The following is a 57671-nucleotide window of genomic DNA, read 5'->3' on the forward strand; positions in this document are numbered from 1 at the left end:
TTAGAATATTTTAATGGTTCTAAAAAAGTTGAAATATTGCTTGATCAACTGCAATCCGAACAAGGTGCCCGATTTTTAAAAAAAAGAAATAGAAACATAATAATCCAAATTGACGAAGACATAGATGTGCCAGATAATTTTGTTTGGTTGACTTTGGGGCAAATTAAAGGACTAATTCAACACAATAATATTGTAAACATGGATACCCGAACGGTAATCTCTGGAATTCCTTATGGTACCAAGGATGCAGGTACTGTTAAGTTTTTTTCCAACCTAAGTAACAATATTGTTAACGAATCACTTTTAAATTCAATATTGATAGGAGACCTTAGTTATAAAAATATAGATGATATCATATCATGGATAACCCGACTAAAAATCAATTATTTTATAGAAATTAAAAAGATCCCACTTAAAGCCTTGGATAATTGGGCTTATAATGGCATGTCCATCATGCATAAAGACAAAAAATATTTCTCAGTTATAGGGGTAAATGTGGAAATCGGAAACCGTGAAGTAATTAGTTGGGATCAACCAATGATTAAACCTGCACAGGAAGGAATAATAGCTTTTTTGGTCAAGGAAATTAACGGAGTTTATCATTTTTTGGTGCAAGCAAAACTTGAGGCAGGAAACTATGATATTTTAGAACTAGCCCCTACAGTACAGTGTCTTACCGGAAATTACAGAACAGGAGAAAACGAATATTCTGTACCATTTATTAATGATGTTTTAGGAGCTACCCCTGATAGAATTTGGATTTCAACCTACCAAAGCGAGGAAGGCGGCAGGTTTTTTAAAGAGCAGAATCTTAACAGGATAGTGGAAGTAAAAGACGAATTCCCAATAGATATTCCTGAAAATTACTGTTGGATGACACTCAATCAATTATTAACTTTCATAAAATTCAATAATTATGTTAACATTGCAGCTAGAAGTCTTATTTCGGCCATATCATTTTAATAATGACAAATAAAGTAAAAATTGGCGTACTGGGTTGTGCCAATATTGCGAAGCGTTCGGTTATTCCTGCAATACTAGAATTACCTCACTTGTTTGAACTGATTTATGTTGCAAGCCGCGATATTGAAAAATCCAAGTCTTTCGCGGAAGAGTTCGGTTGTAAATATTTGGGTAGTTATGAAGAGCTTATTTCTTCTCCAGATATCCAAGCATTATACGTGCCCCTGCCCACCGGTATTCATTATGAATGGATTATAAAGGCACTCGATGCAGGAAAACATGTGTATGCCGAAAAATCATTTGCTTCAAATTATAATGAAGCATGTGAAATGGTAGAATTGGCGAAAACCAAGAATTTAGCCATTATGGAGGGCTTCATGTTTCAATATCACAGGCAGCATCAGAAGGTTTTCGAACTCCTTCGAAATAATAAGATTGGAGAAATAAGGCATTTTTCGGCCACTTTCTGTTTCCCTCCCTTGGAAAAAGGCAATTTCAGATATGATGAAGTTATTGGTGGTGGAGCCTTACTCGACGCCGCTGGCTATACTGTGAGAGCCTGCCATTTTATAATGGGCAACAACTTTGAGCTTAAGGCATCGTCATTGTATATTGATAAAAGTCTCGGAACTAATATTTATGGAAGTGCTTATCTGGTCAATCCTGAAACCAAAATTGGGGCCACGTTGGCATTTGGATTTGATAATTTCTATCAAAGTCGTTATGAAATAATTGGCCAAAAGGGTAAAATTACAGCTGAGCGAGCCTTTACTCCAAGGAAAGATTTTAGCCCAAAATTGATCCTGGAAAATGAGGGAACCATCGAAGAAATCTTTATCGAACCTGATAATCATTTTGTAAATGCATTTAAGGAGTTTTATGCTGAGATATTTTCGGATATAAAAAAAGAACACCACTATCATGACATTCTACTACAGAGTAAGACTTTGGAACAAATTAAAACAAAGGAAAATCAATGAAACTATCGATTGTAAGTCCTGTGTATGGTGCATCTGCTTTGTTAGAAGAACTTGTGACCCGCATTCATAAAGCCTTAGTTGAAATTACGGACGATTATGAAATCATTCTTGTCAATGATAACAGTCCCGACAATAGTTTGCAGATAATAAGAGAATTGGTAAAAAACGATAATAAATTAATAGGTATAAATCTGAGCAGGAACTTTGGACAACAAAATGCTATTAATGCCGGATTTGAGTATGCTACGGGAGATTTTGTAGTTACACTTGATTGTGACCTACAAGATGAGCCAGAACGCATAATAGATTTGTATAAAGTAGCCACCGAGAATGGCAAAGATATTGTTTTTGCCAGTAGAGTAGACCGCCAAGATGACTTTCTTAAAAAACTGAGTTCTAAAGCATTTAATTATCTCATGAGTTATCTTACAGAGACCCGACAAGACAGCTCTGTTGCCAATTTTATTTTATATCGCAAATGTGCTGTTGATGCTATGTTAAAGCTCGGTGATTATCACAAATACTATCCTATGATGAATAGGTGGATTGGATTTGACACGGCTACTGTCCCAATAACTCATGCACAAAGAAAAGATGATATTAAGTCATCATATTCTTTAAAAAAACGATTAAGACTAGCATTATCTACAATTATTGCATTTTCTGATAAACCACTTAGATTGCTTCTAAAGTTTGGTTTTTTACTTGTCGTCTTAACCTTTATGGTGGCATTATATTTAGTATTTCATTATTATGCCTACGACAAGAAGGTCAGTGGCTGGCTATCCGTTTTTTTGTCTATTTGGTTTTTATTTGGAATCGTTATTATTGTTCTTGGGGTTTTAGGCCTGTATTTAGGTAAGATTTTTGAAAACACAAAAAACCGCCCAAATTATATAGTTAAAGAAGTATTAAAATTAAAGAATGACAGCTAAGAAAAATTCTTCGAAAAAAGTTATGGTATTCGGTGCTAACGGATATTTGGGACGCCACTTAGTTTACTATTTGTTAAAGCAAGGGTTTGAGGTTTTTCCTATCGGAAATAGTAAAGTTTCAATTGACAATCTTGCCAACTATCAATCCATTGATGTAAAAGATAAAGCGGCACTTTCAACTTTGGATTGGGAGCAAGATTTTGTTTTTGTTTTTTCAGGGAAAACCGGTACGATGGCCAGTGTAGATAATTATGAAGATTTTATTGGCGTCAATGAAACGGGTTTATTAAATATCTTAAATTGTATTAAAAATCTTAAAAATAAACCAAGAGTAATTTTTCCGTCTACCCGATTGGTTTATAAAGGTTCTGAAAAACCACTAAAGGAATCTGATGAAAAAGAAGCAAAAACCATTTATGCGGTAAATAAAATTGCTTGTGAATCTATTCTTGAAATATACAAAAATCTTTATGACATTAAGTACAGTGTTTTTAGGGTTTGTGTGCCTTATGGTTCTAAAATAAAAGATGGTTATTCTTACGGTACTATTGGTTTTTTTCTTCGTGAAGCTAAACAGCAAAAGCCGATAAAACTATATGGCGATGGAAATCTACGACGCACTTTTAGCCATGTTGAAGATATCTGTGGTCAAATCATTCTTTCTCTAGAAAGTAATTCAGCGGAAAATCAGACTTACAATATCGCTGGTGAAACATTTTCATTACTGCAAGTGGCTACTTTAATTGCCCAAAAATATGGTTCAGATGTAAGTTTTGCCGAATGGCCTGAAAATGACTTAAAAATAGAGTCTGGACATACTGAATTCGATGATAGTAAAATTATGAATGAATTTGGATTTATACTTAAAAATAAATTTCAAAACTGGCTTAGTAAATCTGGTAACTAATTTTAACAAAGACAATTTCCCTTTGTCTCGTATTTGATATCCTCCTTTTTCCATTTTTTTTATTTCCGAATTCTAATTCGGCGGCTAAAAGCCGTATTTCACACGTAGGAAGGCAATAGCCTTTGCACAGCTGGATTAGTAATTGTTTTGCCTTATTCTTTAAAAATTCGATTCTTTTTATTACGTCTTGGAGTTCTCAATTCTGCGGCTAGAAAATCGTTGTTGCAATTGCTCTACACTTATATGAATGAAATATCCTTCGAACAGCTGAGTTTAGAAAAATACCTCATGAAATTAAATTATAATTTCATTATCTTAATGTTTTCGTATACCTCATAAAATACGTCGTAATTAATGCTTTTACGCTTTTTAGGATTAGTATATGTCAAAGGAATCTCCCAAAAATCTTTAGTTATTAAATTTGACATGTTGTAGAATAAAAATTTTATCGTTCCAAGTATTATTTCCCCATCTTTATTTAACAGTACCGGGCAAAACTTTTCACCATCTACTATAAGTCCATGATAAACCTTCATTTTGTATTGAGCATGCTTTGCCAAATCATATGAGATTAAATAGTGAAGAAGATCGGTTTCCATTTTTTTTGTTAACTCTCTCTGCCTATTAGGTTCATTCAATAATAAACTTTTGGTGCACAATTCCTCCTGAATAATATGAATATAGTCGGTGAAATCTTTTTTTTGATCGAAACTAATATTAAGTGCAGATTCTATATTTCTTAAATATTCTTGTTTATCAAAAAAGGTCTTCCCGTATGAATTGATATTAGCCAAATAATCTACCTCATTTTTTAGAATCCATTTTTCCATTTTCTTCAATATTAGTTATTTAATTTGCCATTGCCTATATGAAACATTACCCCTTGGTAGTACACCAACCTTTCAGAATTTAAGAGCTGACCTAAGACTATTACAATTTTGACAAACTGCATCAGAAACCCTAAATTCGTAAGGTTCACTTGCAAATACATGATTTCAGCTCTTCGGGATGTCCCGAAGGGCAATCACGAATTGAGATAAGAAGGATTTCCAATCCGATATTAAATTTCTAACATTCAACTTAGCAATTCACAGGTAAAAAAAATCAGCTAAAGGTATCATTTCACAAAAAAAAGACACCCCTAAGGATGTCTTTCAAATATAATGCTGAAATATATTACTTTGCTGGTGTTGGCGTAGTGGCTGGTGCTGTTACTGGAGCCGTTGCAGGGGCTGTAAGCGGTGCAGTTGGCAATGCCGGAGCAGTGGTTGCTTTTTCTACGTTTACGTCGCTGTCAGTGGTTGCTGACGAACCCAATGTTTTTGTCAAAATAACTGTACTCAAAGCGGCTACTAACAAGAAAGCAAAAAAGCCCCAAGTCAATTTCTCCAATATGTCGCCTGTTTTTTGTACACCAAACATCTGTGTTGAGCTTCCTCCAAATTCTGAAGATATACCGCCACCTTTGGGGTTTTGAACCAATATCACGATGATAAGTAATAAAGCCACCAATATCATCAAAACTAGAATAGTTGTTATCATTTTATATAATTTTCTTATTGTTTTCTAAAAGAACCGCAAAGTTAGTATTTTTTCGATAGAAACCACAACTTTTACGGAATTCTTGAAATGATTTTGTTAAATAAATTTGGGAATTTGTTTGGTTAAATATTTTTCAAGAATACTTTTTTGGTCTATGGGTTTGGAGTTAAAATCCTTTCTAAATTTGGAATCAGAGGTTTTTTCGCTTTTATTTTCTACATGAAAATAGCTTTTCAGGTCTAACTTTGATTGCAAAAGAATCTCCTCACCTCTTCTCCAAAAATCATGATTGAAAATATCAGGCTGATAATTGAGCAATAAAATATAGGGCAATTTAAAATTCGGATAAGCTTTGCAAATATTCAATAAGGCATCGATATCCTTTTGATCTCGAAAATCTTTTTTCTGAATCAAGTTATTGAAATGCAAGGCTTCCTTTACCATGATGCCGCCGTGGAATTAAAGATATTGAGTACCAACTGATCCAATATTTTGGGCACCAAAATGGGTTCGGCCTGCGTAAGTGACTGCTCCTGAGGAAAATCTTGATAAAAAGTAAACTCTTTTTCAAAGTCTTCTTGTTCATTGGTTTTGTTTACAAACTTCACTTCCACCGTTATCGTCAGGCGGTTCATGGCTGCTCGGTCGCCCGCAGTGGCCGATACAGGCGAAAGTTCATAAGCAATGATAGAACCCTCCAAGTGTATATCTCCATCGGTATTTTTAAACTTCAAACTCGTATTTCTTTGATAGTATTCTTTGAGTTTTTCGTTGAAAGTCAAACTCATATTTTGTGGTCCACCAGCGGCAGCCATCGAAAAATTCTGAATGGAAAAGGTTTTCAAATCTGCAGACAAAGTAGTACCTGTGAACGAATATATTTTGCACCCGTTCATAACAACAAGAATATATACCATCAAAAAAGCATTAAAAACACGTTTAATCTTCATCTTCGATATCATATTGCTTGATTTTTCTATATAACGTCCTTTCAGAGATTCCAAGGCTCATGGCTGCATATTTTCTTTTGAAATTATTCTTTTTGAGTGCCTTTATGATCATGTCTTTCTCGTTTTTCTCCAACGAAAGCGACTCTTCTTCCGTTTCGTGGCTGATGTCTTCCACGTTTTCTCGAGATTTCTGATAATCATCAATCTGAATGAAATTCTCACTTAGTGGCTGATTATAAACAGGATACACAGGCTCTGAGTCTGCAATGGCCGGCCTGGTAAACACCACAGGTGCTTCTGAAGCCAAAACGTCTTTGAACAAATCGTGCTTAACGCTTTCAGAAGGAGCATTCAATCCATCGTTTTGCATCATGGAGTACACCAACTTTTTAAGGTCGGTTATGTCTTTTTTCATATCAAAAAGAACCTTGTAGAGCAACTCCCTTTCCGAATAATCGTTTAAACCACCCAAATCTGATGGATTCAACAAAGCTGGCAAGCCTGATTTTTGGCTTTTAGGCAAATATTTCTCTAAAATCTGACTGTTGATTACCCTGTCGTTTTCTAGAATCGTTATCTGTTCCGCGATATTTTTCAATTGCCGAATATTTCCCGGAAATCTAAAGCTTCTCAGCATTGCACGGGCTTCTTCGGTGAGATCAACGGGTTGTATATGATTTCTTTCTGCAAAATCACTGGTAAATTTTATAAAAAGCAATTCAATGTCAAACCCTCTGTCTCTCAAAGGAGGCACCACGATGGGCACAGTGTTGAGCCTGTAGTATAAATCCTCACGAAACTCGCCTTTTTCAATGGCCGATTGGAGGTTTACGTTGGTGGCAGCCACCACTCTCACGTTGGTTTTCTTTACTTTCGACGAACCCACGGGAATATATTCGCCATTCTCCAGAATTCTGAGCAATCTGGCTTGTGTTCCTAGTGGCATTTCGGCTATTTCGTCTAGAAAAATAGTCCCGCCATTGGTAGTTTCAAAGTATCCTTTTCTTTCTTCAAATGCTCCTGTAAAAGAGCCTTTTACGTGTCCAAACAATTCAGAATCAATGGTACCTTCGGGAATAGCCCCACAGTTGATGGCTATAAAAGGCCCCAGTTTGCGGTGGCTCAGACCATGAATTATCTTGGAAAAAGATTCTTTACCACTACCACTTTCACCATTTATAAGGACAGTCAAGTCGGTTGGTGCTACTTGAATGGCTATACTCAATGCAAAATTGAGCGGCGGGGCATTGCCGATGACGCCAAACCTGTTTTTTGCATTTTGTATTTCTGCTGTGTTTATCATTTTTAGTCTACTATTTCACCTATGAGCGTACCCGAGGTACAAGAATTTACCAAAACATTCACATAATCGCCTTTCTTATAGGCTTTTCTTGGAAAAACAATGACTTTACTTTGGTCATTTCTTCCCGCAAAGTCCGCTTTTGATTTTTTGGATTCTCCTTCAATCAGTACACGAAAAACTTTACCGATAGACATCTGATTTTTTATGGCAGAATGCTGTCTTTGTTTATCTATGATTTCATTTACTCGGCGTTTTTTGTCTTCTAGAGAAACATCGTCTTTTAAGTTTTTGGCCGCAGGCGTACCTGGTCTTTCTGAATAAAAAAACATGTATCCATAGTCAAACACCACCTCATCCATGAGGCTCAAAGTTTGCTGATGATCTTCCTCGGTTTCGGTGCAAAAGCCCGCTATCATGTCGTGCGACACGCCACAATCTTCCCCCAATATCTCTCTGATTTTATGAATACGCTCCAAATACCACTCTCTGGTATAGGTTCTGTTCATCAAACCTAATATCCTTGAACTGCCGCTTTGTGCTGGTAAATGAATATAATTACAGATATTGTCGTACTTTTTGATGGTGTACAAAACCTCGTCGGTGATGTCTTTGGGATGGGACGTCGAAAACCTAACTCTCAATTCGGGGCTGATTAGGGCCACTTTTTCTAATAAATTAGCAAAATTGTATTTCTCGGTTTCGCTCGACCACTTGTAAGAATCGACGTTTTGGCCCAACAAAGTTACTTCTTTATAGCCTTTTTCGAATAACTCAAGTGCTTCATTATAAATAGAATGCGGATCACGACTACGCTCTCTTCCACGCGTATAAGGAACCACACAAAAACTGCACATATTATCGCAGCCCCGCATAATGGATATAAAAGCCGAAACACCATTACTATCTAATCTTATAGGGGAAATATCTGCATAGGTTTCTTCTCTAGAAAGAAAAACGTTGACCGCTTTGTGCCCACTTTCTACTTCTTCTAACAAATTGGGTAGATCGCGATAAGCATCTGGTCCAACTACCAAATCCACCATTTTTTCTTCCTCCAAAAACTTGGTTTTGAGGCGTTCGGCCATACAACCCAACACACCAATTTTAAGATTTGGGTTAGATTTTTTGTTTTTGTTGAGCGAAGATAATCTTGTCCTTACCTTTTGTTCGGCGTTGTCGCGTATGGCACACGTATTGAGCAACACCAAATCTGCTTCCTCTAGATTTGAGGTGGTAGAATAGCCATTTGTTCTCAATATAGATGCCACCACTTCACTATCTGCAAAGTTCATTTGACAGCCATAGCTCTCAATATATAATTTTTTTGTTCCAATTACGTGCTCGTTTACTGAAACCTTAGCCTCATCAATATTCTCTTCCTCTTTCAATAATATATTTTGGGCAACCATCTAAAATCTGTTTTTTAAAAATTATGCAAAATTAATAAAAATATGACAATATGTCAGTGTTAAAATTCCTTTAATTATCAGAATTTATAATGATAGAGCAAATACTTAGGAGGAAAGTAAAAATGAAGCTTAAAATGGATAGCCAATTCCAAAGTTCCAGTTGAGTCCGTATTGTTGTTTCCTTTTCAAAGAAAAATCATCTAATACAAATCGGCTTCCTTGATCTCTGCTGGGGTCAAAGACCTTTATACCCCAATCGAACCTAAATAAGAAATAAGACAAATCCCAACGTAAACCAAAGCCCGTTCCCACGGCAATTTCTTTATAAAATCTTCTAAAATCAAAATTTGCTTTTTCGAATTTGGCGGCAGTTGGTGTTTGGTGCCATTTCCAAACATTGCCCGCATCAATAAAACCTGCTAATTGAATATCACCAGCAAATCGAAGTACTTTTACTCTATACTCAATGCTCGATTCGAGCAAGATATCACCTGGCTGAGGTATGGTATTTCCAGCGGCGGTTGTGTCAGGTTTTGAGGATCCCGTTCCCAGCGTTCTAGGAGCCCAGGCTCTTACACTGTTGCTTCCTCCAATAAAAAAGTTCTTGTCATAAGGCATCGATCGATTGTTTCCATACGGATTGGCAAGACCTAAATTAATTCTGTAAGCGTAACTGCTCTTGGCGTTTATTCCAATACTTCTTCTGTAGTCGGCATTCAATTTGACAAACCTAAAATACGCTCTTACGCTATCTATCGAGTTTTCAGACTGTTTGAGAGGAAACACTTTCTCTATCAAATTTATTCTCTCTTTATTATCTAAAAAATTTAAAACTGTGCCGCCAGACTCTATAAAAAGTCTAAAAAACTTTGAAGATGATAAGGGTTTACTCGGATTTTGATTGTTGTAAATGAAGTTGGAATTCAGCGAAGAAACAAATTGTGGATCAAAAGTAATCTTTAAATTATTGCCTTGTTCTTGAAGATTTAGCAAACTGTTGTAAAACTCTTGACCAGGTTGATTATTAAAATAAATGGTGTTGATCAAATGTGCATCTAAAACACTCAGATATAAAAAAGCATTTTTTGAAAACTGAATGGAATGGTTGGTATTCAGTTTAAAATTTAATCTTTTCCCCCAAAAAGGTTCTGAATAATTATAACCAATTCCCAATATTGTTCTTGGATTTTTAAGGTTCAACTGCTTTAGTTGACCCTGAAATGGCCAAAGTGTAGGCAAAGTAAGGTTAAGGTTTAATCCCAATTCAAGACTACCACGGATGGACTTATTGGAGGTGTTTATAGGTGAAGGCTGTCCTTCATAGGAAGCACGAAATGAGCCTTCAAAAATCTCCAATTTCTTCAAAAGGTTACGCCCAGTAAGCGATACGGGTACCCCAAATCCAAAAAAAGTAGAACCATCGTTGTAAATATTATTGATACCAGGGCTAATCCCAAATGTATATTTCTCCAATAAAGGAGCAAAATACTCTAAAGAAAGCTGCCCTGGAGACAATGGCTTTACTTGTGAACTCGCAAATGCAAACTGATTATAAAGTGAAACTTGTCTTTGGGTTTCCATTATATCAGACACGCGATAGATAGATCCGGGCTTCGAAACTATTCGTGGACTAATGATATTTATGGGAACATTCCGGTCTAATCTTATAAACTTAACGCCATTGTAAAAAACAGTATCTGGCTTTATAAACGTACTGTTGGAGTTTGGGTCAAACGCCTTAAATATGACTTCTTCTACTGTAAAACGTTCGTGAGTAGGCTTGGTATCAGGATTTTGAATCTCAATTTTCAGGTTGCCCCTTTTCCTATTTACAAAAAGCGATTCATCATTTTCAAAATTTGTAGCTCCGTGGGTTATAAATTTGTTATTGAAATTATAGTAACCATTGTTTTTCAATAGTTGCTCTAACCTCAACTTCTCTGCAGATACTAATCTAAGGTCAAATAAATCTCCTGAAACAATAAGTTGTTTCGATTTGTTATTTTGAACGAGACTGTCAATGATTTTGTCAGAAGAAATATACTGTATGGTATCAACTGAATATCCCGTTTTTTCATCAATTATATACGTTACCTTCAATTTTTTCTTAGCACTTGTTGAATCCAAATTGTAAGTTACATCGGCATCTCTAAACCCAACATCATATAGAAACTTCTTCATTTTAAGAGCAGTTTCAGCCACATTCGCTTCAGAGATAAATACCTGTCTTTCACCTATATTACGCCAAAGCCAGCCAGATTGTTCTTGAAGGTTGCCTTGAAAACGCTCGATTTTTTTCTCTATCTTTTGGATTTTTCTGGCAGAAAACGTTTTTGTGGCTTTATCTTCTTCCAATTCATTTAACAATTCACCGAGCTTTCTTTCACTTTTCAATGGGTTGAAGGTGTTTCTCCCAAAATTATACCACCAAACACGGGGTGTTATCGGCAACTCCAAAGGTTTAGAGTTTTCTTTTTGAGCGAATGGAATAATCTGTGCCAGTTCTTCATCTATAACTTTCTGATTCCCTTTAAAATCATTTCTCCATAAAATATACCTATTATTGTCTATTGGTACATTATTTTTGCATGAAAACAAGGTTTCCAGCAAGCTTACCAATATCAAACTATATTTTATTTTTTTAAACAATCTCCAGAATATTAATTGAGTTATGATTTCTAAACAACAACAAAAATACGTTCAATCTCTTCATAATAAAAAATACCGAACAGAATATGGTAAATTTTTGGTGGAAGGAGAAAAAGGTATTTTAGAAATATTAAACTCGGAATTTGAAATAGAAAATATATTCTGTACTGAAATTTTTAAGGAAAAAATAGCCGATAAGTCAAAGTTAGTGAACATTGTAGTATGTAGGGAGGCCGAAATTGAAAGTATTTCTACCTTCAAAACGAACCAGACTGGTGTAGCTGTGGTAAATCAAAGGAATGAAACTACAACCACACAATCCATCAACCATCAGGTATTTTTGATACTTGATGGAATAAAAGACCCAGGTAATCTTGGCACAATTATACGTTTGGCAGATTGGTATGGCATTGAGCATGTATATTGTAGCCATGACACCGTGGAGTTTTATAATCCCAAAGTGATAGCCGCTACCATGGGCTCATTTATTAGGGTTAATGTCCATTATGTAGCATTAGAAAACTTTATCAAAACCCTAAATATGCCTATTTATGGAGCGTTTTTAGGAGGTAAAAATATTCACCACTTCGCTTTCGAAAAACCCTTTGGACTGGTCATAGGAAGTGAATCTCATGGAATTTCACCCGAAATAGAGAAAATTATTACCCAGAAAATTACAATTCCGAGAATTGGATCTGCCGAATCATTGAATGCTGGCGTGGCTACAGGCATCATCTTGGATAATATTTTTAGAGAAATTTAAAGGCTTATCGCACTGCATCAAACTGTTTTTCAAAATTGTTCATTGATAAAATGAATTCAAAATCAAAATAGACCGTTCTTAATTTAATTGGACATTGATTCCAATTAGTAAAGATTTTTTACGAATTTTGCGGAAAATTTTATTATCAATAATCTCCTAAATGGAAAAATTAGACAAGAATTATATCATAGGTTTCATACTATTGTTCTTAATGTATGGCACTTACATTTACTTTAACGACTCGCTTACACCGCCAGCTGAACCTGCAAAAAACACAGCTTCAGTGGCAAAAAAAGTAATAACAGACACCACTTCATCGAAAGTCATTTCGATTTCTGACAGTTCTTCGGTCAATATTGCTGAGCAACTGATCACTGCAGAGAATGAAAATATAAAGGTAACTATATCGAGCAAAGGTGCCAAAATAGTAAAAGTAGAGCTGAAAAATTATAAAACTTTTGATGCTTATAAGGCCAATAAAACCGAAAGCATGGTTTTATTTGATGGGAGTAACACTTCCTCTGATTTTCTACTTCCGACCAACGCTGGCGATATAAGTTTGAGTAAAATAAATTTTTCAGCCTCCAAAACTAATATCAGTGTAAAAGGAGATAAAGCCGAATCTGTAGTTTTTTCATTTCCAATTTCTGGAGGAAAAATAGAAAAAACATATACCATTTCGGGCAAAGGTTACGAAATCAAACAAGACCTCAAAACTGAAGGATTGTCTTCCGTTCTAAAAAATGCTCCTTCGACCATAATTTGGGAAAACCCGATGTTGGTTCTTGAAAATGATTTATCAGAAAACCGCAAAGCAGCCCAAATAAACTATTTCGATAAAGAAGAAACATTTGAAGACTTAGGCCTCGGAAGTACTTCTGACGAAAACGAAACGGCAGATTTACCTGTAAAATGGTTTTCATTCAAGCAAAAGTATTTTACCTCAGGAGTGGTATCTGAAAATGGTTTCTTCGAAAAAGGGCAATTTGACTTAAAAACTCCTCAAGAAGATAGCTCAATCGTAAAAATTGGAAAAATAACTGCACAGATTCCTTTTACAGATTTAAGTCAAAATAAGGTTTCGTTGAAATACTACTTCGGTCCAAATGACTTGGAGGCATTGAAGAGCGTCGGAAATGATTTTCAAAAAAACCTTTACTTGGGTTATGACATTGTAAAACCTGTAAACTTATATGTTTTTGTACCCCTATTCAATTGGGTAGAGTCGTTTATCACCAACTACGGCTTGCTAATCATCATCGTTGTTTTGATGATAAAAATCACTTTGACGCCACTTATTTACAAGTCTTACGTCAGTTCAGCTAAGATGAGAGTTTTGGCACCAGAAATAGCCGCTATAAAAGAAAAGGTGGGTGATGATGCTGTGAAAGTTCAGCAAGAAACCATGAAATTATACCAACAAGTGGGCGTAAGTCCTTTAAGTGGATGTGTTCCTTTGTTGTTACAAATGCCTATTTTAATGTCTGTATTCTTCTTGTTTCCGAACATGTTGATGTTTAGACAAAAGAACTTTTTATGGGCAAATGACTTGTCAACTTACGATTCATTGATTAACTGGGGTTTTAACCTTCCGATTATTGGCCACCATATTAGTCTTTTTGTGGTATTGATGACCATCTCATCTTTGGCTTTTACCTATTACAACAATCAAGTTACGCCCGACCAGCCAGGTCCAGTGGATATGAAGAAATTGTCTTACATATTCCCATTGGTGTTTTTCTTTGTATTGAATAGTTTCCCTGCTGCATTGAGTTTCTATTATTTGGTTTCAAACGTAGTGACTATCGCTCAACAACTTATAGTTAGAAAATTTATTGATGAAGATAAGATTCTTACTATTCTTGAGAAGAATCGCAAAAACTATCACACAAAGCCCCAAAAGAAAAGCAAGTTTGGAGATTTCATCCAAAAACAGCTTCAAGCCTCTGAAGAAATGAAAAAGCAGAGCAGCGAATTAAAAAATTCAAGAAAAAAGAAATAAATAAATGCTCTACAAGTTTTAGATTTGTAGGGCATTTTTTTTTACTCCAAAATAGTATATCTCAACTTTATAATGAAAAAAGTATTTGTCATAGTGTTGGGTTTGTTTTCGTCAGCATTTGGGCAACAGTTAAATGACCAAGCTTATTTGATAGAATACAAAAAAGCTGTTCAACTCTTCGCCGACAGTCAGTATGATTTAGCGGGCCCGAAGTTTGCAAAGCTTTGTGAGAAGGAGTATGCCAATCCTATGGTGCCCTATGCTTATTTTTACAATGCATTGACTGCCAAAAACAAAGGAAATCTATACCAGAGCAGAGTCGTTTTTAGACAGTTATTTGAGAAATACTTTGATTGGGACAAAATAGATGAGGCAAGAATAATTTATGCTGAGTTGAATTTTGGAGAGAATTATTTTGAGGAAGGGCTTAAAAGCATCGAAGCCATTCAAGATAAAGAATTTGATGGAATTAAAAAAGGCATTCTTAACCAATACATTCCCAAGATAAAAAGTATTTCCACACTGAAAGAATTGTACTTCAAATTTCCAACACAAGAAGTACTTGCTAGAAATTTGGTTGAAAAAATCCAGGCGAATAGATACAATTCCAAGGATGATTTGGAGATATCTGACATGCTCACCAATAGGTTTAAGCTAAAAGAAATTCCTAAGAATATTGACGCTAAAAATAATAGTTCAAAGGAATTCTCTAATGAAGAAACCGCTAGACTTGATTTTGGCATACTATTGCCGTTTAATTTAAATGATTTAACAAACAGCGTAGGCTCAAATAAATACACGTATGAGCTTTATGAGGGAATGAAAATTGCTGCAGAACAGCTAAAAAATAATGGTATAATTGTAAATCTTCATGCTTTTGATGTAAAAAAAACAAAAGAGGAGTTCCAAGCATTAGAAAAGAAAGAAGGTTTTAAAAACCTAGATTTATTTGTAGGACCACTTTATTCAGACCCAAACAATGAGGCAGTTTCTTTTGCATTGACGAACAAAATCATCCAAGTACATCCCTTGTCAAACAACTTGGAATTGCTGAAAGACGGCAATAGTATTTTTTTAATGCAACCTTCGCATTTGCAACAATCCAAAAAAACAATAGAATACGTATCTGGGTTAAATAAAAAAAAATCAGTGAGTATTTATTTCGGCAATGCGAAAAAGGACTCTCTTTTTGCAACTATATACCGATCTGAAGCTCTGAAAAAAGGATATACCATAACCACTTTTAGGAAATTCAATGGTATGTTACAAAAACTGCTTCCTGAAGTTGGACATATTTTTTTGGCGACAGATAACAACCATGGCATAAGATTTTTACAAAGCGTTTCATTGAGTAAAATCACCACCGAGGTAATTTGTACGCCATCGTCTTTTGCTTGGGAAAAAACACCAGCTAGTTCATTAACAGAAAATGTTTCTTTGATTTATCCAGAGTTTGTTTCAAAAGAGAAAGAGCAAGTGCGGAACTTTGAAAAATTATTTCTAGAAAAAATGGCTACACAACCATCTTTCTATGCTTTTGCTGGGTATGATTTGGTTTACTTTTTTGGCAAAATGCTAAAAGACGGCAAAGATATATTTAAGCTAAATATAGAATCAGGAGCATATGAAGACGATTATCTTTTAGGTGGTTTTGATTTTAGTGGAAAAATAAAAGAAAATGCAATAGTCCCAATTGTAAAATACAAAAACGACGTGTTTGAGGAGATTTATAGATAAAAAATGAAAAACAAAAATAGTACAAAGCTTTTTGAAGAAGCAAAACAATATATTCCTGGTGGCGTTAATTCACCAGTTAGAGCATTTAAGTCCGTTGGCGGCAATCCACGTTTTATAAAAAGGGCAAAAGGTGCTTACCTCACTGATGAAGACAACAATAAATACATAGACATGATTGGTTCTTGGGGACCAATGATTCTGGGTCACGCATTTGGTCCGATTGAAAACGAAGTAAGAAAAGCCGTAAAATCATCTTTCTCCTTTGGTGCACCTACCAAGAAAGAAGTTACAATGGCCAAGTTGATTTGCGACTTGGTGCCTTCTGTAGAAATGGTCAGAATGGTCAATTCAGGAACCGAAGCGACCATGTCTGCGATTAGATTAGCAAGAGCTTATACCGGAAAAGACAAAATCATAAAATTTGAGGGGTGTTACCATGGTCATGGAGATGCATTTCTAATTTCCGCAGGTAGTGGAGCCATGAGTATGGGGCATCCAGATAGCCCAGGTGTAACCCAGGCAACTGCCAATGATACTTTGACCGTGCCTTATAACAATACTGAGGCTTTGAGTCAAATGATTAAGAAGAATAAAGGTAAAATTGCAGGTTTGATTATAGAACCAGTGGTTGGCAACATGGGTTGTGTCTTGCCAAATCCAGGTTATCTTGAATTCATTCGAGAAATATGTACCAAAGAAGGCATTACCTTGATATTTGATGAAGTGATGACAGGCTTTAGGTTAGCACTAGGTGGTGCTCAAGAGCGTTTTAATGTTATTCCTGACCTTACTACCATGGGTAAAATCATAGGTGGTGGAATGCCCGTAGGAGCTTATGGAGGAAAACGTGAAATTATGGAAATGGTGTCTCCATCGGGTCCAATGTATCAAGCTGGGACACTTTCTGGTAATCCAATTGCCATGTCTGCTGGTATAGAAATGCTTAAACATCTGAAGAAGCACAAAGAATTATATAAAGACCTAGATGAAGCTGGCTTAGAATTGGCAACTGGAATTAGAAAGTCATTAACTGAATTAGAATTTGATTACACCGTTAATCAATTGGGTTCTATGTATAGTTTGTTTTTTACAAAGGAAAAGGTGGTAGACTATGACACCGCCAAAACTTGTGACACAAAATCTTTTGGTAAATACTTTAATAAAATGCTTGAAAGAGGCATCTACTTAGCCCCGAGCCAATTTGAGTCCTTGTTTGTTTCCACAAAAATCGATAGCAAGCTTATCAAAAAAGTATTGAAAGCCAATCACGAAAGTTTGAAAGAATTAAAAGCCAACAAATGATCAAATACTCTGTCGTAGTTCCGATTTATAATCGACCAAAAGAACTTGATGAGCTATTAGAAAGCCTAACATTACAAGAGTTTACTGATTTTGAGGTAATCATTATAGAGGATGGTTCCAGTATTTCAAGCGAACATATTGCGAAAAAATATCAATCTTTGCTTAAACTTCTATATTTCTCAAAGTCAAATGAAGGTCAAGGTTTTGGAAGAAATTTTGGTGTAAAATATGCCTCAGGAGAATTTTTAATATTCTTCGATTCTGATGTAATTGTCCCAAAAGAATATTTTAAAACAGTTGACGCTTACTTAGAAGACCACAAAATAGATGCATTTGGTGGAGAAGATAAAGCTTCTGATGATTTTAGTGATTTCCAAAAAGCATTGAGTTATTCAATGACTTCTGTTTTAACAACGGGCGGAATAAGAAATAAAAATCAAAATGCTGGAGGCAACTATCAAATTAGAAGCTACAATTGTGGTATCAAATCTGAATTGTTTCGCGAAATTGGAGGTTTCAAAAAGACCAACATGGGTGAAGACATGGAGCTAAATAATAGGCTGGAAAAGCTTCAAGTTTTAAAACGTCTCATTCCCAATGCATTCGTATATCATAAAAGAAGAGGAGATTTTAAAAGTTTTTTTAAGCAAATATTTAGTTTTGGCAGAACGAGAGTTCAGCTTAAGAACATGTATGGAATCTCCATAAAAATCGTGCATCTGTTCCCCGTCGGCTTTGTTTTATTTACATTATTTGCAGTCTTATTAATTACCTTTAATACTGACTATAGGTACCTCCCGATTGGTTTATTGAGTTTATATTTTGGAGCTATTTTTGTCCATAGTACAGTGAGTACACTAAACCTAAAGGTTGGTTTTCTTTCTACAATAGCTTCCTTTATTCAACATCTAGCTTACGGATTGGGTTTTTTGAAAGAGGTGCTTTTTCCAAATAAGAAATAAGATTTAAGTCTGTCTTTAGATTTTTTACATTTTCAGTAACCGGCGGGTACCAATTTAAATGCAGTGTGATGCTTTTACAGTCAGGCTGTAAGCATTCTGTAAATTCATGAATATAGCCACAATGAGGACATTTACCGATATTGACAAAATGATTGAAACGCTCTCCGCAGAAACACGACCATTCTTGGTGGTCAGTTGGAGGAGTTTTACAATCTGGACAAATAGCTGACATTATTATAGGTTAAGGTATACAAAAATAGCTTTTTTAGGCGATTTTTGTAAATAAATTAAATTAAAGTTTTAGGAAATTAGCGAAGAATTTGAAACCATCTGAAACAGAAAAAAAAATTATTGATTATCAAATACTTAAGCGGTTGTTTGGCTTCTTAATGCCTTACAAATCAAAATTTGCTCTTCTAGTATTTCTGATAATTCTTGGGGCTGTGCTCGCTCCTGCCCTTCCCTTGATGATACAAACTACTATTGACGGCCCAATAGCCCAAGGAGACTTTAGTAAACTGGCTCTTTATTTGGGCATCATGGTCATAATTTTAGTTTTAAATTCAATCATTTCCTATTTTAACACTTATGAAGCTGGATGGCTAAGTCAACAAATCATTCATGATATAAGACAACAGGTATTTGATAAAATCATTCGTTTAAAATTAAAATACTACGACCAAACACCTATTGGTAAGTTAGTTACACGAACCATTTCTGACGTCGAATCATTATCCGAAGTTTTTAGCTCAGGTTTTGCTGCTATTGCGGGTGATTTTTTACAGTTGATACTGATTATATCGGTCATGTTCTATCTCGATTGGAAACTTACGCTAATTAGCATAAGCACTATACCACTCTTACTGATTAGTACTTATGTGTTTAAAGAAAAAGTAAAAAAATCTTTTAATCAAGTAAGAAATGCCGTGGCTAATCTGAACTCATTTGTACAAGAACGAATTTCAGGAATGAGTATCATACAGATTTTCAATGTGCAACAGCAAGAAAACGCCAAGTTTAAGACCTTGAATATCGAGCATAGAAACGCCAACATAAAATCCATTCTATATTATTCCGTATATTTTCCTGTTGCAGATGTTATTTCAGCCTTGGGGGTTGGACTAATTGTGTGGTATGGAGCTCAAGGGTTAATAAACCATGAAGTAAGTTATGGCACAATAACTGCATTCATTATGTTTATCAATCAGTTTTTTAGGCCTATTAGAATGATTGCGGACAGAATAAACACCCTTCAAATGGGCGTGGTAAGTGTTTCGAGAATCATAGAAATATTGGATGACGAAGAAAATATAGAACAGAAAGGTTTAGAAAAAAGAGAAATTCGGGGGGAAGTTAGTTTCAAAAATGTATGGTTTGCCTACATAGACGAACAATGGGTTTTGAAAAATCTGAATTTTGATGCAAAAATTGGTGAATCTGTAGCATTTGTAGGAGCAACTGGGGCAGGCAAAACCTCTATAATTAGTTTACTAAATGGCTTCTATAATATCAACCAGGGTGAAATCCTGATAGACCAGCACAATATTTCGAAATGGAATCTCGAAAATTTGAGAAGTCAGATTGGGGTGGTTTTGCAAGATGTCTTTCTATTTAAAGGAAGTATTGCAGAAAACTTAAGAATGGGCGACAAAAACATCACCGATGAAATGATCATCAATGCAGCTAAAGAAGTTGGAGTCGATGAATTTATTAATCGACTGCCGGGAGGTTATGCGTATGAAGTTATGGAACGTGGTGCGACACTATCAATGGGACAAAGACAGCTATTGTCTTTTGTTAGGGTTTTGTTACAAAATCCTAAAATAATAATTCTCGATGAAGCTACCTCATCCATTGATTCTGAATCCGAAGAACTTATTCAAAACGCCATTGAAAAGCTTATGAAAAATCGAACTTCTATTGTGATCGCACACCGGTTAAGCACAATACAGAAGGCCAATAAGATCATTTTACTTGAAAAAGGAGAGATAAAAGAAGTTGGCACGCATCAAGAGCTTCTCGCTTTAGATGGATTATATAAAAAATTATACGAAATTCAGTTTTCTGAAACTACCTAATATTCAGTATTTTATGATTTTTTTGGCTACTGAAAATAAATTTAAAAAAAAAATTATAAATATTTTCTTCTAAAAGTGGCACGAGAATTGGAGTGTAGTTATCAAAAAATATACTACCCATGTTACAGGAAAAAAATAAAACTCTCTTTACTCTCGCTTTCGCACTATTGGTGGCGGTTTCGGCAATGGGCCAAGTTTCAAAGAAATTCTCAGCGGGCTTTAAATACTCCGATGGGTTTTCAAAAATCATGTTGAATGGCAAATATGGCTTTATAAACAAAGAAGGTTCTTTAGCCATACCATGTGTATTCGATTATTCAAATGATTTCTCCAACAACTATGCGATTGTCCGTAACGGCAAGAAATACGCAATAATTAGTTCAACTGGACTACCTATTGTAGATTTCAAATATGAATACCTTGAAAATTTTTCAAATGGTTTGGCACTTTTCAAACAAAATGGAAAGTTTGGATTTGTAGATCAAAAAGGAGTTGAATTAGTCAGTCCAGAATACGACTTTGCAACAAGTTTTTCAGAAGGATTGGCACTGGTTGAAAAAAATGGAAAAATTGGATTTATTGATAACAAAGGCAAAGTAGTAATCGATATCAAATATGACTTTGGTAGCTCATTTATCGAAGGCCTTGCTTTAATTAAAGTAAATAACAAATTTGGTTATATCAATACTAAGGGTGTTACGGTTATTGATCCAATCTATGAGTCAGCCACAGCATTTAGTGAAGGTTTAGCTTCAGTAAAGCTCAATGGAAAATTTGGAATTATTAATAAAAAAGTAAAATCTATTGTCGATTTCGAATATACAAATATTACGCCTTTCAAAAATGGTCTTGCGGTATTTGAAAAGGATGGAAATTTCGGTTTAATTGACAACAAAGGAAATATTACAGCTCAAAACTTTCAATACGTCGAGGACTCTTCAGAAGGTTTATTTGGTTTTAAAAAGTTTGGATTATGGGGTTTCATGGATAACAAAGGTGAAACTATTGTTGAACCTATTTTCGAAAACATTAGAGCATTTTCAAATGGCATGGCGGTTGTAAGTGTGAACAAAAAATATGGCTATATAGATCAAAAAGGTAAGCTAGTTGTACCCATCATTTTTGACAATGCGATAGATTACTCAGAAGGTTTGGGGGCTGTTAAATACAGAGATACTTACTTGTTCTTAGATCAAAATGCTAGAGAACGAATAGAAATTTCAAGAAGCTTGCATAACCAAGATAAAATTATGGTAAAAGTACTAGATGAAGACTCTGCCAAAAAAGATGCCTTTATTACGAGTATTGATTTAGATTAAAATTTATATTTTCCTGAATATATATAATCACCTAAGCAATAGCTTAGGTGATTTTTTATTTTTTGAGTAATTCTAAAACCTTCTCAATAGGTAATGCCTTGGCTTTAAATCCATTAAACCCCGTTAAATCTTCCGCTGCAAAAAGAGAATTGATGATGGCTTCTTCTGTGGCTTCCACCACACCTTGAAACAACAAATCCAAATCATTGTTTCTCAACACTTTAAAAGTTTCATACATATCTTTAGAATCATGAGAAATCCGTAAATTCTTTGCGGTAGAAAGTGCTATTACATAATCCCCACTGCCATTGGCTGCCATGCCGCCTGTTCGTGACAAACCCAGCATCGCCCTTGCGGCTAACCTTTTCAAATTCTTAGCATTCAGAGGAGCATCGGTGATCACTACCATCATGCAGGAGCCGTCATCTTCATATTCTTTGTCAAGGTTCTTAAATTTATGATTACCCAACAATTGACCAATTGGCTTTCCTCCAATTTGTAAAACACCTCCGAAATTTGACTGTACCAATACGCCAATAGTATACCCACCTTTTGATTTAGGTAAAATCCGTGATGAAGTACCTATACCACCTTTGAATCCCAAACACATAGTCCCAGCTCCTGCTCCTACATTTCCCTCTACAACTTTTTTAGATGTCGCAGCACTTATAGCCTCCAACATATTTTCTTTTCTCAAAACTCTTGCCCGAATGTCATTACAACCGCCGTCGTTGGTTTCTCCTACTAAGGCATTCACGCTTTTTACATTCTGATTTTCAGGACTTTGTATTGTATAATCTATGAGGGCATCGATGGCCGTTGAAACAGCCATGGTATTGGTGAGTAAAATTGGCGTTTCCGTATTTCCCAATTCTTCCACTTGGGTGTAGCCGGCCAATTTACCGAAGCCATTGCCAATATAAATAGCTGCTGGCACTTTATTTTGAAAAATATTCTCCTCAATGGGCAAAATTGCCGTAACTCCTGTGTGAATATCAGTACCCCTGTGCAGTGTAAAATGACCTACCTTAACCCCTGGAACATCTGTAATGGCATTTAGCATACCAGTTTTAAGAATGCCAAACTCAATACCAAGTTCTCTTGGTCGCGGTTTTTGAGCTCTTAAAATAAAATTTGAAAGTAGAATTAATGAAAATAGAAAAACTCGCATTTGTTGATTTTTTTCAAAAAATACGCCAAGAACTGCTAAAAAACAAATGTAGAATAGAATCCTTAACCAAAAATATTAGATTTCTCCTTAAATTCAGTCGGAGAAAGATTCTTCTTTTTCTTGAAAATACGACAAAAATAGGAGAAGCTATTAAAACCCGAAGCCAAATAGGCCTCTTTAACACTCATTCGAGGATTTCGAAGTAAACTTTCAGCCACTTTCAGTCGCTCCTCTATAATAAAATCATTAGGCGAAGAGCCCAACTCGTGCTTGAAAGTACGGTAAAAATTAGATTCACTCATATAAGCCTTTTCGCTCAAAAGCTCAATGGATAAATCTTCTGTAAGGTTTTCTCTAATAAATTTGATTACATAAGAAATCCTGTCATTGTTGGCATCGGTCAATGATTTCTTCAAATACATCGACTTGGTTTCTGTCTGTAGAATTCTGATAACCAATTCTTGAATTAATAAGTCTGAAAATATATCCTTAGAAGGGTGATTTTCTGTGAAAATAAAAATCAAACGTTGAAGAATCTGATTAATAGCTATGTCGTTGGTAAAGTGATAGTTATAATCCATCACAGACCATTCCAAGCCGTTTTGTTTGGTACCTCGGTTATTCAACAAGTCCACTGCCTCTTGAAGTTTTTCTTCTGAAAGTGCCAATGCTAAACATTGTGTTGGGTTGCTTACTGAAGCCTCAGGAAAATCGATGACCATTTTTTCATTCGAAGGTAAGATTACAGATTCTCCAGGCAAGAAACCGAAGGCAGGCGAACCATCTAAATGCATTACTTTTTTGCCCTTAATCATACTGGCCAATACTGGCTGAGGAAATCGCAAATAAACCTGTGATGCTTGCAAATGTGTCTCAAAAATATTCAGTTCAGCATTCTTTAAAGTGTGCACAGTTCTATTCTCGACGTGATTTTCGAGTTTGCGGTTTTCATAATGTGCTGAACTAAGGTTTAACATCTTCAATATTTTTACTAAAAATAGATAATATTATTTTTCTGGCAAAAAATAGAACTATCCAAATAGCACTTTGCTATCAAATTTGATAGAAAAATACAACGCTTGACAGAAATGTTCAATCAGAAAGCAGAAAAATGAAAATGGTGTGTAGAATAATGCTACTTAATATAAAAATATAAAGATTCTTTTGTACCATATCTATTTTTCACTTAAATAAAGAATCAAAACTATGTCAACCGAAAACAGTAATCTCGTTGCTAAACCAAGTTTAAAACCGCATTATGACAATTATATCAACGGTAAGTGGACACCACCATCTACTGGTCAATATTTCGAAGTAGTATCGCCTATTGACGGAAAAGTGATGTCAAAAGCAGCTCATTCTGCCAAACTGGATATTGAAATGGCCGTCAATGCAGCCCATGAAGCATTCAAAACATGGAGCAAAACCTCATCCACCGAAAGAAGCATCATTTTGAACAAAATAGCCGATAGAATGGAGGCAAATCTTACCCATTTGGCTGCAGTGGAAACCATGGACAATGGCAAGGCGGTTAGAGAAACTTTGGCGGCTGATTTACCTTTGGCTATCGACCATTTCAGATATTTTGCAGGAGTTATTCGTGCCGAAGAAGGCAGTATATCGGAGTTGGATGCTGATACAGTTTCTATAATCGTTCATGAGCCTATAGGTGTAATTGCACAGATAATTCCTTGGAATTTCCCGATATTAATGGCAGTTTGGAAATTGGCACCAGCATTAGCAGCAGGAAACTGTGTGGTACTGAAGCCCGCTGAAAGCACACCCATTTCAATCATGGTTTTGATGGAATTGATTGGAGATTTGCTGCCGGATGGTGTCATAAATATAGTAAATGGCTTCGGTGCAGAATTGGGCAGAACTTTGGTGACTAATCCAAAAGTTTCAAAAGCCGCATTTACCGGTTCAACTGCTACAGGTAGAATGGTGATGCAATATGCCACAGAAAACATTATTCCAGTAACTTTAGAATTGGGTGGAAAATCTCCTAATATTTTCTTCCCTTCGGTTATGGAGGCTGACGATGCTTTTTTAGACAAAGCGATTGAGGGAGCTGTACTTTTTGCTCTTAACCAAGGTGAAGTTTGTACTTGCCCGTCGAGACTTTTGATTCATGAATCTATTTATGATAAATTCATAGAAAGAGTAATTGGCCGTGTGAAAGCTATAAAAGTTGGCAATCCCCTAGATTCGACAGTAATGATGGGAGCACAAGCATCTCAAATTCAGAAAGATAAGATACTCTCTTATATTAATCTTGGCAAAGAAGAAGGAGCAGAACTACTTTGCGGTGGTGATGTAAACCATTTGGGAGGTGATTTGGAAGGTGGATATTACATTCAACCGACACTTTTCAAAGGCCACAACAAAATGAGAATTTTCCAGGAAGAAATATTTGGACCGGTGTTGGCTGTTACCACTTTCAAGACTACCGAAGAAGCTTTAGAAATAGCCAATGACACGCTTTATGGATTGGGTGCTGGTGTTTGGACACGTGATGCACATGAACTTTACACAGTACCGAGAGCCATTCAAGCTGGCCGCGTTTGGGTAAATCAATATCATGCATATCCTGCTGGAGCTCCCTTTGGTGGCTATAAACAATCAGGCATTGGCCGAGAAAACCACAAAATGATGTTAGGGCATTATCGCCAATCAAAAAATATGTTGATTTCTTACAACAAAAACAAACTTGGTTTCTTTTGATATTTAGTTGAAATCGATGATTCACAGCCGCAAATTCCCAAAGTTCTTTTGTGGAATTTGCGGTTTTCTAAATTTAAAATATGGAAAAAATAAAGCGATTAGAGGCAAGCGAAAAAGCACTAGAACTCATAGAAATATTAGAAGGCAAATTCGGAGATTTGATGTTTTATCAAGCTGGAGGATGCTGTGAGGGCACACAACCTCAGTGTTTCGAAAAAGGTGGATTCTATTTGAGAATGGGCGATGTGTGTATTGGAACTATAAAAGGTTTTGAATTTTGGGTGGATAGAGACTTGTTTGAATATTGGAAATTCTCTCATTTCACTTTGGACGTTTCAGATGGATTTGGACCTGGAGGTTTTTCCTTAGAAACACCTTATGGAAAAACATTTAAAGTGATCTACAGACTATTTACAGAAGAAGAAACGGCCAATTTAGAAGACTTTAGATTGAATGAGTAAGGAGTTAAACTTATTATTCTATTGAAAATTCATTGAAAATTTTATTTTCTAAATTTTGCTTGTAGACCATCCAAAAAATTGCGTAAAAACTGGTCCTTACATTCTCGAAATTGTGGCTGAGAAGGGTTCCTAAAAATGGCACTTATTTCATGCTTACTCACCCTCATTCCCACCAAATCATATATAGCCAAAAGATCGTCGTCTTTAAAATTCAGTGCGATTTTCAGCTTTCTGAAGATGATATTATTATTCAATTGCTTTTCAGGCTCAGGAATTCCGCCCTCTTTTTCTCCTCTAAAATTGACTATGAATCCATTTAGAAACGAAGCAAATATCCTATCATTCAAAGGCTTGTGACTTTCATCTTCTTCTTTCTTTAGCCAGTCGCTAATTTCGGCTCTTGAAGCAACTAAACCACCTTTTGAAAATATTTCTATCATTTTGTCGTCACCAAAATTAAAAGTATATCTAAGCCTCCTAAGAATATCGTTGTTTTTCATTTCTTTTTCATTCTAAAATACAAAATTACAACAAAAATAAGCTTGGAAGTACCTAAATACACTTTTCAATTTTAAACGAATCTGTTAATTCTTAGTAAAATCTAGATTAGTAAGGTATGAAACCCTTAATGTTGGGTTAGTTTCTTCTATGGTATCCGTTAAATTCCAAATTCTTTGTTTAATATAACTCAACTGTATTTGACTTTTCTTGGAAATAACATAACCAAGGCCGAGGATCAACCTATTCTGATTAAATAGGGTTGCTCCAGCGTTTTTTCCGATGTTTATAAATGCTTCATCTCCTAGAAAACCATTAATAACAGTACTCTTTTCGTGTTTTAAAACAGGAAAAGTCACCATTGGCATATATCGAAGGCGATTTCTGTATGCATAATCGCCAATAATGTATTCACTGCTATTAGGTTTTAATGTCGCTAAACCTACCCATCGATTTTCATCTCGGAATCTATTTGTTAATCTAAATGCACCTATTTGATGGGTAAAATTGGTTTGAACCCATAGGTGATTTTCGGGAATTGGTCGCTTATTTAAAGCTGGGTTTCCATATACAAAAGTATTGTAATGGGTGTAACCGATACTAGCCAATAAAGTCTTATTAACCTGATAGTCAACAGATGGACGCACAAAATACTGCTGTTTTTCTTTAAAACCATTGGCATAACGCATGGTGGCTTCAAGTGTTAAATAGGTTTTCTTAGAAACTTTATTCTTACCCACATAATGAAGCCAAATGTTGTTATTTTGACTTTTAATTTGTGCATAAATTAAAGGATGAATCAAAAATAAAATTAATATGCTTATGGCGATTATCTTTTTCATGATCTTGATTTTTGGAATAGATTTTCACACCTATTTTAGAAAAAATAGGTGTGAAATAAAAATGAATATTAATTATTTCTTGCGTCTTGCAGCAAAAGCATGACTAGAAGCGGGCTGATGTTCCTCATGCCCAACTATCGATACGATACCTCCATGCTCTGTATATTCGCGTTCGAAATTGTGTAAGCTCTCCATTACAGAGTGGTCTACCAACTTGGTATTTTTCAAATCAATTACAACTTTGAAACCCGGAGGAATGGCCTCTAACTTACTTTTTATTCCTAAAAAATTTGAGAATACTGCAGCTTTGTCAATCTCAACCAGATATTCATTGTCTGTAAAAGATACCACCACTGGTGCTTTAAAAAGAGCTAAAATCGGAGCTCCGTGATAAGCATGAATGATAAGTTTCAAAATCATACCTGCTGCTATACCTACCAAAAGATCTTCAAACAAGGTAAAAAATATGGTGACCAAGAAAATAGCAAGCTGTTCTTTCCCAATTTTGAAAGTATGAATAAATTCTCTTGGATGAGCAAGTTTTATTCCTACGGTGATCAACATGGCTGCCAAAGCTGTGTTTGGAATTAATTCAATAAGGTGAGAGGCAAGCAAAACAAAAGCAAGAATAAAAAACCCATGGAAAAAGTTAGCCCACCTCGTTTTTGCTCCATTACTTACATTTGACGAACTCCTGGCAACTTCAGAGATCATAGGCAAGCCTCCCAATATCGCAGAAAGTGTATTGCCGATTCCTATGGCTATCAAATCTTTATTGGTGTTAGACTTGCGTTTAAAAGGATCAAGCATATCTATGGCCTTAACGGTCAACAATGATTCTAAAGAGCCAACCAATGCAAACATGATCACATATTTGATAAAAATGCCTGTGTGGGCCAATCCGCCAAAATCAACGTTTATTTTTATATTTTCCAAAAGATTTCCAATATGCACCAAAGCATAAGCTGGTTCTGTAGTTTGGAAATCCAACATCAATTCTGCCGGAATGGCAAATAATAAAACCATCAATGGAGCTGGAATTTTCTTTATCGGACTGTCTAAAAGTGGCCAAATCATCATAATACTAAAGCTGACCAAACCAACCAATGTTGCTTTTGGGTCCATGTGCATAATAAAATTCGGAATCGAGGCCAAAAGTTCTAAAGGTGATTTACCTTTTAAAAGTGCCGGATTAATGTCCAATAAAATAGGAATTTGTTTGGCTATGATAATAATACCAATAGCAGCTAACATCCCATGAATGGCAGACAAAGGAAAAAAATCGGCAAGTTTTCCAAGCTTGAAAACACCAAATAAAATCTGAATTATACCTGAAACAACCATTGCACCCAATGCCAAATGCCAGCCTGTTTCCCCTCCGCCAAACTCATTAACAGCTCCCGCTACTATTACTATTAATCCCGCTGCTGGGCCTTTAATCGTTAATCTTGAACCCATAAAAAAGCTAACTACCAATCCACCAATAATGGCGGAAACTAAACCCATAATAGGCGGGAACTCAGAGGCTTTGGCAATTCCTAGACTTAAGGGCAAAGCCAATAAAAACACTATAAAACCCGAAATAGCATCGGTGGAGAAATTTTCCTTTAATCCGGCTAAGCCTTCTAAAGGAAGTTTTAATTTTTTATTTTCAGTATTCATTTTAATATTTTTTTTATTCCAAAAAAGAATTAGAGATTAATTATGACGAACGATAGGCCACCTCATGGTAGGTTTTTGTATGCGGCCCAAAAAATACCCTGGCGAAAATCCTGATAATAGCCAAACCATCTATAATCAAGCTCAATGCCGTAAGAAAAGCTAACACTAGTTGATCCTCATGAATGTGAGAAAAAATGAGATCTTCACCGATGAAAGATGGCGTAATTGGAAATCCACTGACGCCTAAACAAGCCAAAAAGAAAGCGAAGGCAATTTTGGGATGCTCATAAACATGGCCATGAAATCTGTCCAAATCGATATTGCCTTCTATTCGTTTAATTCTCCTGAGTGTAAAATACCCAAATAAGCCCATGACTAAAATACCACTTAAATAAAGTAGGACATGACTCAAGCTAAAGTGCTCATTGAAGAAAATTGACAAAGCCACCAAAGCATGATTAAACAAGATTAAAACCCAAGACATCCTAGCTCTATAACGTTCAGTGAAAGCTTTAAGCACCATCAAGAGCCCGATTAATGAAAAAACAATGGGTAATAGATGGATGAAAAAAGCTGAAAAATTAGCTTGATAAATCCAAAGTAATATTCCTCCAAAATATAGTGGAACAAATATCATAATGAGTTGATTCAGACTCAAAAAGCGAATTTTTTTACCCATAATTTTCATTGGATTCCAAAGAAAACCGTACATCATATTATCCAAATTAAATTCTTTCAAACAAAGAATATAAAGAGAATTGGCTATTTTGGTTGGATATTTATACTCGATTGATTTGTCATCAGGCGAGTATCTGTAAAATTGCTCCCTAATTAAATAAGTAACCACAGATGGCGAAACTAACAACTGGTAAGTACGCAAAAATGCATTTCCCGCAAAATGAAATAAAGCCAAATTTTGAAAACCTAAAGCCACCTCAATAAAAATTACACCGATTTGTGCAATGGAGCCATAGGCAATTTGGCTTTTAATCGACGATTGCACCCTTCCTATTCCGGTTGCTACCAAAGCCGTCACTAAACCCAGAATGGCAATAAATATCCTGACTGAAGTTTGTTGCTCAATAAAATGAAAAGTTCTAAGCAACAAAAAAACACCAATGTGTACCGAAAGTGACCCATAAAAAATAGCACTCGAGGGCGTTGGACCCTCCATAGCCCTCGGCAACCAACTTGAAAAGGGCAATTGGGCTGATTTAACTGCTGCCGCCAAAACCAACATCATAGCTATAAAAACACCTATGGATGAGTGGCTTAGCAAATGTTCATGAACCAACTCATAATTATTCAGCTTTTGAAAAGTTATGTTTTCATGCCACAAATGATGGCTCATCCACATGGCCAAAATAATTCCAATATCTCCAATTCGGTACACTGAAAAAACCTTAACCGCATTTTTAACTGGTAAATACCTGTTACGATAAAATGCAATTAACAGAAACGAACATATACCCAAAATTTCCCAACCGATGAACAAGGTTTCCAAGTTCCCTGATAAGACAGTTAAGCTATACCCCGTATAAAAAAACAAAACGGTATTAAAAAACCTTTTATAGCCAGGCTCTCTATGCAAATAATACCTACTGAAACGGGTGACCAACGAAACCAAAATGCCCCCTACGAGTAAATATATCGCCGAGATTTTGTCAAAATAAAAGGAAAGAAAAAAACTATATCCATTTGTTTGATAAAGACTAAATGAGTCAAAACCGACCGAAACTCTGCCTTTTAGTAGCCAAAGGATCGTAAAACAACTTGACAGAATTAATTGAAGGCCGATTATCGTTACCGCTAACCATGACAAAAAACTCTCTTTGTTTTCTGGAATTAAAAGACTTAATAAGAATCCGACAAATGGAATCAAAATAAAAATCTGCAGTGCTATTTCCATATCAAATCCTATATTTAAATATTCTTAAATTATCCATACTGCCCTCAAAAGCTTGATCTAGATTATTGACACTATCCATAATTGCATTCGGAGGGTTGTAAGAAACCATTTGACCATCCTCAAAAACCGATATCTCCGAGGTAAGAGGATCTATTGTGGCCAGCATTACCCATCCGTTTTTTATCCATTCATAGGTCGCTTTATTGCGTTGAATAACATCTAGAACAACAGAAGCATTTTGCTCAATCACCATCAATAGTCGAATTGGATCGTGGACTTCAATCATTTGATTGGGCAATCCAGGACGTAAATCACCATCTATGCCGTTAGCTACCCCAAAGAGTCCCATCACATTATGAGGCAGCTTAGTGCCAGCACCTAATTTTTGATTATCCACTCTGGAGAAATAATACTCCAAGTTTATACCCCCGCAAACTGGCACTGCGGCATTTAATATCCCTAATAATCGCTTTCCATCAGGGTCAATGCTTGCATCATAAGAATTTAGGAACGACCTCCTGTCCAAAAACAATCCTTTAGTTAACGTTCGTTTACCAACAATACAAAGTGCATTGGTAGCATGATTGAGTTCTGGTCTAGGTTCAAAAAGCGAAACAGACCTTTCCAAAATTCTATTATGAATATCGTCAGAAGAACTTTTTGTATTGATAGACTCAAATCTTCTAGAACGCTCTTTTGAGTTGTTTTTAGAGGCGTCAGAGAACTTTAATAAATTTCTCTTATGCAAAGCCTTTTGAGACTCAGAAAGACTTTCTTCATCATAAAACATAATTTCATCCCTGGTAGTATCTCTCAGTCCTCCTATAAATCTAGTGCCTTCAGGAATAAAGATACCTCTATTTGAAAGTGCTTGTCTAACCGCAGATTTATTGGCCATATAAGAAAAAACCCTTGAATTGACCGACCCTGCCCTACCCGAGCATGCTCCGCAGTCGTAAGCGGCATAATGGGGATTATTTATACTGCTGGCTCCATGTCCAACAACATAAACCAGAGGGGCAAAATTCTTAACCAAACCAATGCTCTTTAGGACATTCTCGACTCTGTCCACCATTTCTTCTACTTTAAATCCAACTTGAAGGTCAGTTTCAAATTCAAAATTATGGTCGATAGACAAGGTAGAATTGCTATCCATGTGTTTAAAAGAATGGCTTACCATAGGCCCCATGGATGGTTTAAAGATATTGAGAAACAGTTTAAACGCAGACCAAAATCCCAAGGTTTGAGCTATCAACCAGCCACTTATGAAATTATGACTATGTTTTGAGAAGTGAGCATCCTTTTCCATTTTTCTACCCAAACCATCCTCTTTTATCAAGAATTTAGGGGTGACGGGTGCTGGGCAAACTTTTGTATAAAATTTTCCTTCAATGGGCTTGAAAAAAAACTCGACTCCAAAAAAACCAGGTGTGCCGAATGTTTCACAATTGGGATCCTCGAGTTCTAAATATCGACGATAAGAACATTCTCTGTCATCAATGCAAAACATGGCCTGAAAACTCTTTTCAATGCCACTTTCGCTATTTTTGAATTTTGTGTTTTCTCTAAGTCCATTTAAAACTTCGTCGTAGTATGTCCATTCAAACGCTTTTTGCCAAATAGCTATGGTTTCAAAATACTCAGATAAAGGAACTTCGCTGAAGAGAGGACTGGGTTTATGAATAATATTCTTTCCTAAAGGTTTCCAATTCGCCCCCATTTTATCTTCTATGGCATCCATTTCCAATAAACACTCTAATTTTATTAGCTCTAAAAGCGTAATTCTACGCGTCTCCAGTAGCGTTTCGGGAAGATTTTCTATTACGGAAACCATACCTGACCAACCTTGATGAGAAAACTGTTGGTCAAAAACATATTGTTCAAACAGACTTTCATCTCCCACTAACTTCTCTAATAATTCACTCAAGGTATAATCACCATCCAGAAAAATTTCCTTGATTTTTGAGGTTTTAAAAATGGAAGAAACTCCATTTTTTTCAAGCTCAACAAGAGAAGCTAAAAAACCCAGCTTGTCAATCGGAAACCTCCAAATGGCGATTCCTTGGTCTAAATAACTACAAAGAAGTCTGAACAAAATGGGCTGAATAACCGAATCCAGATCTATTTGATATATTTCCTTCCAATAGTTTCTAACGGAACCAATCCGCTCATTGGCGTTATTGTCAAAATACTTATTTTTAAGGGTATCTAACCAATAACCAAGATTTTCATCTCCTTTTTCATTTTCAATCACTTTGATCAATGCAGATTCAGAAATTTTCCCTTCTTCATAAAGCAATCTAAACTCCTTTATGGAAAGTGAGGTTTTATAACCAAAAATTGTCCTAGCAGTCCTAAGGGCATCTTCAAATTTAAGATGCTGAAATCCATGTAAAGTATTGTGATGCACAAAATCTTTGAGCGGAGCTTGTGCTGGTAGATAGTGTGCCAGTTGATGCAACAAATGTTGCTCATCAAATCTAGCAATATCAGTTTTTGATAGCATATTTCAGAATTTTAGCAAGCAAAATGCGTTATTGCTTGTAAGGTTAACACTTAAGTTTTTGATTTTTTAAAATCAATTAAATAATGTTAAATATCTCATATCCTGAGATTTCTGAAAAATATAAAGCGTGAAAGTTTTGTAAAAAAAAGAAATGTAGCATGAGCCTCTGAATTCGAGTCACACTTAAATACTTGCTTAAAATAATTTGAAAACGTAGAATTGAAGCAATTGAATTCCTCATGACAATCAGAATCTTCATCAGAAGATTCCTCCGAAACATCTTCAATTTCTGAAGAAAAAAGGCAAATGTTAAGTGCGGCCTTTTTTGAATCAAATTCGTTATAACCATCTCTAGAGTGGGCATTTTCAGTAGAAAATAAACTTCTAGCATAGCTGTCACCAGTGCTTATTCCAAGCAAAAGGATAATTACTAGTATCAATATTTTCTTAAATCTTTCCAGAATGGCATTATGATTATTACGCACAAATCAAACAATAATATTTCAGATAAAACATTTGAATTAATAAAAATTAAAAAAAATATACTTTTAAGCTTTATCCAAAACGGAATAGTATAATTTTTTAAAAAATTAAGCCAATTTCGTAGTTTTAAAATTTTAAAATCAAAGTAAAAAAAGAATTTGTGGTTATTTATTCACTTTGTTGATAATGTCCTTTACAATCTTAGAAAAGTAGGCACCGTTTTGATAGCCATACCATGACATGGTAGTAGTTTCGTAAAGGTCTCTGTCATAAAGCCTGTCTGAAGTAATATATCCTACATAGCTACCATTAAAGCTGGTAATGATCAGATCAATACCTTTTGATTTTGCATAAGCATCTAACTCAATCATCAATTCACCTGAAAAGTCACAAGGCATCCCTAAAATAAGTGTATTCCCCAGTTTTGAAATTTTAATAAATGTGGGATAATCCCCGAACAAATACTTAAAAGCCCATGATTTCAAAGCGTAATTCTTCGTTATTCTTGCTGATGGTTTATTCATCGGAACTTCTAGATATTCACTTAATAAAGTATTACTAATTTCTTTGTTTTCCGAAAAAGAAAGATGTTTTAATACACCTATTGCCTGATTATTCACTTCATCAAAATCATCTTTTCCTTTTTCAATAGGACCCATACTGCCCACTGCACCGGCCATAAAAATGCCAAAAGTCTTATTTTCTTTCTCCAAAGAATCCATTACCACTCCTGGATAATCTCTAGAAATAGCCATAGTTTTCGAATTCAAAACCGTGGAATGAGCACCATAAGTTATCAAATTGGCTGTCGAACCATCATTTCGCCTGAAAATAACCGATCTGATTTCTGAATCGACCCATCCATCTGAAATACCCAACCTGTTTCTAATATCCTCTTTATCAACACTTTCAGCATAAGACAATTTTGCAAGCATGAGGTCGCTCTTGGAATTAAGAATGGCTTTTTGGAATTTCTCTGCCAAATTTTCTTCAACTTTTGGGTCATAAGTTCCCGCAAATAACCTTCCTGTGAGACTATTTCCCCAGCCACCAAAACTATTGTGCGTATGTGTGGCAGAAAGGTGAACATCATTTAAGTTGATGGCATTAGATTTTAATAATTCTTGAAGTTTTTCAGTGACATTTGGTGGTATTATCAGCATATCAGCAGATAAAAAATAAACGATCCTATCCCCATTCTTCACAGCCAATACTCTCACAAATACTGAATCATGAACTACCTCAAATGCCTTACCTTTCCGCGACCCATAACCAGCCATGGGGCCTGGTACTGATGGTGTAATGTTTACTTTCGACCAACCTACTGACATCTCACCTTGGCTTTCAGAAAATTCAAATGCAGCCAAACGTGTTTGCCATTCTTTGTAATGTTCAGTTTTTTCGAAAGGAATTCTATCAATTTTTTCTATGGAAATAGCACAAATAACAATTATAAAAATTAGAAAATAGACAAAAAACTGGAGCGTTTTCTTCATGGTTTTGGGGTGAAATATACTGTCTTTCAGACAAAAAAATTGAATATCTATTCAAAGTTACATCGATTTTGGATCAAAAAATAGTTGCCTTAACAATATTTGGGTAAATTTTACTATATTCGCACAAACCCAGATGAACCAATGACCCATTCTGACAAAAGAGCCTATTTTTTCAAAATAGATTCCACCATAAAACGCATAAGATCATTTATGCAAAAAAACCTCACAGACGCACAAATAGACCTTACTGTTGACCAATGGGTGGTATTGGACCACATTATGCCTAATGCTGGTATTAGTCAAAACGAGCTTGGTGCTCTCACTTGCAAAGATGCCCCAACCATCACCAGAATACTTGACATCTTAGTAAAAAAGGAATTAATCGTTAGGAAAATGTCAGCTTCGGACCGTAGAAAGTTCATTTTGGAACTTACTCCATCGGGAAAGGATTTACATAAAAAAGCATTCGCAATCATTGCCAATGGTAGAAAAAAATCTTGGGAAAACCTGAGCGATAAAGACTATGAAGATCTTGTGCGGATTATGGACACTATTTACGCAAACGTTGATTGATTTTTTTCAAAACCGCCTTTCCTCTTGAGTTTATCCCGGGCGAAGTACTCCCTTGTAGAAAAATATTTTCATTAATTTGCAATGCCAGCTCCTTCAAAAGCTCTGGAAATGATTCGGCTATTCGATAACAAACTGCCATAGAAAAAGCTTTGGAAGCTATAGAAGAGGAATTATTCTGAAGAAAACCAAAACAAATATCGAACACCTTACTTTGCAAATCTTCAGGAATATATATTTCTTGAAGCAAGGCTGTTCCGTCTCTTAATATCCCCTCCTCATCTGGGTATTTCTCCATTAGGTATAAAATCTTTTGACAAAGATTCGGAACAATGGAAAACTCCATTCGTTTTAAACTTCGAATTGACCATAAAATATTAGCGGCTTCTTTTGAGTTTCCAGTAACTAACTTTTTGAAGATAATGGAAGCAAATGCTTCATCTGCAAGTATTTCTTTAGCAAATTCAACAGATTCAAGTTTAGAAATCCTACGATTTAAACTATGGAGAAGCTTCTGTTGATTGGATGTCATGTTTTTCGATTAAATGCTCAATAAGGGCCTCATTACTACGCCAAAGCGTTTGAAAAACGTCTTCAAAAACCTCTTCTCCCTCATAATAAGGATCTTTGACATCATGAACTCCCCGAACAGTTGGGTCAAAATCTCGAATTAAAAACAATTTTTCAGCAGAAGGTGGGGATTTCTTTGTGTCATAATAAAATTTGTGTACGTCTTCAAAATTTTGCTCATCCATCACCACAATATGGTCAAAATCATCCAGATCTTTGGCACTCAACTTTCGACCTAAATGCGTAATTTCTATATGGTGTTTTGCTGCATTCTTTATAGTTCTTTGGTCGGCCTTTTTGCCAACATGCCAACCCATAATTCCTGCAGAATCTGCCCATAAAGTTTCTGACACTCCCTTTTTTCTAGCAATCTCATTGAAAGTAGCCTCTCCTATTGGGCTCCTACAGATATTCCCTAAACATACAAAAAGTACTTTTCTCATGTGGATTTTTATTCTTTTTCTGATAAAGGCTTATCATTTTCATCAACCAATACAAACACCGTTTCTCCTTCCTTTTTCATTAAATACTTCTCTCTGGCGTATTTTTCTAAAGAAGTATAGCTGCCCAAAACTTCCTTTTCCTCTTGTTTAATATTCTCTAATTCTTGTTTAAAAAAATCTCTTTGTGCCTGTAAATATCTTAATTCTAAAGCCATATCAAATTGTTTAATAAGATTAGATCTGTCAAAAAAGATAAGCCAAACTGCTAATATCAAAGTAGAAATGATATAAAACCGGTGTTTAACAAAAAAAGTAGAGGATAGTTTTTTCATTTTTAAGAAAGCATAAATTTTAAAATCATTCAAATATAAAAAAGTCCTAACAAACAAAAAAGCGTTGGAGAGAAAATCTCCAACGCCTTAATATTGATTTACCAAATAATCACTGAGGACATTAGGTCACTGAGCGAAACTACTCGGTCACTGAGCGAAACTCCTCGATCACTGTGCGGAACTACTCGGTCACTGAGCGAAACTCCTCGGTCACTGAGCGAAACTCCTCGGTCACTGAGCGAAGTCGAAGTGCCGACTTAGAATTTTAAACCAGGGAAATAAGCCAAGTCACCTAATTCTTCCTCTATTCTCAACAATTGATTGTATTTCGCCATTCTGTCAGAACGAGAAGCCGATCCAGTTTTGATTTGACCACAATTTAATGCAACCGCCAAGTCAGCAATGGTAGAATCTTCCGTTTCACCTGAGCGGTGCGACATAATACTCTTGTACTTATTTCTATGAGCCAAGTTTACTGCATCAATAGTTTCTGTCAAAGAGCCGATTTGGTTTACTTTCACTAAAATAGCGTTTGCAATGTCTTGATCAATACCTTCTTGCAGTCTCTTCACGTTGGTTACGAACAAATCGTCACCTACCAACTGGATTTTCTTTCCAGCCAAGCGAGTCAATTCAGCCCAACCAGCCCAGTCATCTTCAGCCATACCGTCTTCAATAGATTTGATTGGATATTTATCAGCCCACTCGTTCCAGTAAGCGGCCATTTCCATAGAATTCAATGATTTACCACTTGATTTCTTGAATGTATAAAGACCTGTTTTTGCATCATAAAACTCAGAAGCAGCTGCATCCATAGCGATGAATACGTCTTCACCTGGTTTGAAACCTGCTTTTTCGATTGATGTCAAAACGATTTCGATAGCTTCTTCGTTAGATCCAATGTTCGGAGCAAATCCACCTTCGTCACCCACATTGGTAGAATATCCTTTTGATTTCAATACTTTCTTGAGATTATGGAAAATCTCAGTACCCATTCTCAATGAATCAGAGAATGTAGCCGCACCAGCTGGCATTACCATAAACTCTTGAAAATCAATTGAATTATCTGCATGTGAACCACCATTCAAGATGTTCATCATAGGAACAGGCAATGTGTTTGCATTAACACCACCTAAATATCTGTATAATGGCAATCCAGCTTCTTGACAAGCCGCTTTGGCTACTGCCAAGGAAACCCCCAAAATAGCGTTGGCACCTAAATTACCTTTATTGGCAGTTCCGTCTAATTCTATCATTGCTTTGTCGATGTAATTTTGTTCGAAAACATTTACACCTAAAAGCTCGGCTGCAATTTCTTCATTAACATTTTTTACAGCTTTCAAAACACCTTTACCTACATATACTTTGTCGTCGTCATCTCGAAGCTCAACGGCCTCGTGAACACCTGTAGAAGCACCTGATGGTACCGCCGCACGACCCAAATAACCATTTTCTGTTAATACATCTACTTCTACAGTAGGATTGCCTCTTGAATCCAAGATTTGTCTGGCATGAATTTTAACGATTTGACTCATTTTCTTAAAATTAAATGTAAAATTTTGGCTTTTTCATAAGGTAAAGCAAGCATTACAAAATGAAATAACTTGAAAAAACAGTGCAAATTAAAGGATTATTTGGCGTATTGCCATAACTTAAAAATCAAATTTTGCAATAAATTTATATTCCAAATTTATATTAGTACAATATTTGCATACGTTTCTTTAGAAAAACCATTCTAATTAAATGCAAAAGACGACGATATTTTTTTTATTGATTTCATTCTGCTCTTTTTCACAAAGTAACCACCTCTCTTTGGCACCAAATGAATTCGATAAGGCCATAAAGTTAGCAAATCCACTTCATTTGATAGACCTTCGTACGAAAGGAGAATTCGAGGCTGGACATATTAAAAAAGCCATACATATTGACTACCTAAGAGCTGATTTTGAAGATTATATAAAAAGTGTTTACAGTAAAAAAACGCCACTTATTTTATATTGCCAATCAGGTAAAAATAGTGTTGATGCTGCTTCATATCTCGCCGAATTGGGATATGAAAACATTACCATCCTAAAAGGTGGATTTGAGAAATGGATATCTAATTCAAAGCCTTATACTTCAAGCAAAAAAACTTTCGAACCTTTGGGTTTTATTTCCAATGACAATTACTACACGCTAATCAGAAATAACAAATGGGTTTTGGTTGATTTTTATGCAGATTGGTGTGGTCCTTGCAAAAAAATGGCCCCTATTCTATTTAAAATAGACCAAGAAAATAAAGAATTAAATCTACTTAAAATAGATGCCGACAAAAACACCAGTATGACCGAAAATCTAGAAGTTTCTGAAATTCCAACCATGATTCTCTACAAAAATGGCAAGCAAGTTTGGCGTCACACAGGTTTAATTTCAGAGGCAGAGATAAAATCTAAGATTTATTGAAAGTTGTATAGATGTATAGTGCTTGATTCAATGTAAAGTGCCAAATGGGAGTTTTTGGAGTCAATATTGTCGAATTTGGTAATTTTTAGGTATTTTTGGGTTTGAATGGCCCCTAAATTTTAAATATGATTGCATTTCTTAAAGGCAGACTCGTTGAAAAAGAACCCACACACGTAATAATTGATGTCTCTGGAGTTGGTTATTGGGTAAAAATATCACTTCAAACGTATTCTGCACTTCAAAACTCAGCAGAAAATTGCCTTTTGCATACTGTCCAGATAATAAGAGAAGACGCTCACCAGCTCTTTGGTTTTTTTACAAAAACTGAAAGAGAATTATTCGAAAACCTCATCAGTGTTTCGGGCATCGGGCCAAGTATAGCCTTGGTGTTCTTGTCGAGTATGGACTCCATGGAAATAAAGCAGGCCATTATATCCGAAGACGTAAAAACGATTCAAAACATCAAGGGAATCGGTGCCAAAACCGCTCAAAGGGCTGTTATTGAATTGAAGGATAAACTCAAAAAAGACATCATGGCTGAGGGAATAAATCCTAGTATGTTTACATCCGCCAACCACACTTTACGCTCCGAAGCTCTTTCGGCTTTGGTAACTTTGGGTATTGCGAAAGCAGCCGCTGAAAAAAGTATTGACAATCTCCTGAAACGAACTGGAGGCGATATTTCCCTTGAAGAATTGATAAAACTGTCTTTAAGATAGCATAACCTTCAATAAAAAATCTTCGTTTTTAGAATAATGGCAAGATTTTAGACGTTTAAAGCTATAAATCTCTGAATTGCATTTACTTTTTATGCACCTAAAAATACCTTATAAACTCGTATTCCTAACGCTTTTATGCTTCGCATTTTCTGCGAATGCCCAGTTAACTGTTAATGATTCGCTCACAAGCAAGAAAACCAACAACTATTTAAATTCTTGGAAAGACACTTACCTTAACAGATTCAACTATAAGCTATCGCCCTTACTTACAATTGCTCCCGATAGTCTCAAAACCAAAGTTTTGTACAATTCAGACAAGAACAACTTTAGTATAGATGAAAAACTCGGCAACTCCGTAAATGTTAAAATTCCAGAATCACTGACTTTTAATGAGTATTCAAGCATTCAGAATGCCATGCTTAGGCAAAGCATCATCAGAGACATTGAAAGGGCTCAAGATGGAAACACCTCGACTTCTGGAAAGCGGATAAATCCGCTTTTGGAGAAAAACCCCATTATGGATAGGATTTTCGGCGACAAAGTGCCTGAATTTAAACCCAATGGCTATGTAAGTGTGGATTTGAGAGCTGGAACCCAGTTTACTAACAATCCAATGACTCCATTGGCTTTAAGAAAACAACCCATTTTTGATTGGGATCAACAAATTGCGATAAATTTCAACAATCTTTTTGGGGGAGGTCAAAATAACAACCCCAATGCCGAGGATTTTGAGAATGCAAACACCCAAAACCCAAATAGTAGTCCTCGTCTTCAGGATCTAACCAATATTCTAAGAAAAGCTGGTCAGACCAAAGAGAAAATGAATATTCTTGGAAACTTTGACACCAAGTCTTCATTTGGAATGGAGAATAAATTTAAGCTGAATTTCAAAAACGAACCCGAAGACATTTTACAAAAAGTAGAATTGGGAAATATCTCCATGCCCAATAGGAGCCAGTTGATACCCGGAGTGCAAAACCTCATGGGCGTAAAGCTCGGTATGAAATTCGGAAAACTGGATGTCACTACTGTTTTCGCTCAACAAAACTCCAGAACAGAATCCATAATTATTAACGGAGGAAGTCAAAGCAGAGGATTTGAATTAAGATGCGATAGCTATGAGGAAAATAAGCACTTTTTCCTATCACATTTTTTTAGAGATCAGTACGAAAAATCTTTGAAAAACCTGCCGATGGTCACTTCAGGGGTAAGAATAACAAGAATTGAAGTTTACGTGACCAATAGAACCAACAATGTAAGTTCGATGCGAAATCTTGTAGGATTGAGTGATTTGGCAGAGAAAAATCCATACCGCAAAGACATTGTAATTCCAAATAATAGCATTCTTGCTGCCGACAATAAGTCCAACAACTTGTTTACTGGCTTGGTAAATAATGAATCTTTCAGAAGAATAGATAACAGTGGAAATATTCTTTCAGGAATGGGCCTTAAAAATGGTGAGGATTTTGAATTATTAAGAGGTGCAAAAAAACTTACCGAAAGAGAGTTTGAAATCCAACCTGAACTGGGCTACATTTCACTGCTATCTCCATTAAGAAACGATGAAATTCTTTCGGTGGCCTATGAGTATACCTACCAAGGGCGTGCCTACAAAGTGGGTGAATTAACAGAAGACTATGTGAGCAGAAAAGAAGACGAAGTCATTATTCTGAAAATGTTAAAGTCGTCTACCATCAGAAACCGCCTGAACAACCCGATGTGGAATTTGATGATGAAAAACGTATATTCTTTGTCTCAAGGTCAAATCAAAAAGGAAGGTTTCCAACTAAGAATTGTTTACAAAGACGATCAAACGGGCATGGACACGCCTAACCTTAAAGAAGGTAACAACTTTGCCAATGTGCCTTTGATAGAGGCTTTGAAATTAGACAAACTCAATTTTAACAATGACCCAAAAAAAGATGGCAACTTTGACTACGTAGAAAATGTCACCATCAATGAAAAATATGGAAGGATAATTTTTCCAGTATTAGAGCCTTTTGGAAGTCATATCAGTAAGCTTTTCGAGGGTGAACCAGATCTACAGAAAAAATACGTTTTTGAGGAACTTTACAAAAAAACCTTGATGGATGCCCAGCAAGTAAGCCTTAAAAATAAGTTTTTCATCTCGGGCAGTGTACAATCAGGCGGATCAGAAATTTCTCTTCCCTTGGGAGCATCTGGTGCTTCAGTTAGAGTTTATGCTGGAGGCAATGAACTAAAACAAGGCGTAGATTATACTGTGGATACCCAACAGGGTACTATCATGATTACCAATCAAAGTATTCTAAGCTCAGGTAGACAAATTAGAATTGATTACGAAAAACCTGATATTTTTCAGGCCCAAATACGCCGTTTGTTCGGTATGCGGTTTGACTATACGGTCAGCAGATATTTGAGAATCGGAGGTACAGTACTTTCGTTGAAAGAAAATACACCAGGATTTATTACCAGAACAGCCATAGGAAATGAACCAGTAAACAATACCATGTGGGGATTGGACATGAACCTCAAAAGAGATTTCATGGGATTAACTAAAATGCTAGATGCCTTACCTGGAATTCAAACCAAAGAACCCTCAACGGTTATTTTGAATGCTGAATTTGCCCAATTGCGACCTGGAGTAAACAATAAGAAAGTAAAAGGCAACTCCATGATTGATGATTTTGAGTTTGCCAGAAACATAAATGACCTAAGCAGACAGCCCACCAAATGGAGGTTGGCATCAACACCAGAGGCTATCCTAAAGACCAATCCTGATTTTCCAAAAAATCAATACGCTTACAACTACAACAGAGCGAAAATTTCAGCTTACACGGTAGATATGTCCGCCTACATTTCTCAAGGTTTTGGATCTAATAGTATCATCCCGGAAGAATTGAAAAATGAAGCCAACAGTAATATTTATACCAAAGGTTTTCAAATTCAAGACATTTTCCCTGGAAGAAGTCGCCAAGTTTTTGCCCAGCAATTACCTTCTGCTATTTTTGACATTTCTTACTTCCCTTCTGAGCCAGGAATGTACAATTATAATCCAAATCTGAATCCTCAAGGAAAACTCTCTGACCCAAAGAAAAACTTTGGTGCAGTGATGAGAGGAATAACTTTCGATGCTGACTTTGACAATTCTAATATTGAATATCTGGAGTTTTGGTTATTGGATCCTTATGCAGACGTAGTTAGAGCCAGTCGAAATGAAGCCGTGAGAAATACCACTGGAGGAAAGCTTCTTATTCAGTTGGGAGATATTTCAGAAGATGTCATTCCAGACAGCCGATTCAATTTCGAAAATGGCATAAAAGAATCCGCCACTGGTTTGTCAAATCCAGTAAATACGGATTGGGGATTGGCACCAAGAACACAGTTTATAACCGATGCATTTGACAACTCCGAAAGCATAAGATTAAAACAAGATGTTGGACTTGATGGACTATCTAATACTGAAGAACGTGAATACAAAAACACTAACAGCATAAACAACAAGGAAGGTATAAAAGGTTTTTTAACAACACTTGAAGGTAAAAACATCGACCCACAAGCTTTAGAAAATATAAAAAGAGACCCTTCCAAAGATGACTTTAATTATTTCCTTGACCCCATTTGGGATGAAACCAATGCAACATTCCTTGAGCGTTTTAAGAATTATTTAGGAATGGAAAATAATGCACCGCCTATAAGCACCAACACCACCAATCTGAATAGTTCTTCTAATATCAATCAAGCATCAACCAATTTAGCAGATAAGGAAGACATCAATCAAGACAATACCATCAATCAGGTTGAAGATTATTTTGAATATGAAATAGATTTAAAACCTTCTATAGGAAATACCCCCAACTCAGGTGTTCTATCTAAAAACAATTACATTGTAGATCAAGTAACCACCAATGGAGCGACATGGTATTTACACAGAATTCCTATCAGAAAACCAACCAGAAGTTTCCCAGCAGGAAAAGAAGGCTTCAAATCTATCAGATTTGTAAGAATGGTGACTACAGAATGGGAACAACCAGTTGTACTTAGATTTGCTTCTTTGCAGTTGGTTTCAAATCAATATAGGGTATACGCCAACAGCTTGACAGACAAAAGTGCTTTTGAAGTACCACAGGATAGTTCAAGTACGGCTGTATTCAAAACATCATCCGTTAACGTCGAAGAAAATGGATGTCCGCTTGATGGGGATTGTAACATAAAACCCGGCACAACTCCTTATGTAGTACCTCCAGGATTTATCAGAGACAGGGATTTTACCACCCAAATACTTACTCAAATGAACGAGCAATCGTTGAGTATGTCGGTAGAAGACCTGAAGGGTGGAGAGGCCAGAGCGGTATTTAAAAACACCAAATTAGACCTCAACATGTACAAGCGTATCAAAATGTTTGTGCATACCCAAAACAAGGATAACCAAGATGGAATAGCGAGTGTATTTGTAAGAATTGGAACAGATTTGAAAAGCAATTATTATGAAATTGAAATTCCAAATTTAAAGACCACTGTAAACGGCTCCCAAGATGTATTTTCTATTTGGCCGAAAGAAAACGAGCTGGATATTCCACTGGACATCCTTAGAAATTTAAAGCTTGAAAGAAATAGAAATATGGCTTCAATGAATCAAAAATATGGCGGAGATAAATTAATTGACGTTTTAGGAACAGTTTCTGGAGCAAATGGAGATAACAATATTGAAGAAAGTATTATCAGAAAATACAAAATAAGCGTTGTTGGAAATCCTGATTTTAGCAACGTATTGACCATGATGATAGGTGTCAAAAACAATGATACCATCAACAAATTCATAGGAAGAGAATTCACAGTTTGGTGTGATGAACTTAGAGCCTTTGGTTTTGACCAGGAAAATGGCGAGGCAGGAATTTTCTCAGCGGATATTAAATTGGCAGATGTAGGAACATTAATGCTAAACGGAAACTTTAAGAATTATGGTTTTGGAGGTGTACAAGATAGAATTTCCACACGTTCACGTGAAGTCTCTAAAGGATTTGGCATTGCTTCTAACATTGCCATTGACAAGTTTTTCCCGATGAAATGGGGATTGAGTATTCCATTTTTTGCCAATTATGACCATCAAATAGTTACGCCAACTTTCAATCCGCTTGATCCAGACATAAGATTAGAAGATGCTTTGCTTAACAGAAGTATTTTTCAAGAAAACTTAAGTAGAGAAATAGTAGAGGAAGACGCCGTTACGAAAGGTTTTAACTTCACCAATGTAAGAAAAACCAAGACAAAAACTGATAGGAAAGATCACTTTTATGATGTAGAAAACTTCACGGTTTCGTATGCTCAAAATCGGATAGAACGACGTAGCATTTTATTGGATCAAAACTTGCAGACACAAACGAGAGCCGCTTTAAGTTACCAATATTCGCCCAAAGGTTTTACTTGGGAGCCTTTCAAAAAAGCGAAAAATTTTGATAAACCAATTCTTAAAAACTTAAAAGAGTTTAACCTCTCTCCTATTCCAAACTTGATAGCCTTCAGAGGCGATTATGACAAGAGTTACTTCTTAACACAATACAGAAACGCCAAACTTGAGACTTCGGATATATCGCCAAACATTATAAAATATTTCTTGGGAAATAGATATTATGATGCTCAGTGGAATCTGACCAAATCCATAGTCTTCTCATACAACGCCCAAATGACTTCCATTCAAGACGATGTGGATTCAATAGGAACCGAAGAAATCAAATTTTTCCAAGGCCTTAAAACTTTGGGTAGAGCGAAAAATTACAACCAAAAAATGCAAGCCACTTATCGCTTGCCGTTGGACAAATTCTTCCTTTTAGACTGGATGAAAGCAGATTCAAGGTTTAACAATAACTTTGGCTACACCTCTGGTTCGTTTAAAATTGAAGATGAAAACGGTGATGCGTTTGGAAATATGCTAGAAAATGGCAGAGAGATTGCTATAAACGGACAGGTAGATTTAGTAAAGCTTTACAACAAAATAAGATTTCTAAAAGCAGCCAATACGCCTGCACCACCAAAACAAAGATTTACTCGTGCACCTGGCGACGACGAAGAAATAAAACTTCAAACCACCAGCGTAACTAAAAGCGTTACACGGCTTTTGATGACTTTGAGAGGAATAAATTTTGACTTTGCACTTTTTGAAACCACCTTATTACCTGGGTTTTTGCCTTCACCGAAATTGTTTGGATTGGACAATAATAATGAATTTGCACCAGGAATAGAATTTGTAATGGGCAGTCAGAATCGCAATATTCACAAAATAGCTGCTCAAAAAGATTGGCTCTCGAAGAGTATTGTTCAAAACAACCCATTCACCCAAACCCGAGGAGTTAAATTCAATTTCGGAACTAGACTAGAACCATTCAAAGGTTTGACCATGCAAATTAAAGGCAACCTGACACGTGGTGATAGTTACCAAGAAATGTATCGCCCTGAAACCGTTGGCGGAGGATTTAATACCTTGAACCCTGTAAGAAATGGCAATTTTAGTATGTCATTTTGGTCTTTCAAAACGGGTTTTCAAAAAATGAGCAACGATTCGGCAAGTTTGTACCAGTACAAAATATTTGACGACATGGTAGCTAACCGCCAAAAAGTAGTAGATAGGCTAAACAGTATAAATACGAACCCCGAAGGTGAGTTAATAGGCAAGTACGATTTAAACTCTCAAGACGTCCTCATTCCTGCTTTTTTCTCCGCCTATTCTGGTCAATCTTTAGATAAGATTTTCGCCAAATCTATCAAAAAAGGTGGCAAAACTTTTAATCCATTTTTGTCATTTCCAATGCCCAACTGGAGGCTGGACTATCAAGGTTTAGAAAAGCTGCCAGGTTTCAAAAAAGTATTCAACTCTATTACGTTAAGTCACCAATATTCATCAACTTATAGCGTGGGTAATTTTACCTCTTCGCTTGAATATGGATCTCAACTGCTAAACTTGGCTATTAGAGATTATCCTTTGGGTGATAAAACTATTGAGAATTACACAAATATTCCAATGATGAACAATAGTACACCCTTATTTGCCCCCGCATTTATCATGAGTACTATTACCATGGAAGAGAAGTTCTCTCCTGTAATTGGTGTACAATTTACTACCAAAAAGAACTTTACAGGATCATTTAACTGGAATAAAGAGCGAAGAGCTGCTTTGAACCTATCTAACGCTCAGGTGGCAGAATACAACAGCCGAGATTTCGTATTTGGAATTGGTTTTAAACGTAACAACGTGAAGCTTCCATTTAGAGGAAGAGATGGAAATTTAATCGTTTTGAAAAATGATTTAAATTTCAGAATGGATTTAACCAGTAGAGATTTGAAAGTTCTTCAAAGAAGATTAGACGGCGATGTGGTTCCAATTCAAGGTAACTACAATTTACAAATCAGGCCACAACTACAATACCAAATCAACAAAAAGATAAACATGGGCATGTATTGGGAAAGGTTGGTTAATACGCCTTTTACATCTTTATCTTATGAAAGAACTTCTTCCATTTTCGGCATGAATGCAAGGTTTAACTTGAGCGATTAATTTTCAGCTACTTCTACAATTTTCATATAAAGCAAAAGAAGCTCCTCTAGCAATCGCCTGAGGAGCTTCATTATTTACAAAACCAGATATCAGTCCACCCAATCAGCTATGAAAAGATTGGTGTCTCTCGTACCGCCATTGTCTCTATTTGAGCTAAAAATCAGCTTTTTGCCATCATAAGAGAACATTGGAAAGGCATTAAAATTACTTTCTGTGGTTATTTTTTGGAGGTTGGTACCATCTGTATTGATCAAGTAAAGTTGAAAATCGTACCCTCTTTGTGAATGGTGATTCGAAGCAAAAATTATCTTGTCTCCTTTTGGCGTGAAATAAGGAGCCCAGTTCGCTTTTCCCAAATTCGTAATTTGTTTTAAATCCGACCCATCTACATTGCATGTAAAAATCTCCATATTGGTGGGTGCAACTAGATTCTTTTTTAAGTTCTCTTTATATTCCTCTCTCTCCGCATCACTGTTAAAACGCGAAGCTCTGAACACCAATTTCTTACTATCAGGTGAGAAGAAAGCTCCACCGTCATACCCCAATTCATGGGTAATTTGACGAACATTTTTACCATCGATATCCATGATGTACAAGTCCAAGTCTCCGTTTCTTGTACTGGTAAAAACTATGCTTTTACCATCTGGTGAAATCGTGGCCTCTGCGTCATAACCAGGAGTATTTGTGAGTTGTTTTTTAATTTTACCTTTCAGGTCAGCCACATAAATATCAAAAGTCTCATAAACTGCCCAAAGATACTTTTTACCCATATCTGGCGGCATAGGACAAGCGTGTCCTCCTGCTTCATGCGTACTGGCATAAACCACACTTTTACCATTTGGCATAAAAAAACTACAGGTCGTTCTTCCCAATCCAGTGCTTATTAAGTTCGGCTTCATGGTTTTTGTGTCTTTTTTTACGTCTAAATAAAAGATTTGGTCACATTCTAAGCCCCACTGTTTATTGTCAGACTGAAAACTGATGTATTTATCATTTCTACTGAAATAAGCTTCGGCGTTGTTGCCACCAAAAGTCAATTGCCTAACATTTTTCAAGTGTTTTTCGTCAACACCTTGTGCCCAAAGATTATAAGAAATCAATGTCAACACGAAAACTAAACGGTTCATATTAAGTAAATTAAATTATTTTTTATTGTAAATATATTTTCAAGGAATCAAAAACTTGGTTGTGGAGTTTGAAAGGAAACAAACTTTGAACTCACCAACTCAGATCGACAAAAATCAATGAAATCTATCTTCTCTAACGTCTAAATACTTCATAATCTTGGCTTCCTGAACCAGTAATTCTTCCCAACGAATCCTTACTTTCTCCTTTGCGTTGTACTTTTCAGCAATTTCTATAAAGTTCCTGTAATGTAGTGCTTCAGCAATCATCAATTCATAATAAAACTTACTCAGCGATTGATCAGAAATATGCTCAGACAAAAGTTTAAACCGCTCGGCACTACGTGCTTCTATCAGTGCAAAAACCAAAGTATCCTCCATTAATTGGTCGTATCTCGAACCACCGCCACGCTTACACTTATCCAATTGAATTACATACTCATCTTTCCGTTTGTTGGTGAGTTGAATATTTCTTTTTTTCATCTCTTTCAAAACAGCCTGAAAATGTCCCCATTCTTCGGTCACAACAGGTGAAAGTGTATCGACAAGAAATTCACAGTCAGGATATTTTACGATTAGAGTTATGCATTTTGTGGCTGCTTTCTGTTCACAAAATGCATGGTCTATCAGAATATCGGCTATATTCATCTCGGCTATATTTACCCACCTTGGATCTGAGGGTAATTTCAGGCCGAGTGTAGTTAACTGGTTATTTTCCAATATTTTTCAATTGTTTTAAACTTTGCCTTTTGTCCAAAGTCATTAAAAAACATGGGAGCAAAATCAGATTGGAAACCATACCAATTAATAGGGTTATGGAAACCAACAAACCTAAGAAAACCGTGCCTTTAAAACCCGAGGCAACAAAGATACCAAAGCCGAAAAATAATATTATAGCGGTATAGAACATGCTTATACCTGTAAACTTTATCGTTTCAGACACAGCCTGCGATATGGTTTTACCTTTTAAAATTTCCTCTTTGTATTTAGTTAGGAAATAAATGGTGCCATCGCTAGCTATTCCAAAAGCGATACTGAAAATGAGTGTGGTGGATGGTTTTAGTGGAATACCAAAATAACCCATAATTCCTGCAGTAATAATCAGCGGAATGATACTCGGTATCGTCGAAATCATGACGGTTCGGAAATTTAAAAACTGCGAGGCCATAACCATGGAAACTAAAATAATGGCCAAAAGGGTACTTTCTCCTAGATTGCCCAACAAATAATCGTTGCCTTTCGTAAAAACTACCCCATTTCCCGTAAGTTTTACTATAACCTGCTGTTCATTTGGCTTCCATTGATTGTTTTCTTTATCAAAATTGAAAATCGTATCTGCTTTCGCTTGCAAGGCCGTAAACATCTCTCGCATTCTAATTGTCCCAACATCTGCACTTTGAAAACTTACCCGAGTTTTTTGTTTTTTGGCATCCAAAAATGCTGTAAGCATATTCTCTCCTTTACCAGTTCCTTTCACATACTCAGCCATTTTTTGCAACTCTAAAGCCGGAGGAAGTACAAAATATTTCGGATCGCCACCTCTATACCCTTGATATACAAACTTTAAACCTTCAACAATAGAAAGTGGTTTTGTAAACTCTGGGTACTTTGAAAACTCTCTTTGTAAAAGCTTGATTTGAGTTAATATAGTGGGATTGAAAACCCCATTATCTTCTTTGGTATCAATCATTACTTCAAAAGGTACAATCCCTTTAAAGTTTTTCTCAACAAACTTTAAATCGGCAAAAATTGGATCTTTCTCTGGCAAATCATCCACAACAAATCCAATTGCTTTTATTTTAGTAGCTCCATAAACAGAAACTAAAACGATGGCTGCTACAACCCAATATGTAATCGTTCTTCGGCTATGAACAAAAAAGTCTATTTTTTTTAAAATCTTAGAAATGGCTTTGTTTTCTAAATGCCTTACATGCTTTGGTTTAGGATCTGCCACATAACTGAAGATAGTGGGAATCAATATCAAAGAAATGGCCCATGTAGCTATTACTGCAATGGCTGCGACCAAACCGAATTCAAGCAACAAAGGACTTCCCGTAAAATAAAACACAAAAAAGCCGATAAACGTAGTAACGTTGGCAATAAAAGTGGTTTTGCCTATTTTTTCAATTGAAATAAACAAAGCCTCTCGTTTATTTCCAATCCTTAGGTATTCTTCTTGGTATTTATTTATCAAGAAAATGGAATTTGGAATACCGATAACGATAATGAGCGGCGGTATCATACCAGTAAGAATCGAAATTTTATAGCCAAAAAGTGCTATCAAACCTACGGACCAAATAACCGCAATGATGATTACAGAAATAGAATAAAATACAACTCTGAAAGACTTGAAAAAAAGATAAAGAATGAGTGTGGTTACTAAAAAAGCCAAACCCATAAACAAACTCAATTCTTCTCTGACCTTAGACATGAAGTTGGTCCTAATAAAAGGCATGCCAGAAAAATGTATATCGATATTATTTTTTTCACCAAAAGCCTCAGCCTCAGATTCTACCAACTTGCTAAGTGTTATTCTATCTTTACTATTTAGTTTAGTTTGATCAAAAGTAACTGCCATAATGTGTGCATTTCCTTGATAAACCAATCCTTCATAAAATGGCAAACTTGAAATTTTACTTTTTAAGGAATCTAATTCTACCTGAGTGGAAGGTTTTGAGGTAAGAAGAGGTTTAAATTCGAACTTTTTTTCTATTTCATTTTTTTGAATTTCGGCCAAACTTGCTACCGAAAGTACATTTTTTATTCCCTCAATATCCTTGATTTTTTGGGTCAAATCATACCAATCACCAAATACACCTAATTCATAGATTTTATCTGATTCGATGGCTATGACCATTACGTTTCCATCTTCTCCAAATTGTTTCTTAAAGTCCTCATAAACCTTGAAACTTTCATCATTTTGAGGCAAGATTTTAGGAAGTTCATAGGAAAGTTCTAGTCCTGTGATTTGATATCCCATAAAAATAGTTATCAAACCAATCAAGCTTAAAAACTTTAGGCGATGATTTAAAATTAGACCGGCTACACTTTTCCAAAACCCAGAAAACAAATTATTCAAAAAGGACATATAGGATTAAAATTGAAACGTTTGTACAAAAATACGGATTTAAGTTTGTGTGAGGAAATAATTTAGACCGGATTACGAGCATATTATCCCAAATTGAGCAAATCGAATATCTGTTTGGCTGCATCAAGTGGACTTAATCTTTTGGAGGTAACTAAGCTTTCAAACTTTTCTATGCTTGACTTTATCATCTCATTTTTTTGCAAATGTTTTTGTATCATATTAAGAAGGCATCGGTTCATCCAATTCAAGGCTTGTGAATTCCGATTTTTTAAAAAAAAGCCGTTTTCTTTCACTTTAGACTCAAATTTTATCACAAAACTCCAAATCTGATCAAATCCAATACTGTTTATAGAAGAACAATTTAATATTTCTACAGCTGGCCTAAATTCTCTCGCAGGGAAAAGGTGCAAAGCTTGATTGAAATCCCCAATTAACTTACTTAAAACTTGACTATCTATTTGATCAGATTTGTTAACCACCACTAAATCAATCATTTCCATAATACCCCTTTTAATTCCTTGAAGATCGTCACCTGCACCGGCAATGGTCAGAAACATCAGCAGGTCTGTCATTTCTTTAGCAGCTGTTTCTGATTGACCTACGCCTACAGTTTCAACGATAATAAAATCGTATCCAGCGGCTTCACAAAGCAAAATACTCTCCAAAGTGCTTTGAGCTACCCCACCCAACTCAAGTCCGGCAGGACTTGGACGTATAAACACATCTTTCCTCCCTACTAATTTCTCCATCCGAGTTTTATCTCCCAAAATGCTTCCGCCACTTATTTTACTACTGGGATCAATGGCTAGAATTGCTACTTTTTTACCTTGCGATAAAAGAAAATCCCCAAATCCGTCAATAAATGTACTTTTGCCAACTCCCGGAGCACCCGTAATCCCCATTCTAAAGCTGTTGCCGGAATAAGGTAGAATTTCGTTGACCAATGAAAGGGCATTTGCCCTATCTTTTTCAGACTGACTCTCTACCAAAGTTATAGCTCTGCCCAGAATAGCCTTATCAGACGCCAATACGCCATCCTTGAGCTCTTGGATAGTTAGTCTATTTTTTATCATTCGTATAAATCTGGTTTTAGAAAAGGAATCAAAGCCAAAATAACTGCTTGGGTATAATATTGAGTTCTGTCTATGACATTATTGGTTAAGAGTCCAGTCGTACCCATTTTTTGTTTGGTATTACTTAATCCAAAAACAATTTCGTCAGCATGGCCCAATTCATATCCTTGTTTTATTAATTCTATAACTTTCTGAGGGAGAAAAAAGCCGGCAGTTCGTGCTTTACCCATTTTTGATTGATCTAAAACCACAATCCAAGCCATCGCTTCCATCTCTGAATGCCCGTGTTCTATATTTCCACCTTCGATACCGACCCAAAAATCAGCCGAGACAAATTGTTGTCGGGCTTTTACCGCTCTATTGTATGCTCCTTTAAATGTTTCTTCATCGCCCATTGGTTGATCGCTTACATCCGACCCAACCTCAACACCCTCAAAAACAAACTTGTCTCCAATAAACATACTTTCAAATCCTATTTGGGCAGATTTTATTTTGACAGGATTTTTTGATGCAACAATTACGCTCTTCATTCCCTATTATTTTTTAAAAATATCTCTGCGATTTCCATATCTTCGGGGCTAGTAATTTTTATATTTTTGTAATCACCTTCCATCAAATTGATTGTCTTTCCAAAATGCTCGACCACTGAGGCGTCATCTGTAAAAATATAATTATCTTCAACTTCATAAGCCAGCTTTAACATCTCTAAATCGAAAGTTTGCGGTGTTTGAATCAGTTTTACATTTTTCCTGTCTATGGCTTTATTCCCAGATTCGTCTAATAATCTCACTGAATCCTTTGAATCCACACAAACAACTGCACTTGAATTTTGTGATGCCAACTCAAAGGATTTTTCTATAATTTCAGTGGTCACAAAAGGTCTAACCCCGTCGTGAACAGCAACTAATCCAACGTTTTCTTCAATAGAAAAAAGTGCATTTTTTACCGATTGAAACCTTGTTTTACCACCTTCAACTACGCTTAATCGGGATAAATCAGAAAAATACAAAATACAGTTTTTTTGCCAATATGCAATGGCATCTACTGGTAGTGCTAAAATAATTGACAAATCACGGATTTGTAAAAATTTCTCAATGGTATGAACAAGAATTGGCTTATTGCCCAATGGAAGAAACTGCTTCGGCACAGAAGCTTTCATTCTACTTCCTGAGCCGCCAGCTACTATTATTGCGTATTTTTTGGTCATAAAAAAAGTGTCGTACTTGGCACGACACTTCAAATATAGTTTCTAAAATCTAATATCTAAAAAATATTAAATAATCAACATGGCATCACCGTAAGTAAAGAATTTATATTTCTCTTTGATTGCAACCTGATAGGCCTCAGTGATGGTTTCATATCCACCAAAAGCACAGGTCGTCATCAACAAAATTGACTCAGGCAAATGGAAGTTTGTCAAAAGTGCATTGGTAATTTTGAAATCGTAAGGAGGAAAAATAAACTTATCTGTCCAAGCATTATTGATAGGTTTTAGCCTATCATTGGCCGACACAGAAGATTCCATGGCTCTCAAAGTTGTACTTCCTATGGCACACACTCTTTTCTTATTATCCAACGCGTTGTTTACAATTTGACAAGTTTCCTCAGGTATAAAAAAGTTCTCAGAGTCTGTTTTGTGTTTGGTTAAGTCTTCCACCTCTACTTGTCTGAAGGTACCGATACCAATGTGCAAAGTCAAAGGAGCGTAAGCGACCCCATTGATTTCCATTCTTCTTACAATGTTTTTGGTAAAATGAATACCTGCAGTGGGTGCAGCCACAGCACCTTCTACATCTGCAAAAATAGTTTGGTAACGCTCATTGTCGACATCTGCAACTTCTCTTTGCAACACATCTTTAGGAATCGGCGTCTCCCCGAGTTCATAAATTGCTTGCATCATTTCTTCATGATTTCCATCAAAAAGAAATCTTATTGTTCTTCCGCGTGAGGTGGTATTATCAATAACCTCAGCTACTAAATCGCTATCTCCAAAATAAAGTTTGTTACCCACACGAATTTTACGAGCTGGATCAACCAAAACGTCCCAAAGACGCATTTCTCTGTTTAGTTCTCTTAACAAAAAAACTTCGATTTTTGCACCAGTTTTTTCTTTCGAACCATACAATCTGGCTGGAAACACTTTGGTATTGTTGGAGACCATTACGTCACCTTCACCAAAATATTCTGAAATGTCTTTGAACATTTTGTGTTCGATTTTACCTGTTTTACGGTGAAGAACCATCATTCGGGCACCGTCGCGGTCGTCTAGTGGATATTGAGCAATTAGGCTGTGTGGGAGGTCAAATTTAAAGGCAGATAATTTCATTTATTATTTATTTCAAATATTTAGAATTATTTAAACCGAATATTCATGTAAAATTAAAGATAACATAACGTATTTTTAATTTCAATCCAAATCTTATCGGGCTGCAAAGGTACAAAATCCAATAGGCCGTTGTCAAGTGAATTGGCATTTATCTTGAAATAAATACTGAAAATCAGACAATTGATAAAATTTTACAAAATATTTGGCAATTCTAGAAAGAAATTTCACCCTGAAGGTACAGATTTGCTTTACCTCCAATCAATACTCTACCATTTAAAAGTTCGCAGCTGACCTCTCCCCTTCTTTTAGATATTTGACAAGCATTCATTTCGACTTTCCCAAGAATAGCTGACCAATAAGGAATCAACTTAGTAAATGCAGAGCCTGTAACAGGATCTTCATTCACACCGACTTTAGGGCCAAAAAACCTACAAATAAAATCATATTTATCTGATCTTGAAGACGCTATAATACCCCTTGCATCTATCTTTGACAATAATCCAAAATCTGGATTTAGGCTAGAAACTTGTGTTTCATTTTCAAATATTATGAGTACATCATCTCCAGCTCTGAAGATTTGAAAAGGGGTTGCATTCATAGCCTGTTCAATTCCTTCTAGACTTTTTACTTCTTCAGAAATAACTGCAGGGAAGTTTAAATAGAAATCTTCGTTGGTTCTTGAAACAGAAAGTTGCCCACTTTTGGATTCAAAAACTAAGGTTTCTCCCTGAAACCCTAATATTTCAAAAATCACATAAGCACTGGCCAAAGTAGCATGACCGCATAGGTTAACCTCAACATTCGGTGTAAACCACCTAATATGAAACCCTTCAGAAGTTTTAACAAAAAAAGCCGTCTCTGATAAATTATTCTGTGCAGCAATTTGCTGCATAATTGCATCTGAAAGCCAAAAATCCAAAGGAATCACCGCAGCTGGGTTTCCAGAAAATGGATTTGCAGAGAAAGCATTAACATGATAAATTTTTAATGAGTTCATTTCCTGATTTTATTAAGAACCATTTGTGTAAAAACCAAAAAGAGTGCTGAAAAACTCATCAAAAAAACGAAATTTCTACTGTCTAACATCCCTTTTCCCAAAGAAGCATAATGAAAATCTAAGCCCAAATAACTCAGATAAAATTGAAAACCACCACTAAACAAATTAGAAAGTTGACCTATACCATCATAAAAAAAATAACAAACAATAGCGGCCAAAATAAAGGCAACCACCTGATTCTTAGAAATCGCGGAAGTAAAAATCCCTATTGCTGCGTACGCAGCAGACAAAAGGACCAAGCCAAAATAAGAACCAACAACCGCTGCAGAGTCAATATTACCAAGCGGGTTTCCTAATGCATAAATGGAGAAATAATATACTACAGTAGGAATTAAAGCTAGCAAAATGATACACAAAGAAGCAAAATACTTTCCCAAAATTATTCCGCAAAGTGTGATAGGCTTAGTAAAAAGCAACTCCAATGTACCCGTTCTGAACTCTTCAGAAAACATCCGCATAGTTACGGCTGGAATCAAAAAAAGGAAAATATATGGACAGAAATCAAAAAATGAGGTCATTTCAGCATACCCATAATCCAACACGTTGGAGTTTGGGTACATCCAAAGCATGAGGCTGGTTATCAATAAAAAAACTCCAATAACTATGTAAGCTATTAGAGAATTGAAAAAAGTTGATATTTCTTTTTTGAAAATACTAATCATATCTATTGTTAAGAAAATACTGGTTTGTCCTTTTTCATAATTGCCGACATGATCAAAGACGCTATAAAACCAATGAAAATGGCTCCAAGAACACCCCATAAAAATCCCAATCCAGAATTTGCGGTACTCTCAACTTTCTGAACAGCCTCTTCTATTTGGGCATCTGACAAACCCATGGATTCGT

General features: G+C 35.8%; 49 protein-coding genes (2 of these 49 cut by a window edge). 19 read left to right on the forward strand and 30 right to left on the reverse strand.

The window, feature by feature from the left end; genetic code table 11:
• The 4 genes in view from EGI24_RS06435 to EGI24_RS06450 are tightly spaced (at most 2 nt apart) and all read left to right on the forward strand, a layout consistent with a single transcriptional unit that may run on beyond the window.
• On the forward strand, positions 1-963 hold the 3' portion of the coding sequence (locus tag EGI24_RS06435) for an NDP-hexose 2,3-dehydratase family protein (protein WP_255047536.1). Its footprint begins 447 nt before the window's first position; the window shows 963 of its 1410 coding nt (coding positions 448-1410); the start codon falls outside the window, past its left edge; it ends in the stop codon at positions 961-963.
• 2 nt (positions 964-965) lie between these two features.
• On the forward strand, positions 966-1943 hold the full coding sequence (locus tag EGI24_RS06440; RefSeq protein WP_255047537.1) for a Gfo/Idh/MocA family protein: 978 nt from the start codon (positions 966-968) through the stop codon (positions 1941-1943).
• On the forward strand, positions 1940-2878 hold the full coding sequence (locus EGI24_RS06445; protein ID WP_255047538.1) for a glycosyltransferase family 2 protein: 939 nt from the start codon (positions 1940-1942) through the stop codon (positions 2876-2878). The genes EGI24_RS06440 and EGI24_RS06445 overlap by 4 nt, the downstream gene beginning before the upstream one ends.
• Complete coding sequence (locus EGI24_RS06450; protein WP_255047539.1) at positions 2868-3785, forward strand: NAD(P)-dependent oxidoreductase; 918 nt, start codon at positions 2868-2870, stop codon at positions 3783-3785. The genes EGI24_RS06445 and EGI24_RS06450 overlap by 11 nt, the downstream gene beginning before the upstream one ends.
• Before the next feature lie 299 nt (positions 3786-4084).
• On the opposite strand, the gene EGI24_RS06455 is transcribed toward EGI24_RS06450, so the two are convergent.
• The 7 genes from EGI24_RS06455 to EGI24_RS06485 all read right to left on the reverse strand — a co-directional run bounded on the left by EGI24_RS06455 (position 4085) and on the right by EGI24_RS06485 (position 11638).
• Positions 4085-4615 (reverse strand): hypothetical protein, encoded by a 531-nt coding sequence (locus EGI24_RS06455; RefSeq protein WP_255047540.1) that lies wholly within the window; start codon positions 4613-4615, stop codon positions 4085-4087.
• 346 nt (positions 4616-4961) lie between these two features.
• Positions 4962-5327: a preprotein translocase subunit SecG gene (secG, locus tag EGI24_RS06460; protein ID WP_255047541.1), complete on the reverse strand. Its 366-nt coding sequence runs from the start codon at positions 5325-5327 to the stop codon at positions 4962-4964.
• 96 nt (positions 5328-5423) lie between these two features.
• Positions 5424-5771: a hypothetical protein gene (locus tag EGI24_RS06465; protein WP_255047542.1), complete on the reverse strand. Its 348-nt coding sequence runs from the start codon at positions 5769-5771 to the stop codon at positions 5424-5426.
• Positions 5765-6277, reverse strand: coding sequence for an LptE family protein (locus EGI24_RS06470; RefSeq protein WP_255047543.1), 513 nt, complete (start codon positions 6275-6277; stop codon positions 5765-5767). The genes EGI24_RS06465 and EGI24_RS06470 overlap by 7 nt, the downstream gene beginning before the upstream one ends.
• Entirely contained in the window at positions 6267-7580 is a 1314-nt protein-coding gene (locus EGI24_RS06475) for a sigma 54-interacting transcriptional regulator (protein WP_255047544.1), read from the reverse strand. Before EGI24_RS06475 ends, EGI24_RS06470 begins: the two co-directional genes overlap by 11 nt.
• A gap of 2 nt (positions 7581-7582) precedes the next feature.
• The gene (gene miaB / locus EGI24_RS06480; protein ID WP_255047545.1) at positions 7583-8989 is read right to left on the reverse strand and encodes a tRNA (N6-isopentenyl adenosine(37)-C2)-methylthiotransferase MiaB; all 1407 of its coding nucleotides are present in this window, start codon (positions 8987-8989) and stop codon (positions 7583-7585) included.
• A gap of 129 nt (positions 8990-9118) precedes the next feature.
• Entirely contained in the window at positions 9119-11638 is a 2520-nt protein-coding gene (locus EGI24_RS06485; protein WP_255047546.1) for a BamA/TamA family outer membrane protein, read from the reverse strand.
• 22 nt (positions 11639-11660) lie between these two features.
• On the opposite strand from EGI24_RS06485, the gene EGI24_RS06490 reads away from it, so the two are divergent.
• The 8 genes from EGI24_RS06490 to EGI24_RS06525 all read left to right on the forward strand — a co-directional run bounded on the left by EGI24_RS06490 (position 11661) and on the right by EGI24_RS06525 (position 21801).
• Positions 11661-12401, forward strand: coding sequence for an RNA methyltransferase (locus EGI24_RS06490; RefSeq protein WP_255047547.1), 741 nt, complete (start codon positions 11661-11663; stop codon positions 12399-12401).
• Positions 12402-12561: 160 nt separating this feature from the next.
• Positions 12562-14403 (forward strand): membrane protein insertase YidC, encoded by a 1842-nt coding sequence (gene yidC / locus EGI24_RS06495; protein WP_255047548.1) that lies wholly within the window; start codon positions 12562-12564, stop codon positions 14401-14403.
• Positions 14404-14475: 72 nt separating this feature from the next.
• Positions 14476-16140: an ABC transporter substrate-binding protein gene (locus EGI24_RS06500; RefSeq protein WP_255047549.1), complete on the forward strand. Its 1665-nt coding sequence runs from the start codon at positions 14476-14478 to the stop codon at positions 16138-16140.
• Between the two features lie 3 nt (positions 16141-16143).
• Positions 16144-17442: a glutamate-1-semialdehyde 2,1-aminomutase gene (gene hemL / locus EGI24_RS06505; protein WP_255047550.1), complete on the forward strand. Its 1299-nt coding sequence runs from the start codon at positions 16144-16146 to the stop codon at positions 17440-17442.
• Positions 17439-18404: a glycosyltransferase family 2 protein gene (locus EGI24_RS06510; protein ID WP_255047551.1), complete on the forward strand. Its 966-nt coding sequence runs from the start codon at positions 17439-17441 to the stop codon at positions 18402-18404. The genes hemL and EGI24_RS06510 overlap by 4 nt, the downstream gene beginning before the upstream one ends.
• Positions 18405-18510: 106 nt before the next feature.
• Complete coding sequence (locus EGI24_RS06515) at positions 18511-18633, forward strand: hypothetical protein (protein ID WP_255047552.1); 123 nt, start codon at positions 18511-18513, stop codon at positions 18631-18633.
• 91 nt (positions 18634-18724) lie between these two features.
• The gene (locus EGI24_RS06520) at positions 18725-20482 is read left to right on the forward strand and encodes an ABC transporter ATP-binding protein (protein WP_409035472.1); all 1758 of its coding nucleotides are present in this window, start codon (positions 18725-18727) and stop codon (positions 20480-20482) included.
• A 119-nt stretch (positions 20483-20601) separates the two neighbouring features.
• Entirely contained in the window at positions 20602-21801 is a 1200-nt protein-coding gene (locus tag EGI24_RS06525) for a WG repeat-containing protein (RefSeq protein ID WP_255047553.1), read from the forward strand.
• A gap of 55 nt (positions 21802-21856) precedes the next feature.
• Here EGI24_RS06525 and EGI24_RS06530 read toward each other — a convergent pair whose 3' ends face one another.
• Positions 21857-22972, reverse strand: a complete 1116-nt coding sequence (locus EGI24_RS06530; RefSeq protein WP_255047554.1) for a P1 family peptidase — start codon at positions 22970-22972, stop codon at positions 21857-21859.
• 62 nt (positions 22973-23034) lie between these two features.
• On the reverse strand, positions 23035-23949 hold the full coding sequence (locus tag EGI24_RS06535) for an AraC family transcriptional regulator (protein WP_255047555.1): 915 nt from the start codon (positions 23947-23949) through the stop codon (positions 23035-23037).
• A 229-nt stretch (positions 23950-24178) separates the two neighbouring features.
• Between EGI24_RS06535 and EGI24_RS06540 the strand changes: the two genes are divergently transcribed.
• Both EGI24_RS06540 and EGI24_RS06545 read left to right on the forward strand, forming a co-directional pair.
• On the forward strand, positions 24179-25696 hold the full coding sequence (locus EGI24_RS06540; RefSeq protein ID WP_255047556.1) for an aldehyde dehydrogenase family protein: 1518 nt from the start codon (positions 24179-24181) through the stop codon (positions 25694-25696).
• 80 nt (positions 25697-25776) lie between these two features.
• Positions 25777-26157 (forward strand): DUF779 domain-containing protein, encoded by a 381-nt coding sequence (locus EGI24_RS06545; RefSeq protein WP_255047557.1) that lies wholly within the window; start codon positions 25777-25779, stop codon positions 26155-26157.
• 41 nt (positions 26158-26198) lie between these two features.
• On the opposite strand, the gene EGI24_RS06550 is transcribed toward EGI24_RS06545, so the two are convergent.
• From EGI24_RS06550 to EGI24_RS06580, 7 genes are all read right to left on the reverse strand, one after another.
• Entirely contained in the window at positions 26199-26657 is a 459-nt protein-coding gene (locus tag EGI24_RS06550; RefSeq protein WP_255047558.1) for a DUF1456 family protein, read from the reverse strand.
• An 84-nt stretch (positions 26658-26741) separates the two neighbouring features.
• Positions 26742-27497 (reverse strand): DUF2490 domain-containing protein, encoded by a 756-nt coding sequence (locus EGI24_RS06555; RefSeq protein WP_255047559.1) that lies wholly within the window; start codon positions 27495-27497, stop codon positions 26742-26744.
• A 72-nt stretch (positions 27498-27569) separates the two neighbouring features.
• On the reverse strand, positions 27570-29159 hold the full coding sequence (locus EGI24_RS06560; protein ID WP_255047560.1) for a SulP family inorganic anion transporter: 1590 nt from the start codon (positions 29157-29159) through the stop codon (positions 27570-27572).
• A gap of 40 nt (positions 29160-29199) precedes the next feature.
• Positions 29200-31068: a proton-conducting transporter membrane subunit gene (locus tag EGI24_RS06565; RefSeq protein ID WP_255047561.1), complete on the reverse strand. Its 1869-nt coding sequence runs from the start codon at positions 31066-31068 to the stop codon at positions 29200-29202.
• A gap of 1 nt (position 31069) precedes the next feature.
• Positions 31070-33574, reverse strand: a complete 2505-nt coding sequence (locus EGI24_RS06570; protein WP_255047562.1) for a YbcC family protein — start codon at positions 33572-33574, stop codon at positions 31070-31072.
• A 95-nt stretch (positions 33575-33669) separates the two neighbouring features.
• On the reverse strand, positions 33670-34059 hold the full coding sequence (locus EGI24_RS06575) for a hypothetical protein (protein ID WP_255047563.1): 390 nt from the start codon (positions 34057-34059) through the stop codon (positions 33670-33672).
• Between the two features lie 162 nt (positions 34060-34221).
• The gene (locus EGI24_RS06580; protein WP_255047564.1) at positions 34222-35553 is read right to left on the reverse strand and encodes a neutral/alkaline non-lysosomal ceramidase N-terminal domain-containing protein; all 1332 of its coding nucleotides are present in this window, start codon (positions 35551-35553) and stop codon (positions 34222-34224) included.
• A 141-nt stretch (positions 35554-35694) separates the two neighbouring features.
• On the opposite strand from EGI24_RS06580, the gene EGI24_RS06585 reads away from it, so the two are divergent.
• Positions 35695-36126, forward strand: a complete 432-nt coding sequence (locus EGI24_RS06585; protein ID WP_255047565.1) for a MarR family transcriptional regulator — start codon at positions 35695-35697, stop codon at positions 36124-36126.
• Here EGI24_RS06585 and EGI24_RS06590 read toward each other — a convergent pair.
• Genes EGI24_RS06590 through EGI24_RS06600 form a run of 3 tightly spaced genes read right to left on the reverse strand, consistent with a single transcriptional unit; the run spans position 36104 to position 37468 of the window.
• On the reverse strand, positions 36104-36655 hold the full coding sequence (locus EGI24_RS06590; protein WP_255047566.1) for a hypothetical protein: 552 nt from the start codon (positions 36653-36655) through the stop codon (positions 36104-36106). The genes EGI24_RS06585 and EGI24_RS06590 overlap by 23 nt on opposite strands.
• A complete protein-coding gene (locus EGI24_RS06595) occupies positions 36624-37136 on the reverse strand; it encodes a low molecular weight protein-tyrosine-phosphatase (protein ID WP_255047567.1) in 513 nt (170 codons plus the stop codon). The genes EGI24_RS06590 and EGI24_RS06595 overlap by 32 nt, the downstream gene beginning before the upstream one ends.
• Positions 37137-37144: 8 nt before the next feature.
• Entirely contained in the window at positions 37145-37468 is a 324-nt protein-coding gene (locus tag EGI24_RS06600; protein WP_255047569.1) for a septum formation initiator family protein, read from the reverse strand.
• A 93-nt stretch (positions 37469-37561) separates the two neighbouring features.
• On the opposite strand from EGI24_RS06600, the gene EGI24_RS06605 reads away from it, so the two are divergent.
• Complete coding sequence (locus tag EGI24_RS06605; protein ID WP_255047570.1) at positions 37562-37729, forward strand: hypothetical protein; 168 nt, start codon at positions 37562-37564, stop codon at positions 37727-37729.
• Here the strand turns inward: EGI24_RS06605 and eno are convergent.
• Complete coding sequence (eno, locus tag EGI24_RS06610) at positions 37726-39003, reverse strand: phosphopyruvate hydratase (protein ID WP_255047571.1); 1278 nt, start codon at positions 39001-39003, stop codon at positions 37726-37728. The genes EGI24_RS06605 and eno overlap by 4 nt on opposite strands.
• Before the next feature lie 208 nt (positions 39004-39211).
• Here eno and EGI24_RS06615 point away from each other — a divergent pair, with 208 nt between their 5' ends.
• The 3 genes from EGI24_RS06615 to sprA all read left to right on the forward strand — a co-directional run bounded on the left by EGI24_RS06615 (position 39212) and on the right by sprA (position 48157).
• Positions 39212-39910 carry a thioredoxin domain-containing protein gene (locus EGI24_RS06615; protein ID WP_255047572.1) on the forward strand — a complete coding sequence of 233 codons (699 nt, stop codon included), beginning with the start codon at positions 39212-39214 and terminating at the stop codon, positions 39908-39910.
• 125 nt (positions 39911-40035) lie between these two features.
• Positions 40036-40629 (forward strand): Holliday junction branch migration protein RuvA, encoded by a 594-nt coding sequence (gene ruvA, locus EGI24_RS06620; RefSeq protein ID WP_255047573.1) that lies wholly within the window; start codon positions 40036-40038, stop codon positions 40627-40629.
• A gap of 91 nt (positions 40630-40720) precedes the next feature.
• Positions 40721-48157 carry a cell surface protein SprA gene (gene sprA, locus EGI24_RS06625; RefSeq protein WP_255047574.1) on the forward strand — a complete coding sequence of 2479 codons (7437 nt, stop codon included), beginning with the start codon at positions 40721-40723 and terminating at the stop codon, positions 48155-48157.
• 89 nt (positions 48158-48246) lie between these two features.
• Here sprA and EGI24_RS06630 read toward each other — a convergent pair whose 3' ends face one another.
• The 10 genes from EGI24_RS06630 to EGI24_RS06675 form a co-directional block, all read right to left on the reverse strand.
• A complete protein-coding gene (locus EGI24_RS06630) occupies positions 48247-49284 on the reverse strand; it encodes a hypothetical protein (protein ID WP_255047575.1) in 1038 nt (345 codons plus the stop codon).
• A 114-nt stretch (positions 49285-49398) separates the two neighbouring features.
• Entirely contained in the window at positions 49399-50001 is a 603-nt protein-coding gene (locus EGI24_RS06635; RefSeq protein ID WP_255047576.1) for a tRNA-(ms[2]io[6]A)-hydroxylase, read from the reverse strand.
• Positions 49991-52261 carry an RND family transporter gene (locus EGI24_RS06640; protein ID WP_255047577.1) on the reverse strand — a complete coding sequence of 757 codons (2271 nt, stop codon included), beginning with the start codon at positions 52259-52261 and terminating at the stop codon, positions 49991-49993. Before EGI24_RS06640 ends, EGI24_RS06635 begins: the two co-directional genes overlap by 11 nt.
• Before the next feature lie 191 nt (positions 52262-52452).
• Positions 52453-53442 carry a methylmalonyl Co-A mutase-associated GTPase MeaB gene (gene meaB / locus EGI24_RS06645; RefSeq protein ID WP_255047578.1) on the reverse strand — a complete coding sequence of 330 codons (990 nt, stop codon included), beginning with the start codon at positions 53440-53442 and terminating at the stop codon, positions 52453-52455.
• Positions 53439-53972 carry an inosine/xanthosine triphosphatase gene (yjjX, locus tag EGI24_RS06650; RefSeq protein WP_255047579.1) on the reverse strand — a complete coding sequence of 178 codons (534 nt, stop codon included), beginning with the start codon at positions 53970-53972 and terminating at the stop codon, positions 53439-53441. The genes meaB and yjjX overlap by 4 nt, the downstream gene beginning before the upstream one ends.
• Complete coding sequence (locus tag EGI24_RS06655) at positions 53969-54649, reverse strand: 2-C-methyl-D-erythritol 4-phosphate cytidylyltransferase (RefSeq protein ID WP_255047580.1); 681 nt, start codon at positions 54647-54649, stop codon at positions 53969-53971. Before EGI24_RS06655 ends, yjjX begins: the two co-directional genes overlap by 4 nt.
• 66 nt (positions 54650-54715) lie before the next feature.
• Positions 54716-55768 carry a tRNA preQ1(34) S-adenosylmethionine ribosyltransferase-isomerase QueA gene (queA, locus tag EGI24_RS06660; protein WP_255047581.1) on the reverse strand — a complete coding sequence of 351 codons (1053 nt, stop codon included), beginning with the start codon at positions 55766-55768 and terminating at the stop codon, positions 54716-54718.
• A gap of 211 nt (positions 55769-55979) precedes the next feature.
• The gene (locus EGI24_RS06665; protein WP_255047582.1) at positions 55980-56765 is read right to left on the reverse strand and encodes a PhzF family phenazine biosynthesis protein; all 786 of its coding nucleotides are present in this window, start codon (positions 56763-56765) and stop codon (positions 55980-55982) included.
• Complete coding sequence (gene gldF / locus EGI24_RS06670) at positions 56762-57487, reverse strand: gliding motility-associated ABC transporter permease subunit GldF (protein ID WP_255047583.1); 726 nt, start codon at positions 57485-57487, stop codon at positions 56762-56764. The genes EGI24_RS06665 and gldF overlap by 4 nt, the downstream gene beginning before the upstream one ends.
• Before the next feature lie 8 nt (positions 57488-57495).
• A protein-coding gene (locus EGI24_RS06675; protein WP_255047584.1) for a DUF4199 domain-containing protein crosses the window boundary here: on the reverse strand, positions 57496-57671 show its 3' end. It continues 340 nt past the right edge of the window; the window shows 176 of its 516 coding nt (coding positions 341-516); its start codon lies off the right edge, out of view — the gene reads right to left on this strand; its stop codon occupies positions 57496-57498.

The sequence above is a fragment of the Lacihabitans sp. CS3-21 genome, from assembly GCF_024343675.1.
Taxonomy (GTDB): domain Bacteria; phylum Bacteroidota; class Bacteroidia; order Cytophagales; family Spirosomataceae; genus Leadbetterella.

What these genes read in the sequence shown, in the direction of transcription:
- EGI24_RS06595 (WP_255047567.1), bottom strand. Translation starts at nt 37,136, where the DNA reads ATGAGAAAAGTACTTTTTGTATGTTTAGGGAATATCTGTAGGAGCCCA.
- eno (WP_255047571.1), bottom strand. Translation starts at nt 39,003, where the DNA reads ATGAGTCAAATCGTTAAAATTCATGCCAGACAAATCTTGGATTCAAGA.
- EGI24_RS06585 (WP_255047565.1), top strand. Translation starts at nt 35,695, where the DNA reads ATGACCCATTCTGACAAAAGAGCCTATTTTTTCAAAATAGATTCCACC.
- EGI24_RS06535 (WP_255047555.1), bottom strand. Translation starts at nt 23,949, where the DNA reads ATGTTAAACCTTAGTTCAGCACATTATGAAAACCGCAAACTCGAAAAT.
- EGI24_RS06475 (WP_255047544.1), bottom strand. Translation starts at nt 7,580, where the DNA reads ATGATAAACACAGCAGAAATACAAAATGCAAAAAACAGGTTTGGCGTC.
- EGI24_RS06445 (WP_255047538.1), top strand. Translation starts at nt 1,940, where the DNA reads ATGAAACTATCGATTGTAAGTCCTGTGTATGGTGCATCTGCTTTGTTA.
- EGI24_RS06590 (WP_255047566.1), bottom strand. Translation starts at nt 36,655, where the DNA reads ATGACATCCAATCAACAGAAGCTTCTCCATAGTTTAAATCGTAGGATT.
- EGI24_RS06580 (WP_255047564.1), bottom strand. Translation starts at nt 35,553, where the DNA reads ATGAAGAAAACGCTCCAGTTTTTTGTCTATTTTCTAATTTTTATAATT.
- EGI24_RS06540 (WP_255047556.1), top strand. Translation starts at nt 24,179, where the DNA reads ATGTCAACCGAAAACAGTAATCTCGTTGCTAAACCAAGTTTAAAACCG.
- EGI24_RS06630 (WP_255047575.1), bottom strand. Translation starts at nt 49,284, where the DNA reads ATGAACCGTTTAGTTTTCGTGTTGACATTGATTTCTTATAATCTTTGG.
- miaB (WP_255047545.1), bottom strand. Translation starts at nt 8,989, where the DNA reads ATGGTTGCCCAAAATATATTATTGAAAGAGGAAGAGAATATTGATGAG.
- EGI24_RS06665 (WP_255047582.1), bottom strand. Translation starts at nt 56,765, where the DNA reads ATGAACTCATTAAAAATTTATCATGTTAATGCTTTCTCTGCAAATCCA.
- EGI24_RS06565 (WP_255047561.1), bottom strand. Translation starts at nt 31,068, where the DNA reads ATGGAAATAGCACTGCAGATTTTTATTTTGATTCCATTTGTCGGATTC.
- EGI24_RS06545 (WP_255047557.1), top strand. Translation starts at nt 25,777, where the DNA reads ATGGAAAAAATAAAGCGATTAGAGGCAAGCGAAAAAGCACTAGAACTC.
- EGI24_RS06455 (WP_255047540.1), bottom strand. Translation starts at nt 4,615, where the DNA reads ATGGAAAAATGGATTCTAAAAAATGAGGTAGATTATTTGGCTAATATC.
- meaB (WP_255047578.1), bottom strand. Translation starts at nt 53,442, where the DNA reads ATGATAAAAAATAGACTAACTATCCAAGAGCTCAAGGATGGCGTATTG.
- yjjX (WP_255047579.1), bottom strand. Translation starts at nt 53,972, where the DNA reads ATGAAGAGCGTAATTGTTGCATCAAAAAATCCTGTCAAAATAAAATCT.
- EGI24_RS06560 (WP_255047560.1), bottom strand. Translation starts at nt 29,159, where the DNA reads ATGAATACTGAAAATAAAAAATTAAAACTTCCTTTAGAAGGCTTAGCC.
- secG (WP_255047541.1), bottom strand. Translation starts at nt 5,327, where the DNA reads ATGATAACAACTATTCTAGTTTTGATGATATTGGTGGCTTTATTACTT.
- EGI24_RS06470 (WP_255047543.1), bottom strand. Translation starts at nt 6,277, where the DNA reads ATGAAGATTAAACGTGTTTTTAATGCTTTTTTGATGGTATATATTCTT.
- EGI24_RS06525 (WP_255047553.1), top strand. Translation starts at nt 20,602, where the DNA reads ATGTTACAGGAAAAAAATAAAACTCTCTTTACTCTCGCTTTCGCACTA.
- EGI24_RS06490 (WP_255047547.1), top strand. Translation starts at nt 11,661, where the DNA reads ATGATTTCTAAACAACAACAAAAATACGTTCAATCTCTTCATAATAAA.
- EGI24_RS06515 (WP_255047552.1), top strand. Translation starts at nt 18,511, where the DNA reads ATGAATATAGCCACAATGAGGACATTTACCGATATTGACAAAATGATT.
- sprA (WP_255047574.1), top strand. Translation starts at nt 40,721, where the DNA reads ATGCACCTAAAAATACCTTATAAACTCGTATTCCTAACGCTTTTATGC.
- EGI24_RS06615 (WP_255047572.1), top strand. Translation starts at nt 39,212, where the DNA reads ATGCAAAAGACGACGATATTTTTTTTATTGATTTCATTCTGCTCTTTT.
- queA (WP_255047581.1), bottom strand. Translation starts at nt 55,768, where the DNA reads ATGAAATTATCTGCCTTTAAATTTGACCTCCCACACAGCCTAATTGCT.
- EGI24_RS06600 (WP_255047569.1), bottom strand. Translation starts at nt 37,468, where the DNA reads ATGAAAAAACTATCCTCTACTTTTTTTGTTAAACACCGGTTTTATATC.
- EGI24_RS06570 (WP_255047562.1), bottom strand. Translation starts at nt 33,574, where the DNA reads ATGCTATCAAAAACTGATATTGCTAGATTTGATGAGCAACATTTGTTG.
- EGI24_RS06450 (WP_255047539.1), top strand. Translation starts at nt 2,868, where the DNA reads ATGACAGCTAAGAAAAATTCTTCGAAAAAAGTTATGGTATTCGGTGCT.
- EGI24_RS06500 (WP_255047549.1), top strand. Translation starts at nt 14,476, where the DNA reads ATGAAAAAAGTATTTGTCATAGTGTTGGGTTTGTTTTCGTCAGCATTT.
- EGI24_RS06555 (WP_255047559.1), bottom strand. Translation starts at nt 27,497, where the DNA reads ATGAAAAAGATAATCGCCATAAGCATATTAATTTTATTTTTGATTCAT.
- EGI24_RS06465 (WP_255047542.1), bottom strand. Translation starts at nt 5,771, where the DNA reads ATGGTAAAGGAAGCCTTGCATTTCAATAACTTGATTCAGAAAAAAGAT.
- EGI24_RS06655 (WP_255047580.1), bottom strand. Translation starts at nt 54,649, where the DNA reads ATGACCAAAAAATACGCAATAATAGTAGCTGGCGGCTCAGGAAGTAGA.
- yidC (WP_255047548.1), top strand. Translation starts at nt 12,562, where the DNA reads ATGGAAAAATTAGACAAGAATTATATCATAGGTTTCATACTATTGTTC.
- ruvA (WP_255047573.1), top strand. Translation starts at nt 40,036, where the DNA reads ATGATTGCATTTCTTAAAGGCAGACTCGTTGAAAAAGAACCCACACAC.
- EGI24_RS06550 (WP_255047558.1), bottom strand. Translation starts at nt 26,657, where the DNA reads ATGAAAAACAACGATATTCTTAGGAGGCTTAGATATACTTTTAATTTT.
- EGI24_RS06510 (WP_255047551.1), top strand. Translation starts at nt 17,439, where the DNA reads ATGATCAAATACTCTGTCGTAGTTCCGATTTATAATCGACCAAAAGAA.
- gldF (WP_255047583.1), bottom strand. Translation starts at nt 57,487, where the DNA reads ATGATTAGTATTTTCAAAAAAGAAATATCAACTTTTTTCAATTCTCTA.
- EGI24_RS06530 (WP_255047554.1), bottom strand. Translation starts at nt 22,972, where the DNA reads ATGCGAGTTTTTCTATTTTCATTAATTCTACTTTCAAATTTTATTTTA.
- hemL (WP_255047550.1), top strand. Translation starts at nt 16,144, where the DNA reads ATGAAAAACAAAAATAGTACAAAGCTTTTTGAAGAAGCAAAACAATAT.
- EGI24_RS06640 (WP_255047577.1), bottom strand. Translation starts at nt 52,261, where the DNA reads ATGGGATATCAAATCACAGGACTAGAACTTTCCTATGAACTTCCTAAA.
- EGI24_RS06440 (WP_255047537.1), top strand. Translation starts at nt 966, where the DNA reads ATGACAAATAAAGTAAAAATTGGCGTACTGGGTTGTGCCAATATTGCG.